This window comes from uncultured Desulfovibrio sp., from assembly GCF_944327235.1.
Lineage (GTDB): Bacteria > Desulfobacterota > Desulfovibrionia > Desulfovibrionales > Desulfovibrionaceae > Desulfovibrio.
In genome coordinates, this window is the sequence record NZ_CALVHE010000002.1 from 1 (window position 1) to 55,892 (window position 55,892).

55 protein-coding genes (1 of these 55 running past the window's edge) are annotated in these 55,892 nt (G+C 63.9%); 32 read left to right on the top strand and 23 right to left on the bottom strand.

Going from position 1 to position 55,892, the window contains the following annotated elements; all coding sequences use genetic code 11:
* Positions 1-71 precede the first annotated feature (71 nt).
* The 4 genes from proC to Q0K00_RS00525 form a co-directional block, all read right to left on the bottom strand.
* Positions 72-869, bottom strand: coding sequence for a pyrroline-5-carboxylate reductase (proC, locus tag Q0K00_RS00510; protein ID WP_297226607.1), 798 nt, complete (start codon positions 867-869; stop codon positions 72-74).
* A gap of 23 nt (positions 870-892) precedes the next feature.
* Positions 893-2,251 (bottom strand): sodium-dependent transporter, encoded by a 1,359-nt coding sequence (locus Q0K00_RS00515; protein WP_297226608.1) that lies wholly within the window; start codon positions 2,249-2,251, stop codon positions 893-895.
* A 70-nt stretch (positions 2,252-2,321) separates the two neighbouring features.
* The gene (nhaC, locus tag Q0K00_RS00520) at positions 2,322-3,806 is read right to left on the bottom strand and encodes a Na+/H+ antiporter NhaC (RefSeq protein WP_297226609.1); all 1,485 of its coding nucleotides are present in this window, start codon (positions 3,804-3,806) and stop codon (positions 2,322-2,324) included.
* Between the two features lie 82 nt (positions 3,807-3,888).
* A complete protein-coding gene (locus tag Q0K00_RS00525) occupies positions 3,889-5,109 on the bottom strand; it encodes a saccharopine dehydrogenase C-terminal domain-containing protein (RefSeq protein WP_297226610.1) in 1,221 nt (406 codons plus the stop codon).
* A 208-nt stretch (positions 5,110-5,317) separates the two neighbouring features.
* On the opposite strand from Q0K00_RS00525, the gene Q0K00_RS00530 reads away from it, so the two are divergent.
* From Q0K00_RS00530 to Q0K00_RS00550, 5 genes are all read left to right on the top strand, one after another.
* On the top strand, positions 5,318-5,980 hold the full coding sequence (locus Q0K00_RS00530; RefSeq protein ID WP_297226611.1) for a GntR family transcriptional regulator: 663 nt from the start codon (positions 5,318-5,320) through the stop codon (positions 5,978-5,980).
* Between the two features lie 347 nt (positions 5,981-6,327).
* Positions 6,328-6,885 (top strand): hypothetical protein, encoded by a 558-nt coding sequence (locus Q0K00_RS00535; protein WP_297226612.1) that lies wholly within the window; start codon positions 6,328-6,330, stop codon positions 6,883-6,885.
* A 40-nt stretch (positions 6,886-6,925) separates the two neighbouring features.
* Positions 6,926-7,657: a hypothetical protein gene (locus Q0K00_RS00540; RefSeq protein WP_297226613.1), complete on the top strand. Its 732-nt coding sequence runs from the start codon at positions 6,926-6,928 to the stop codon at positions 7,655-7,657.
* Between the two features lie 269 nt (positions 7,658-7,926).
* Complete coding sequence (locus Q0K00_RS00545) at positions 7,927-9,105, top strand: type VI immunity family protein (RefSeq protein WP_297226614.1); 1,179 nt, start codon at positions 7,927-7,929, stop codon at positions 9,103-9,105.
* 40 nt (positions 9,106-9,145) lie between these two features.
* On the top strand, positions 9,146-9,949 hold the full coding sequence (locus Q0K00_RS00550) for a hypothetical protein (protein ID WP_297226615.1): 804 nt from the start codon (positions 9,146-9,148) through the stop codon (positions 9,947-9,949).
* 640 nt (positions 9,950-10,589) lie between these two features.
* Here the strand turns inward: Q0K00_RS00550 and Q0K00_RS00555 are convergent.
* Together Q0K00_RS00555 and Q0K00_RS00560 are read right to left on the bottom strand one after the other, a co-directional pair.
* On the bottom strand, positions 10,590-11,630 hold the full coding sequence (locus Q0K00_RS00555) for a glycoside hydrolase family 99-like domain-containing protein (RefSeq protein ID WP_297226616.1): 1,041 nt from the start codon (positions 11,628-11,630) through the stop codon (positions 10,590-10,592).
* Between the two features lie 22 nt (positions 11,631-11,652).
* Positions 11,653-12,327 (bottom strand): DUF721 domain-containing protein, encoded by a 675-nt coding sequence (locus tag Q0K00_RS00560; RefSeq protein WP_297226617.1) that lies wholly within the window; start codon positions 12,325-12,327, stop codon positions 11,653-11,655.
* Positions 12,328-12,426: 99 nt separating this feature from the next.
* Here Q0K00_RS00560 and Q0K00_RS00565 point away from each other — a divergent pair, with 99 nt between their 5' ends.
* From Q0K00_RS00565 to Q0K00_RS00625, 13 genes are all read left to right on the top strand, one after another.
* Positions 12,427-13,365 (top strand): metalloregulator ArsR/SmtB family transcription factor, encoded by a 939-nt coding sequence (locus tag Q0K00_RS00565; RefSeq protein ID WP_297226618.1) that lies wholly within the window; start codon positions 12,427-12,429, stop codon positions 13,363-13,365.
* Between the two features lie 27 nt (positions 13,366-13,392).
* Entirely contained in the window at positions 13,393-14,814 is a 1,422-nt protein-coding gene (gene ahcY, locus Q0K00_RS00570) for an adenosylhomocysteinase (protein WP_297226619.1), read from the top strand.
* 180 nt (positions 14,815-14,994) lie between these two features.
* Positions 14,995-15,441, top strand: a complete 447-nt coding sequence (locus Q0K00_RS00575; protein WP_297226620.1) for a 6-carboxytetrahydropterin synthase — start codon at positions 14,995-14,997, stop codon at positions 15,439-15,441.
* Positions 15,438-16,169, top strand: a complete 732-nt coding sequence (locus tag Q0K00_RS00580; protein ID WP_297226621.1) for a 7-carboxy-7-deazaguanine synthase QueE — start codon at positions 15,438-15,440, stop codon at positions 16,167-16,169. The genes Q0K00_RS00575 and Q0K00_RS00580 overlap by 4 nt, the downstream gene beginning before the upstream one ends.
* Before the next feature lie 35 nt (positions 16,170-16,204).
* Positions 16,205-16,690 carry a ribonuclease HI gene (rnhA, locus tag Q0K00_RS00585; RefSeq protein ID WP_297226692.1) on the top strand — a complete coding sequence of 162 codons (486 nt, stop codon included), beginning with the start codon at positions 16,205-16,207 and terminating at the stop codon, positions 16,688-16,690.
* Between the two features lie 355 nt (positions 16,691-17,045).
* Entirely contained in the window at positions 17,046-18,008 is a 963-nt protein-coding gene (locus Q0K00_RS00590; RefSeq protein ID WP_297226622.1) for a hypothetical protein, read from the top strand.
* Positions 18,009-18,157: 149 nt separating this feature from the next.
* Positions 18,158-18,664 (top strand): C-GCAxxG-C-C family protein, encoded by a 507-nt coding sequence (locus Q0K00_RS00595; protein WP_297226623.1) that lies wholly within the window; start codon positions 18,158-18,160, stop codon positions 18,662-18,664.
* Positions 18,661-18,906 carry a hypothetical protein gene (locus Q0K00_RS00600; protein WP_297226624.1) on the top strand — a complete coding sequence of 82 codons (246 nt, stop codon included), beginning with the start codon at positions 18,661-18,663 and terminating at the stop codon, positions 18,904-18,906. Before Q0K00_RS00595 ends, Q0K00_RS00600 begins: the two co-directional genes overlap by 4 nt.
* A 250-nt stretch (positions 18,907-19,156) precedes the next feature.
* Positions 19,157-19,861, top strand: a complete 705-nt coding sequence (locus tag Q0K00_RS00605; RefSeq protein WP_297226625.1) for a site-2 protease family protein — start codon at positions 19,157-19,159, stop codon at positions 19,859-19,861.
* A 192-nt stretch (positions 19,862-20,053) separates the two neighbouring features.
* The gene (gene trpS / locus Q0K00_RS00610; protein WP_297226626.1) at positions 20,054-21,040 is read left to right on the top strand and encodes a tryptophan--tRNA ligase; all 987 of its coding nucleotides are present in this window, start codon (positions 20,054-20,056) and stop codon (positions 21,038-21,040) included.
* A 5-nt stretch (positions 21,041-21,045) separates the two neighbouring features.
* Entirely contained in the window at positions 21,046-21,516 is a 471-nt protein-coding gene (gene ruvX / locus Q0K00_RS00615) for a Holliday junction resolvase RuvX (protein ID WP_297226627.1), read from the top strand.
* A 124-nt stretch (positions 21,517-21,640) separates the two neighbouring features.
* Complete coding sequence (mltG, locus tag Q0K00_RS00620) at positions 21,641-22,690, top strand: endolytic transglycosylase MltG (RefSeq protein ID WP_297226628.1); 1,050 nt, start codon at positions 21,641-21,643, stop codon at positions 22,688-22,690.
* 8 nt (positions 22,691-22,698) lie between these two features.
* Positions 22,699-22,947 carry a hypothetical protein gene (locus Q0K00_RS00625; RefSeq protein ID WP_297226629.1) on the top strand — a complete coding sequence of 83 codons (249 nt, stop codon included), beginning with the start codon at positions 22,699-22,701 and terminating at the stop codon, positions 22,945-22,947.
* A gap of 450 nt (positions 22,948-23,397) precedes the next feature.
* Here the strand turns inward: Q0K00_RS00625 and Q0K00_RS00630 are convergent, their stop codons facing one another.
* From Q0K00_RS00630 to Q0K00_RS00640, 3 genes are all read right to left on the bottom strand, one after another.
* Complete coding sequence (locus Q0K00_RS00630) at positions 23,398-24,843, bottom strand: tetratricopeptide repeat protein (RefSeq protein ID WP_297226630.1); 1,446 nt, start codon at positions 24,841-24,843, stop codon at positions 23,398-23,400.
* A 63-nt stretch (positions 24,844-24,906) separates the two neighbouring features.
* Complete coding sequence (locus tag Q0K00_RS00635) at positions 24,907-26,334, bottom strand: tetratricopeptide repeat protein (protein ID WP_297226631.1); 1,428 nt, start codon at positions 26,332-26,334, stop codon at positions 24,907-24,909.
* Positions 26,335-26,350: 16 nt separating this feature from the next.
* Complete coding sequence (locus Q0K00_RS00640) at positions 26,351-26,638, bottom strand: integration host factor subunit alpha (RefSeq protein WP_297226632.1); 288 nt, start codon at positions 26,636-26,638, stop codon at positions 26,351-26,353.
* A gap of 212 nt (positions 26,639-26,850) precedes the next feature.
* Here Q0K00_RS00640 and Q0K00_RS00645 point away from each other — a divergent pair, with 212 nt between their 5' ends.
* A complete protein-coding gene (locus tag Q0K00_RS00645; protein WP_297226633.1) occupies positions 26,851-27,891 on the top strand; it encodes a radical SAM protein in 1,041 nt (346 codons plus the stop codon).
* 84 nt (positions 27,892-27,975) lie between these two features.
* Positions 27,976-29,385 carry an L-serine ammonia-lyase gene (locus tag Q0K00_RS00650; RefSeq protein ID WP_297226634.1) on the top strand — a complete coding sequence of 470 codons (1,410 nt, stop codon included), beginning with the start codon at positions 27,976-27,978 and terminating at the stop codon, positions 29,383-29,385.
* A gap of 134 nt (positions 29,386-29,519) precedes the next feature.
* On the opposite strand, the gene Q0K00_RS00655 is transcribed toward Q0K00_RS00650, so the two are convergent.
* From Q0K00_RS00655 to Q0K00_RS00680, 6 genes are all read right to left on the bottom strand, one after another.
* Positions 29,520-30,347, bottom strand: a complete 828-nt coding sequence (locus Q0K00_RS00655) for a glycosyltransferase (RefSeq protein WP_297226635.1) — start codon at positions 30,345-30,347, stop codon at positions 29,520-29,522.
* A 34-nt stretch (positions 30,348-30,381) separates the two neighbouring features.
* Positions 30,382-31,644 carry a glycosyltransferase gene (locus Q0K00_RS00660; RefSeq protein WP_297226636.1) on the bottom strand — a complete coding sequence of 421 codons (1,263 nt, stop codon included), beginning with the start codon at positions 31,642-31,644 and terminating at the stop codon, positions 30,382-30,384.
* Between the two features lie 74 nt (positions 31,645-31,718).
* Entirely contained in the window at positions 31,719-32,531 is an 813-nt protein-coding gene (locus Q0K00_RS00665; RefSeq protein WP_297226637.1) for a histidinol-phosphatase, read from the bottom strand.
* A complete protein-coding gene (locus Q0K00_RS00670; protein WP_297226638.1) occupies positions 32,528-33,538 on the bottom strand; it encodes a bifunctional riboflavin kinase/FAD synthetase in 1,011 nt (336 codons plus the stop codon). The genes Q0K00_RS00665 and Q0K00_RS00670 overlap by 4 nt, the downstream gene beginning before the upstream one ends.
* Positions 33,539-33,540: 2 nt before the next feature.
* The gene (locus Q0K00_RS00675; protein ID WP_297226639.1) at positions 33,541-34,017 is read right to left on the bottom strand and encodes a hypothetical protein; all 477 of its coding nucleotides are present in this window, start codon (positions 34,015-34,017) and stop codon (positions 33,541-33,543) included.
* A gap of 12 nt (positions 34,018-34,029) precedes the next feature.
* Complete coding sequence (locus tag Q0K00_RS00680) at positions 34,030-35,775, bottom strand: DEAD/DEAH box helicase (RefSeq protein ID WP_297226640.1); 1,746 nt, start codon at positions 35,773-35,775, stop codon at positions 34,030-34,032.
* A 453-nt stretch (positions 35,776-36,228) separates the two neighbouring features.
* Between Q0K00_RS00680 and thiS the strand changes: the two genes are divergently transcribed.
* The 4 genes from thiS to Q0K00_RS00700 all read left to right on the top strand — a co-directional run bounded on the left by thiS (position 36,229) and on the right by Q0K00_RS00700 (position 40,046).
* Complete coding sequence (gene thiS / locus Q0K00_RS00685) at positions 36,229-36,429, top strand: sulfur carrier protein ThiS (protein WP_297226641.1); 201 nt, start codon at positions 36,229-36,231, stop codon at positions 36,427-36,429.
* 136 nt (positions 36,430-36,565) lie between these two features.
* Entirely contained in the window at positions 36,566-37,336 is a 771-nt protein-coding gene (locus Q0K00_RS00690) for a thiazole synthase (RefSeq protein WP_297226642.1), read from the top strand.
* A 17-nt stretch (positions 37,337-37,353) separates the two neighbouring features.
* Positions 37,354-38,475, top strand: coding sequence for a 2-iminoacetate synthase ThiH (gene thiH / locus Q0K00_RS00695; RefSeq protein WP_297226643.1), 1,122 nt, complete (start codon positions 37,354-37,356; stop codon positions 38,473-38,475).
* Between the two features lie 593 nt (positions 38,476-39,068).
* Complete coding sequence (locus Q0K00_RS00700) at positions 39,069-40,046, top strand: AEC family transporter (RefSeq protein WP_297226644.1); 978 nt, start codon at positions 39,069-39,071, stop codon at positions 40,044-40,046.
* 176 nt (positions 40,047-40,222) lie between these two features.
* Here the strand turns inward: Q0K00_RS00700 and Q0K00_RS00705 are convergent, their stop codons facing one another.
* The 6 genes from Q0K00_RS00705 to hcp all read right to left on the bottom strand — a co-directional run bounded on the left by Q0K00_RS00705 (position 40,223) and on the right by hcp (position 45,705).
* Positions 40,223-41,350: a DUF362 domain-containing protein gene (locus tag Q0K00_RS00705; protein WP_297226645.1), complete on the bottom strand. Its 1,128-nt coding sequence runs from the start codon at positions 41,348-41,350 to the stop codon at positions 40,223-40,225.
* Positions 41,347-41,934, bottom strand: a complete 588-nt coding sequence (locus Q0K00_RS00710; RefSeq protein ID WP_297226646.1) for a flavin reductase family protein — start codon at positions 41,932-41,934, stop codon at positions 41,347-41,349. Before Q0K00_RS00710 ends, Q0K00_RS00705 begins: the two co-directional genes overlap by 4 nt.
* Before the next feature lie 290 nt (positions 41,935-42,224).
* On the bottom strand, positions 42,225-42,671 hold the full coding sequence (locus Q0K00_RS00715; RefSeq protein ID WP_297226647.1) for a pyridoxamine 5'-phosphate oxidase family protein: 447 nt from the start codon (positions 42,669-42,671) through the stop codon (positions 42,225-42,227).
* Positions 42,668-43,354: a flavodoxin family protein gene (locus tag Q0K00_RS00720; RefSeq protein WP_297226648.1), complete on the bottom strand. Its 687-nt coding sequence runs from the start codon at positions 43,352-43,354 to the stop codon at positions 42,668-42,670. The genes Q0K00_RS00715 and Q0K00_RS00720 overlap by 4 nt, the downstream gene beginning before the upstream one ends.
* Positions 43,347-44,045: a Crp/Fnr family transcriptional regulator gene (locus tag Q0K00_RS00725; RefSeq protein ID WP_297226649.1), complete on the bottom strand. Its 699-nt coding sequence runs from the start codon at positions 44,043-44,045 to the stop codon at positions 43,347-43,349. Before Q0K00_RS00725 ends, Q0K00_RS00720 begins: the two co-directional genes overlap by 8 nt.
* Positions 44,046-44,115: 70 nt before the next feature.
* Positions 44,116-45,705 (bottom strand): hydroxylamine reductase, encoded by a 1,590-nt coding sequence (gene hcp / locus Q0K00_RS00730; protein ID WP_297226650.1) that lies wholly within the window; start codon positions 45,703-45,705, stop codon positions 44,116-44,118.
* A gap of 186 nt (positions 45,706-45,891) precedes the next feature.
* Between hcp and Q0K00_RS00735 the strand changes: the two genes are divergently transcribed.
* The 7 genes from Q0K00_RS00735 to Q0K00_RS00765 all read left to right on the top strand — a co-directional run bounded on the left by Q0K00_RS00735 (position 45,892) and on the right by Q0K00_RS00765 (position 52,781).
* Positions 45,892-47,064, top strand: a complete 1,173-nt coding sequence (locus tag Q0K00_RS00735) for an MFS transporter (protein ID WP_297226651.1) — start codon at positions 45,892-45,894, stop codon at positions 47,062-47,064.
* 51 nt (positions 47,065-47,115) lie between these two features.
* Entirely contained in the window at positions 47,116-47,271 is a 156-nt protein-coding gene (locus Q0K00_RS00740; RefSeq protein ID WP_297226696.1) for a hypothetical protein, read from the top strand.
* 409 nt (positions 47,272-47,680) lie between these two features.
* Entirely contained in the window at positions 47,681-47,983 is a 303-nt protein-coding gene (locus Q0K00_RS00745; protein WP_297226652.1) for a zinc ribbon domain-containing protein, read from the top strand.
* A gap of 10 nt (positions 47,984-47,993) precedes the next feature.
* Complete coding sequence (gene purB, locus Q0K00_RS00750; protein WP_297226653.1) at positions 47,994-49,307, top strand: adenylosuccinate lyase; 1,314 nt, start codon at positions 47,994-47,996, stop codon at positions 49,305-49,307.
* A 15-nt stretch (positions 49,308-49,322) separates the two neighbouring features.
* Entirely contained in the window at positions 49,323-49,880 is a 558-nt protein-coding gene (gene pyrE / locus Q0K00_RS00755; protein WP_297226693.1) for an orotate phosphoribosyltransferase, read from the top strand.
* The gene (locus tag Q0K00_RS00760; protein WP_297226654.1) at positions 49,804-52,017 is read left to right on the top strand and encodes a L,D-transpeptidase family protein; all 2,214 of its coding nucleotides are present in this window, start codon (positions 49,804-49,806) and stop codon (positions 52,015-52,017) included. The genes pyrE and Q0K00_RS00760 overlap by 77 nt, the downstream gene beginning before the upstream one ends.
* A 2-nt stretch (positions 52,018-52,019) precedes the next feature.
* Entirely contained in the window at positions 52,020-52,781 is a 762-nt protein-coding gene (locus tag Q0K00_RS00765; protein WP_297226655.1) for a hypothetical protein, read from the top strand.
* A gap of 189 nt (positions 52,782-52,970) precedes the next feature.
* On the opposite strand, the gene Q0K00_RS00770 is transcribed toward Q0K00_RS00765, so the two are convergent.
* Together Q0K00_RS00770 and Q0K00_RS00775 are read right to left on the bottom strand one after the other, a co-directional pair.
* Positions 52,971-53,594 (bottom strand): class I SAM-dependent methyltransferase, encoded by a 624-nt coding sequence (locus tag Q0K00_RS00770; RefSeq protein WP_297226656.1) that lies wholly within the window; start codon positions 53,592-53,594, stop codon positions 52,971-52,973.
* A 347-nt stretch (positions 53,595-53,941) separates the two neighbouring features.
* Positions 53,942-54,565 carry a hypothetical protein gene (locus tag Q0K00_RS00775; protein ID WP_297226657.1) on the bottom strand — a complete coding sequence of 208 codons (624 nt, stop codon included), beginning with the start codon at positions 54,563-54,565 and terminating at the stop codon, positions 53,942-53,944.
* An 857-nt stretch (positions 54,566-55,422) separates the two neighbouring features.
* Here Q0K00_RS00775 and Q0K00_RS00780 point away from each other — a divergent pair.
* Positions 55,423-55,892, top strand: partial view of a sodium:alanine symporter family protein gene (locus Q0K00_RS00780; protein ID WP_297226694.1) — the start only. 883 nt of this gene lie beyond the right edge of the window; 470 of the gene's 1,353 nt are visible here — the first part of the coding sequence; it begins with the start codon at positions 55,423-55,425; its stop codon lies off the right edge, out of view.

The following is a 55,892-nucleotide window of genomic DNA, read 5'->3' on the forward strand; positions in this document are numbered from 1 at the left end:
TTGTTGGTTTGTCTGCTAACTTCCAACTTACCGAATGAGGAAAGGGTGAACAACCTATCGGAACACAACATCTAGGAGGACATCTCCAGCGCCCGGCGGTGTGTGGCCAGGACGGCGTCGATGATGGCCCCGCGTACGGCGCGCCTGTCCAGTTCGTTCACGCCGACGATGGACGAGCCGCCGGGGGAGCAGACGTTCATGCGCAGCTTGGCGTGGGGGATGTCGGGCGAGCCCTGCGCCAGCCGGACGCTGCCGAGGAACAGCTTTTCCACGAGCTGCTTGGCGTCCGCATAGGAAAATCCCAGACGCAGGCCGACTTCCACGAAAGATTCCAGCAGGTGGAAGACAAAGGCCGGGCCGCTGCCGATGAGCGCGGAGAATTCGGGGATCTGTTCCTCATGCAGCACGACCGTGGTGCTGATGGCGCTGAAAAGGGAGACGACGAGTTCCCTTTGCGCTTCGCTGAGGGCCGGATCGTCAAGGCAGAGCGCGCAGCAGCCTTCGCCCACCATGGCGGGCGTATTGGGCATGATGACCACGGCGGGGCAGGCGCCCGCGCTGTAGGTCTTGATGCGTTCCAGCGCCACCCCGGCCGCCAGGGAGACGAGCAGCTTGCCCTGCAGATGGGGCGCGATCTTCTCGATGACCCCCTGGACGTGCTGCGGCTTCACGGCGATGAGGATGATGTCCGCCTTGCGGGCCACGTCCACCTCGTCGGCGCAGGGTTCGAGACCGCAGCGTTGGTTCAGGGCCGTCAGGGCCTGCGGGCTGGGGTCGTAACCGATGATCTTCCAGTCCTTGAGCTGGGCCACGCCGCCAAGGATGGCTCCCCCCATGTTGCCGCAACCGATACTGCCAAATGTCGCCATGATCGTACTCCTTTTCCACAGAGCTAGAGGGATGCCCAGATCCCCAGCAGCAGGATGCCGCCTACCGCGCAGGGTACCGCGATCTGGACAGGGATTTGCCATTGCCGGGTAACACGCCAGCGTCCGGCGCCCTTGTTGGCCTCCCGACAAAAGGCGTCAAAGCCGAATCGCCAGGCCACAAAAACGCTCAGCAGCAAAGCGCCGGTGGGCATCATGAGTGATGTCACCAGATATTCCATGAAAACGAACAGGCTCTTGTCCCCTATGCGTATGCCCGCCAGCGGCGCATACCGGCCGTAGGAGAGCAGGGCGGGGAGGCAGAGCAGGGCCACGAGCAGAAGGACGCAGATCAGCGTGGTGGAGCGGCTCCCGCCCCAGGCTTCCTGTACGGTGCCCACCACGCCTTCCAGCAGGCCCAGACCGGAGGCGAAGCCCGAGATGATGAGCAGGAAGAAGAAGCAGATGCTGAAGAAGCGTCCACCTGTCACATTGGCAAAGATGGCGGGCATGGTCTCGAAGACGAGTCCGGTGCCTTCGGCCTGCGTCAGGCCGAAGGAATGCATGGCCGGGAAGATGACCAGTCCGGCCAGGAGGGCCACGGCCGTATTGATGGCGATGATGATCAGGGCATCGCCCACGATGTCGCTGCGTTCGTCCAGATAGCTGCCGAAGACGAAGGCCGTGGAGACGCCTATGCCGACCGCGAAGAAGGTATGTCCCAGCGCGTCGAGCGCCACCTGCACATCGATGCGTGAGAAATCGGGCCACAGCAGCCAGGCGACGCCCTGTGAAGCGCCGGGCAGACTGAGGGAACGCGCCGCCAGCACGAGCAGGAAGAGCAGCAGGAGCGGCATGAGGAAGGTGCAGCAGCGTTCAAGACCGCGCTTGAGCCCCAGACGGATGACCAGGCCCATGAGCAGGATGGCGGCGGCCGATGCGCAGAGCAGGGTGGGCATGTCGGAGGAGAGCTCCACGAACAGCGGCCCGAAGCGGGAGATGTCCGCCCCGTAGGCAAAGGCCCCGCCGAGGCTCTTGCAGAAATAGACGAGGATAAGGCCCAGGATGACCACATAATAGGACAGGATGCCGATACCTGAGGCCACGCCCAGATAGGACGCCAGCCGGAAGGGGCTGCGCTTCGGCGTCAGCGAGCGCAGGCCGAGCAGGATGCCGTGCCGCGTATGGCGGCCAAGCATGATCTCCGCGATGAACAACGGCACACCTATGCCGAGGGTCGTCAGCAGGTAGACCAGCAGGAAGGCCCCGCCCCCGTTCTTGCTCATCATATAGGGGAAACGCCAGATGGCTCCCAGCCCGACGGCAAAGCCCGCGGTTGTCATGATGAAGCCGATGCGGCTCCCCCATGCGGCACGTTCGTTCATGATGTCGCTCCTGCGGGGTGGGCGCGCCGCCGCAGAGGACGGCGCACCCTGTTGGAGGAGATTGCTATGATCAGGCCGCGACCCGCACACCGGCCGCCGCTTCACCGGGCAGGCTGGTGTCCAGCTTGGCTTCTTCGAGGCGGCGGCGGGCGTCCTCAGGCGTGATCTTGACGATGCCTATGCCCACGATGGCGCAGAAGAGGCCTATGAAGACGCTGGAAAGGTTGAACACCATCCACGGCACATAGTCGAAGGCGCTGACGCCGAGCACGCCGCTCATGTAGACGGCCCCGGACGCCCAGGGGATGGCGCCGTCAAGCATGGTGGCCGAGTCCTCGAGGGCGCGGGAGAGGTTCTTGGGATGCAGACAGCGCTTGAGGTAGGATTCCTTGAACAGCGCGCCGGGGATGAGGATGCCCATGTAAGCGGAGCCGGTCGAGAAGCAGAGCACCACACAGGAGAGGAGCGTCGTGACGATCAGGCCGCCGTCGGTGCGCACGCGCTTGAGCATCCGCTGCAGCACGACGGTGAGCATCCCGCTGCCGTGCATGATGCCGCCGAAGGCCATGGCCACGCAGAGCATACCCATGTTCTCGAGCACGCCCATCATGCCGCCGCGGTTGAGGAGGCCCTGTACCGCCGCGGAAGGCGTGGCAAGATAATCGGTCATGCTGATCTTGAAGCCCGTCGTGGTGGCAAGGATGCCCCAGCGCAGATCGAAGCCCTGGATGAAGCAGCCCAGCGCCAGCGAGAAAAAGGTGGTCAGGACGATGGTCGGCAGGATGGGCCAGCGCAGCACGGAACCGGCGATGAGCAGCAGCGGCGGGATGACGAGCAGGATGTTCAGGTCATAGATCTCGGTGAGCTGGTTCATGAAGTCCTGCACCTGCGCGGGGGTGTGCAGATCGCCCGTGACCGTGGAGGAGGCAAAGAAGAAGATGATGCAGCAGAGGATGGTGCCGGGGATGGTCGTATGGAGCATGTGCCCTATATGTTCGTAGGTGGTCGCTCCGGCCACCGCGGGGGCAAGGTTGGTCGTATCCGAAAGCGGCGAAAGCTTGTCGCCCACATAACAGCCGCTGAGGGCCGCCCCGGCCACGGGAGCCAGAGGGATGCCCAGCCCCTGGGCGATGCCGATCATGGCGACGCCGATGGTCGCGGCCGAGCCCCACGAGGTGCCGGTGCAGACGGAAACGAGGGTACAGATGAGGAAGGCGCTCAGCAGCATGTAATGGGGATCGACGAGCTGCATCCCCCAGTACACCATGAAGGGGACCGTGCCGCAGAACATCCATGCCCCCACCATGCAGCCCACGCTGAAGATGATGAGCATACCGCCCATGGCCACATCGATCTTGGCGAGTATGGCTTCTTCCAGCGGCTGCCACGGACAGCGCAGGTACCATGCCGCGAATCCGGCGATGACGGCGGAGCTCAGGATGAGCGGCTCGATGCGATAGTCGAGGTACAGTCGCCCGACCATGAGAATCACGAACATGGCGAGCAGGGGGACAAGGGAGAGCATCAACGAGGGTTCTCTGCCGGGAGTATTCATATCGACCTCTTGAGCGTTGAAGATTCGTTGGTGATTCGGCCGGGGAGGAGGTCCGTCCCGCTTCCCGCAGGGGGCGGACGCATCAATCCTCCAGACGTGTGGCAATATGGATGTTGCGGCGCGCGAGCTCCGGACGGATAAGCGCAAGGGGGATGCGCATGGGCAGGATCAGGCCGCGTTCGTTCAGTTCCTCTCTGGCGATGAGCCCGGCGGCGATGGCCACCGTGAAGCCGACGAGCCGCTGCATGGAGGTCAGCCCGGCCGCCGGGTCCGCATAATCAATGATGGTATGGGTGATGCTCACGGGGCGTCCGGCCTTGCGCCCGCGCGCTTCGACGCGGATGTAGCCGATGTCCCTCTCGTCCTTCCGGTAACAGAACTGCGGCTGCGAGGTGAGCAGGGCGGTGCAGAACTCCAGCGGAGAGACGGGCGTCCCCTTGACCATGACTTCCTTTTCCTCAAGGAAGCCGCAGCGCACCATGATGTCCCAGAAAGCGCAGTGGCCGGGCTTGCGCGCCGAAAAGCGATTCATGTTGCGTACCTTGCCGAATATGCCGAACATCTCCGCGAAATTCTGGGAATTTCCGGCGTTGTAGCATTCCAGGTCGCAATCCAGCGTCTCGTCGTGGAGGATGTGGACGTTTTCCGGGGAGAACAGCTTGTCCGCCGGTACGGTGACGACGCTGCCGTCGACGATCTTCCGCGTTTCCCGGTTGTAGGAGACCAGCGTGCTGTGCGGCGACCACGAGAACTTGTAGGAAATGGGGTTGTCGCAGGCCGATGCTTCGGGGAAGCCCGCACCATAGGAATAGAAATGGTCGATCTCGTCCAGATGGGCGAGGGCATCCGCGCCAAGCACGAGGTCCAGACCGGGGTCCATGCCGCAGGCGATGAGCAGGGTGGCCCCGTTGCGGCGCGCCAGCTGGTCGATGTCCTCCATCTCCCGCTTGAGCTGCGCGAAGATGGTCGGATCGGTCATGGACTGTCCGATGTAATACATGCTGCTCACCAGATGCGTACCGGCCGCGGCCGCCAGTCGGCCGACCTTCATGGCGAAATCCACGGGCAGCAGTTCGATGACGATATCGTGCGCGGCGATGAGGTCCCGCAGGCTGTCCGTATCATTGGCGTCGACGGCGGTGGTGCGTACCCCCTGCGCCTCGTAGGCGGCGCGATCCGCCTCGAAGCGCGGTCCGAAGTCCGCTACGGTTATCGTGGTGAATGTCTTGTGCTCCAGCACGTCATGGAGCGCCCCCTTGCCTTGCAGGCCCATGCCGAGGATGAGCAGTTTCTTGGCGGACATGTGTCGACCTCCCTGAGACGGTTTGGAAAACCCTGAATGAATTTCTTTATAAATTTATTGATGCATTCATTAATCCATAAAATGGGTCTATCCCACGGCGCAGGCCTTGTCAAGACGGAAACGATCTTTCCGCGTCAGAAGGGGGAACTTTACACGGTCCACGCGGGCAGGTAAGCTGCCGCAAAGTGAAAGGGAGGCGGCGCATACCATGACTTGCAGGGAAAATGCCGAGCAGAAAGCCTACCGGCTCATCATCCATGACATCAAGACGAAGTACCAGCCCGGCGATTTCCTGCTGGAGCGGGATTTGGCCGAGCGTTTCGGCGTCAGTCGGACGCCCATCACCATAGCGCTGAATCGTCTGGTGGCCGACGGCGTCTTGCAGAAGCTGCCCAAGAAAGGCTGCTTCATCCCCAATCTGAACAGCGAGGATGCCCGCGATGCGTTCAGCGTGCGTATCCTTCTGGAGAGCGACGCGGCACGTCGTGCCGCCAGCGAGGCGCTCCCCGCCGACTTTTCCCGGCTGGAAGAAGTCCTTGCGGCCACGGAACAGGCCATAGACAGCGATGATTTCATGGGATTCACCTTTTGCGATGAAAATTTCCATCATGCGCTGGTCATGGCGGCACACAACTCCTATCTTTATGACGCCTGGGCAAGGATATATCTGCGCTGCAACCTCTACACACGCTTTTTTGACCGCATGTATACGCGCAAGACGCCCCTCAAGTCCGGGACGCTGGCGGAACATGCGGCCATCTGTGAGGCGCTCAGGGCGCGTGACGCCGCCTTGGGGAGCGAGCGCGTGGCGGCGCACTGCAGGGATGCGCTGACCTATGTGACGGGGCTGCCGCAAGAGGCGTCGGCCTGATCCACGGGCAGGAAATGGGCCTGCTCCGTGTGTCGGCCATCCCGCTCGGCTTCCTCTTTGACGGATCTTGTGGGTGCGGGCCCCCCGCGTCTTTTGTCGGAGCATGTTTCGGGCAGCAAGATCCATTGCGGTCTTGCGGTAGGGCCGGGGCAGCTTTCGTTTGAAGCGCGTGGCGTCTCAAATCATGCGGACGGTTGGTTCTCGAAAAATGGAGTTTTTTCAGTTGGTTGAGCAGTGTGACGCTGTGCCGCCGCCTCGTGTCCTGTTTTTTCAGTGGCAAGACGCTCTGGTCCCGGCCTTGCGGGAGCGTTCCACGCGAAACACTCTGGGAGAAAGGAGAAACGTCTATGGGAGATTACGCGACCTATCTGGTGCCGGAGCGCTGCCGCATCGACGCGCCGGAGCGGGAAGAGCTGGCGCGGCGTATGGTCGGCTGGCTGCAGGACAAGGGCTGGATCGAGCGGGAAAAGAGCGAGTGCGTGCTGAGCGGGGACGGCAACGGTTGGCGATTCACGCCGGAAGGTGCGCGCCATATGGCCGATGCGGACCATGAGGATTTGGTAACGTACGGTTTCTGTGTGGAGACGCATGAGACAAAAGGCGTCTTCACCAACTACGAAGGCGGGCTGGAATCCGCGCGTTGTCCGGTTTGCGGAGCCGAGATCGTCGAGGACTTTTATGATCTGGTGGAAGCATGGTACATGGCTGAAGACTGGCCGCCGGTCACCTGTCCTGTCTGCGGCAAAGCGTCCGACATTCGGACATTCATGCTTGAGCCGACATGGGGATTCAGCCAGATCGGTTTTGGATTCTGGAATCTTCATGAGGATCTGACGGAGGATTTTGTGGCCGAGTTCTCCGCCGTGCTGGGCGAGCCGGTGCGTGTCGTCGAGGTCGCGCTCTAACGGCATTTGTGGCGATCAGCCGGAAGTGAGGGGGAGACGTATGGGAGATTACGCCAACTATCTGGTGCCGGAGCGTTACCGCATCGACGCGCCCGAGCGGGGGGACATGGAACGGCGCATGATCGGCTGGATGCAGAAAAACGGCTGGCTCAAGCTGGGGAAAGAAAGCGATCATCCCAAGATACTCAGTAAAGGAGGCGGCTGGAGCGTGACCGCCAGTGGCTCTCGCCATATGCATCCACCGGCATACCACAAAGAGAAAGTGGACGGGTACGCCCAATGGATGCGGGCGCAGGGCGAACTCACTGGGCCTGCGGACCGTCCTCAGTTGACGCCCAAAGGTATGGCCAAGGTGTACGGCACGGGCGGGCCGGATGCCGTATCCCGCCCGTTTTCCGTGGAAGCCTGGCTGGAAGAGCAGGGGGTTTTCGGGGGCGTTGCGGTCGAGGTGATCGTGGAAGGCAAGGGCCTCTTTCCCTGCGACGGCGGCGAACCAGGTGAAGTGATCTGTCCCAAATGCGGCGCCGACGTCGTCGAGCATTTTATGGAGATGGTGGAGACGTGGTACTCGGCGGAAGGCTATCCGCCCGTTCCCTGCCCCGAATGCGGGGCCGCTTCCGAGATCCGAGACTACAAAATGGACATGCCCTGGGGCTTCAGCCAGATTAGCTTTGCCTTCTGGAATACTGTCGGGGACCTGTCGGAAGACTTTGTGGCCGAGTTCGCCGCCGAACTGGGGGAGCCTGTCCGCCGCGTCTATATCAAGATATAGAGTTTTTTTGTTGTGAAAATGCGCTGCCCGGCGGGAGTGCAGGCGACCGCCGAAAAGCGGACGCGCAATGCCTTTGCGCCGTCATCTGCCGGAGCAGGTCTGCTTCCCCGTCTTGAAGGAGCAACCGTTATGAATAGGGAATATGACAAGGAACAGCTGCGCGAGGCGCTGGACAACTTCCTTCTGGCAGTTCCAGGCCATGAACTTGCTTCAGGGCGGGGCGCCCTGACCTGCACCCTCTATTTCAGGAACGCGCGCACCTGCCGGAAGTGCAGGAGGCCGTCTGCAAGTGCGCCAAGGAATACATTGCCCTCATCGGCCAGGAGGCAAAAAGTGCCATCAGCGGCTCGCTCGCCCGTTTTCATCTGGCAAAGAACGGTAAAGTCACGCCCCCGAGGGTTTCCACCTTCCGCAATGCGCAGGAAAAGGGGCGACCGACCGCCCTGTACCGCGTGTTTTCCCATGCCTCCGGCGCGGAGTTCGACAGCCTGCCGCCCACGTTCTCGCTGTATATCTATATGCAGCTCAATCAGAAATACGTCTTTAGTCTCCCTATGGAATGCATGACAAGCGTTTTCAGCGCGGTCTTTGCGCCTTCCTTTTTCCTGCTGGACAGGAGTTTTGAGGAGTTCTCGGCCCTGGTGCATAAGTGGTGCGATGCCCTCCGCCCCCACAGCGGCGTCGCCGGCTGGGGGATCAGTACACACTGCAATGAGATGAATTCTCTTACCATGCACGGATCGCCCGCACGGGAGCTGCTGCGCTATCCCGGACTGGATTATCCGGCCCTCCCTTTTTTCCCTGAGGATACGGATACATTTGAAGAAGCCATCGCCAGCACCAACTGGCAGACCATCCTCTGCGATGAACTGGCGGAGCGCATCGGCGGAGAGGCGAGCCTGCGAGCCCTGGGCGAGGGCTACCCCCTCAGCTGCTATGACGGCGGCTACATCATCCAGGCCGGCCCCGAACCGGAGCTGGGCGATCGCGAACAGGGCGACTTCCTCCCCCAGTACGGCAAGGTCCACGATCTGCTCCGTCCTCTCTATCCGCCGCTGGAGGAGTTGGAATATCTCACATCGGACGTTTCTGATTATGATCCGCATACCTTCAAAAGAAATGGTGATGTTGACGCAGATGAGATGCTGGAAAACTTTTTTGAAAGCTGGATGGACCGTTACGCTCCCGACAACGTGATCATCCCTCCGCTTTTCCGCGTTCCCGACCCCGAAGAGGACGATGACGAGGACGATGACGAGGACCTGGAAGGCTGCCGTCAGGAACTTGCTGCCGAAGCCGAGCCGCCCCAGCCCCCGCAGGGCGATGAAGAGGCCACGCGGCGGATCGAAGAGGAATGGCGACAAAAAGCCGCCGCCCAGTCTGAGACGTTCCGCGCCGCGCTTGCCGCCGCAAAACGATGCCGCGAAAGCGACGGCAGGCCGGACTAGCTTCTTGCCCACGGCAGAGCTGCGGAAAAGGGGGCAGGGCATGAGACGGCATCTGCTTTGCGTCGTACTGGCGTTGTGCTGCTGGTGCGGTCAGGTACAGGCGGCGGATGGAGCGGGACAGCCCCCTCCTGTGGCGCGGGAGGAGTTGCGTCTCCTCAAGAAGTGGGGGCTTGCCTACTGTCTTTCTTCCTATGCCCATGCGGGGCGGCTTTCCACGCTGGCCGCGGATGCTGCCGAAAGCCTGTACGGCAGGGATGCGGCCCTGTTTGACGCACAGGTGGCAAGCCTCCGGGCCTTTTTTGCGGAGCGGGTCCGTGACCACATGCCCTGCAAGAATGGCGAAAACTGTTCCATCATCGGCTGCCTTGACGCCGTCGAACATCTGGACATGGCGTCCTTGCTGGACGAACCGCAGACGCCCGCCGCTTCTCGGGAGGCCGTCCGTCCGGCGGAAAGCGCGGCCGGGGAGGGCGGCGTCTGTCCGCGAGACGCGAGCGTGCCCCCGGCCCGTCGTGCCGCGCGGACCCAGCTCAAAAATTTCGCTCTGGCTTCCTGCCTCAGGACACATGCGACGAGCGACAAGGCGGACGCGGCCCGTGGGGCGACCGAGCGGGCGCGGGCGGCCTTTCGGGGCGATCTGGGCCTCCATGTCGTGGACGGACCGTATACACTGATGGAAAAGACCGTGGGGGCGCTGCGCTGCGAGGGCGGTAACGCGGTGCTTTGTTGCCTTGATGCGTTGGAAACGGAGACGTTCGACGCCCTGATCAGGGCGCAAGACAGCTACGCGCCCGAACCTTCCGCCGATACGCTGGAGGAGTTGCGCCGTGGCGGGCACTTGTGAGTCGGCCTCCTCGCGTTTGCCGGCTACGCGCAGCGTCGTGCGACCTTATGTCACGGCAACCCCGTCCCGCAAGGCAAGCCTTACGGGCATCGACAGCAGAGCGCGCCCGAAAGGCGGCCGTAGGCCGTGCCCGTTAGGGTCAGGACTCATTACGCTTTTTTTTGAGGGGGAAGAAACCCCTTTGCTTTGCTGTCGATGCCTGTAGGCTCCTTTGTCGCCTAACAGGCACGGCCCTGCGGCCCCCCCCTTTGGGTCGTTGCTCGCGGCAAAAAGGGGGGCTTCCCCCTCAAACTCCCCCATCTTCCCCAAAAACCGCTATTCGGGTAAGAGTAATTGGAAACGAAACACCTTATGTTATAAAATAAGTATTTATTTTGCAGTAAGTTATAAAAACATCTCCATCAAGGTATATTGCCTGATGATGAGTCCTGACTCTAGGGCCTGCTAACACAAATTTTGCAAACAATTTCAATAAATAAGCAAAACAGGCTGTATGCACGCCGCTTGCTTTTGGGACGAGAGTACCTCGTGTCTCTGACTCTTCCCCGGTAAAAGCGCGCTGGGGAAGGGATGGGGGGCTTGGGGGGAAGGGAAACCCGCTCCCGCGCTGGCGGAGGGGTTTCCCTTCCCCCCAAACGCGCTATGCTTGCGCTGACGGGCTCTGGGCCATAACGGACATGACCGCCCGCAGATAGGCGAATCCGTGGCGGGCATCAGGCTCGATATGGCAGCCCTCGCCCCATTCGTTCCAGGCGTTGATGAAGAGATATTGCAGGGCGGGCGGCAGGATGCGCTGGGTATAGGCGGCAAGGAAGGCCAGCGAGTCCCGGAAGAGCTCCGGCGAGGCCCCCACGCAGGCCAGCCCGTTGCGGCCGCGGCGCGGCGTGTTGTCCCAGCCGGGGAAAGTGGAGCGCAGCCGCAGATAGGGCGGGACCGGCTTGCTCCGCATGAACTGCAAGGTTCGGGCATAGTCCATGCGGCGCGGCTGTTCGTCCGGGCCGGAGATCTGATTCTCGGGCCGCCAGTCCGGCGCGAATTCCAGCATCCCGTCCAGCCCCCACTGTTCGGGATGAGAGGCCGCGTAGGCTTCCACCCCCAGCAGGAACACACCGGGGAATCCCCGCTTGTGCGCGGCCTCGCGCAGGGCATCGGCATAGATGCGGATATGCGGCAGGCGCTCCGGGGCCCAGAAGAGGAAGAGCGGCTTGCCTTCCACCGTCAGATGACGGGGATGCTCGAAATAGGGCAGCAGATCCTCCGCCAGCAGGGCGGCGTGCGCGGCGTCGTAGACCTGCGGCAAAAAGACGGCCTGCCTGCCTTCACGATTGTTGTACCAGCTGACATGCGCCCAGCAGAGGCAGAACTCGTTGCGGATGTCCCCGTTGCGGAGGATGATCTCCAGCGGCTTTTCCAGCAGCCGCCTGCCCGCGATATTGTAATAGTAATAGCAGAAGCCGGTGACGCCGAACTGATAGGCCAGCGCATGTTGGCGCACCAGAAAGTCCTCATCCAGCAGATCGTAGAAGCCGACAGAAGGATGCGGGAGCTGCGGCTGCTCATGTCCGACAAAGAGCGGACGGGCCGCGCGCACGTTGTCCCATTCCGTGAAGCCTTTGCCGTAGATGGCTTCATTTTCGGGGATGACGTGGTACTGGGGCAGATAGAAGGCAATGGCTTTCATGCGGGCCTCGGAGGAGGGGGCTTCAGATCGCGGGACGCGAAGCGCGGGAAAGCGCCACAAAGCGGGCATAGCAGCGCGCCACGACCGAATCGGCCCGCATGGCTTCCAGTGCGCTGCCGGTGAGCTGCGGCCGCTCCACAGCGGGCGGGGGCGGCGGGGGCGGCGGAGCGATGTTGTCCAGCTCCGTGCGCTGGAAACAGAGGCTCACCTTCACGGCCGCGAAGAACGGGCCTTCCATGAAGGCATTGACGCGCTCCAGGATCTCACCGGACTGGAGGTGCAGCTCCTGCATGAGCATGGCGTCCTCCGCGCCGATGAGCAGCGTGTCCTTGTGATGTCCCAGCGGCCGGGCCAGCGGGGCCAGTTCGGGGCCGAGCACCATCTCCCAGTGCCGCCAGAGCTGCACCAGCCGCAGGCGCACGGGGTCGCCTCCCATCCCGGCCAGCACGTCGGGCAAGAGGTCGCCCACGCCGCGGGCCACGGGCGGCGGCCGGTCAAAGGGCGTTTCCGCAGTGCGGTCGCGCCAGCGGCGGGAAAACAGACGACCGGACTGGTCCGATCGCTCGCGTGGCGATGCGGGCGGGAGCGCGCCCTGTCGCGGAGCGGCGTCCGGGCGGGCAGTGGCGCTTGATCCGTCTTTTCGGCGGGGCGGTGCGGAGGGCGTGTCGTCGCGCCGTCGGCGCGGGCTGCTCTTCATGCTGAACTGCTTACTTGACTATATGCGGATAGATTGATATTTGCATCAGGCAATCCTGATACAGATAGGCCAAAGCACGTCAACCCCGGCAAAAAACACATGTCCCTTGCCTTTTTCAAAGCTCTTTCCGACGAAACGCGCCTGCGGCTGATCCATATCTTGCTGCATTACGAGCTCTCGGTCAACGAGCTTGTACGCATCCTGGATATGGGCCAGTCCCGTGTCTCGCGCCATCTCAAGATCCTGACCGAGGCGGGCCTGCTCAGTTCCCGCCGGGACGGGCTCTGGGTGTTCTATGCGGCCACGCCCGTAGGTCAGGCCCATGATTTCCTGCAGGCCATCACGCCCTTCATGCCGGCGGATGCCGCCATGCGGGCCGACATGGGCATGGCCGCCCATATCCTGGAAGAGCGGGCCCGCAAGACCCGGCAATTCTTCAATGCCATTGCGGAAGACTGGGACGAGCTCAACCACGAAGTGCTTGGGGATTTCGACCTTCCCGGCCGTGTGGCGGCCGCAGTGCCGCAACAATGCCGCACCGCCGTGGACCTTGGTTGCGGGACCGGGGCCGTGCTGGCCCGGCTGTTGCCGAGGGCGGGAAACGTCATCGGCGTGGATGGTTCGGCGCGTATGCTGGAGATATGCCGCCGCCGTCTGGAAGGGGAAGGCGTGCCGGAGTCGCGCTACTCCCTGCGCATAGGCGAACTGGATCATCTGCCGCTGCGCGATCATGAGGCGGACTTCGCCTGCATCAATCTCGTGCTGCACCATCTTTCCGAACCGGCGGGCGCGCTTGCCGAGGCCCACCGTATCCTTGCCCCCGGCGGACGGCTCCTTGTGGCGGACTTCCTGCGCCATAACGACGAGACCATGCGCAGCCGCTACGGCGACCGCTGGCTGGGTTTTGCGCTGGAGACCCTGACGGAGCATCTGCAGAGCGCGGGCTTTGTCCTGACCGGCAACGAACAGAGCACCGTGGGACGGCATCTGCAGCTCGTGCTGCTGACGGCCGAGGCCCGCGCCGCTCGACCGATATAACCACATCATCCTTTTCCTGGAGGAATCATGACCCAACCCCTCGATCTTTCCCTTGCCTACAAGGTGGCCGACATGAGCCTTGCCGACTTCGGCAAGAAGGAGATGCAGCTTTCCGAGCGCGAGACCCCCGGCCTCATGGAGTGCATCCGCAAGTACGGCGACAGCAAACCCCTCAAGGGCCTGCGCGTCACCGGCTCCCTGCACATGACCATCCAGACGGCCATGCTCATCAAGACCCTGCACGCTCTGGGCGCCGACATCCGCTGGGCTTCCTGCAACATCTTCTCCACGCAGGACCATGCCGCCGCCGCCATCGTGGAGCAGGGCATGGCCAAGGTCTTCGCCTGGAAGGGCGAGAGCCTCGAAGAATACTGGTGGTGCACCGAAATGGCGCTGACCTGGCCTGACGGCAGCGGTCCGGACCTCATCGTGGACGACGGCGGCGACGCCACCCTGCTCATCCACAAGGGCGTGGAAGCCGAAAACGATCCCTCCATCCTTGAGCAGAAGGCCGACAGCAAGGAATTCCAGTGCGTGCTGGATCGCCTTGCCCTGCGCCTCAAGGAAGACCCGCAGCACTGGCACAAGGTGGCCGCTCGCATCAAGGGCGTCTCCGAGGAGACCACCACCGGCGTGCACCGTCTCTATCAGCTGGAAGCCGAAGGCAAGCTGCTCTTCCCGGCCATCAACGTCAACGACTCCGTGACCAAGTCCAAGTTCGACAACCTCTACGGCTGCCGCGAATCGCTGGCTGACGGCATCAAGCGCGCCACCGACGTGATGGTGGCCGGCAAGGTGGTCGTGGTCTGCGGGTACGGCGACGTGGGCAAGGGCTGCGCCCAGTCCATGCGCGGCCTCGGCGCGCGCGTGCTGGTGACGGAGATCGACCCCATCTGCGCCCTGCAGGCCGCCATGGAAGGCTATGAAGTGACCACCGTGGAAGACGCTCTGCCCATCGGGGACATCTACATCACGTGCACCGGCAATTACCACGTCATCACCGGCAAGCACATGGAAGGCATGAAGGACGAGGCCATCGTCTGCAACATCGGTCACTTCGACAATGAGATCGAGATGACCTATCTGGAAGACACCCCCGGCATCAGCAAGCTGAACATCAAGCCGCAGGTGGACAAGTGGACGCTCAAGTCCGGCCGCAGCATCATCGTGCTGGCCGAAGGCCGTCTGGTGAACCTCGGCTGCGCCACGGGCCATGCCAGCTTCGTCATGTCCAACAGCTTCACCAACCAGACGCTGGCCCAGATCAAGCTGGCCACCGAGACGCTGGAAAAGAAGGTCTACACCCTGCCCAAGGAACTGGACGAAGAAGTGGCCCGCCTGCACCTCGGCCGCCTCGGCGTCAAGCTGACCCGCCTGACGCAGGAACAGGCCGACTACATCGGCGTGAAGGTGGAAGGCCCCTACAAGTCTGAAAACTACCGTTACTAAGCCACAGTCCGCCGCTGGCGGCGGGTAGGATATCCGGGAAAGGCGTCCCCGCGCGGGGACGCCTTTCCCTTTTCCCGCGGCTGCCGTCCCGCAGGCGGGACTTGACGGAAGCGCCCGATGCGGGCAGCTTTATCCGGCCGTCCGCTGACGGGGCGGCTTTTTTTTGCCGGGAGAGTTCTCATGCAGCACGACGGCATCCTGACCGTGACCAAGATATTTGAATTCGCCTACGCCCACCGCCTGCCGTCCTATGCGGGCAAGTGCGTGCATCCCCACGGGCATACCGGCAGACTGGAAGTGGAGGTGGCCGGACTTGCGGGCAGCAGTCCCTATCCGGGCATCGTGGTGGATTTCCATGATCTCAAGGCCCTGCTGGCCCCCATCCTGGACGAGGTGGATCACCGCTGCCTCGACGATGTGATCAACGCGCCCGCCTGCGCGGAATGGGCGGCGGCGCATCTGCCGCGCGTGCGCAGCGAGACCGGGGAAGAGGTCTTTGCGGCCACAGCCGAGAATATGGTGCTCTGGGTGCGCCACCGTCTGCTGACGCTCTATCCCGGTCTGGATGTGCGTCGTCTGCGCTGGTGGGAATCCGGCACGTCCTATGCCGAATGGAGGCTGGCATGAGCTGCCGGGAATTCCGGGCCGAGGACAGCCTGCGCCTGCGGGTCATCTCCCTGTTCCTGAGCATCGACGGCGAGGTCAACGGCTGCGGACAGGGGACGCCCGCCTTCTTCATCCGGCTCGCGGGCTGCAACCTGCGTTGCTGGCAGGCCGGGGGCGGCTGCGATACGACGTATTCCTTCGGCTCCGGCGAGGAGATGACGGTGGGCGAGCTGCTGCGGCGCGTGGCGGATTCCGGCTGCCCCAAGGTGACGCTGACCGGCGGCGAGCCTCTCTTGCAGCGGGGACCGGCGCTGGCCGCCCTGCTGGAAGGGCTGGCCGCCCGCAAGGTGGCCGTTTCCGTGGAGACCAACGGCACGCTGCCGCCGGACTTCGCCGGACGCGAGCATGTGGCGAGCCTCGTCTATGACTACAAATGCCCGTCCAGCGGCTGCGAGGCGGCCATGCTGCCCTTTGACGCGATGTACGCCTCCCTCGGCCCGCGCGACTACATCAAGTTCATCATTGTCGATGAGACGGACTATGTCTGCGCCCGCGACAAGGTGCTGCGGGCGCGCGCACTGGCGCATACCGGTCCCCGGCTGGCTTTTTCGTCCTTCCTGCCCACGCTGCCCGGCGGCCTGACGCCGCAGGCGCTGGTGGCCCGTCTGCTGGAGGACCGCCTCTACGAAGTGCAGTACAACCTGCAGATACACAAGTTCATCTGGCCGGATGCCGAGACGGACATCTGAGCGCCGGTCTTTTTCTCTCCTTGGATAGCCATAGTCTGCGCATGAAAAACGTCACCATCTATACGGACGGTTCCTGTCTGGGCAATCCCGGCCCCGGCGGCTGGGCCGCCATCCTGGAACTGGACGGTACCGAACACCGCCGGGAGATGTCCGGCGGCTATGCCCGCACCACCAATAACCGCATGGAATTGCGGGCCGTGCTCTTTGCCCTCGGAGCCTTGAAGGAACCCTGCGCCGTGGAGCTTTATACGGACTCCCAATATGTTTGCCACGCCGTGGAAAAGGGCTGGCTCTGGGGCTGGAAGAAGCGCGGCTGGGTCAAGTCCGACAAGAAGCCGGTGAAGAATGTGGACCTCTGGCAGCAGCTGCCGTCCCTGCTCCAGCGGCACGAAGTGCGTCTGCACTGGCTGCGCGGGCACGCGGGCCATCCCGAGAACGAACGCTGCGACGAGCTGGCCCGGCAATGCGCCGCCCGGCGGGACCTGCCGCCTGACGACGGCTTTCGCCCGGAGGACGTTTAGGGCATATCCCGTTTTTTTGAGGGAGAAGCCCCCTTTTTCTTTTGCCTTCAAGGGCGCTGTCGTCCCGTGCCCAGTCTCTTTCCCCGATAGAAGCGCGCTGGGGAAAGGGGGCCGCAAGTGTGCGGAGCATGAGAGAATAGGTTTATTTGTTTGAAATCCATAGTGAAATTCTTATTGCCTCCTTTAAGGAGTGCAAGCCTGTTGCGGTAGGCGCTGCGGTCTTGTCTGGTCTTTTCCGGCCCTTGTCCTCTGAAAGTTCCGTCCCTGGTCGTATCGTCGCCTGACGTGTCATACGCGGCCTGTTCGTGCCGTTCCATGAACCATCAAAGCGCCCTGAAACGGGCTGATGTACCCTATGTCGCTGGAATCCCTCCTGTCCGTCTGGAATGCCCTCGGACTGCCGCTGTGTCGCCTTCTGCTGGGGCTGGCGCTGGGGCTGCTGGTGGCCAATACGCTCGAGGCGTTGCGCTGGACCCGCCATCTGGCCCGACTGGCGCAGCCGCTGGCCCGGACGGCCCATCTGCGCCCTGTGGCGGGCGCGGCCTTCGCGCTGGCCTTTGTTTCCCCGGCGTCGGCCAACGGCCTCCTGTCCGACGCCCACGAGTCCGGACGCCTTTCCCGGCGTGAGCTCGTGCTGGCCAATATCTTCAACAGTCTGCCCGCCTTTCTGACGCATACGCCCACGATCTTTTTCCTCACCTGGCCGGTGCTGGGCAGTCCCGCCGTCATCTATGTGCTGTTGACGCTGGTGGCGGCCATCCTGCGCACGGGCGGCACCATCCTGGCCGGACGGCTGCTCCTGTCGCCGCAGACCGGGACCGCCGACGAGGCCGGGACGGAAAGTCCGACGCCCGGCTGGCGTGCGGCGCTGGACAAGGCCTGGAAACGTTTCCTGCGTCGTCTGCCCAAGCTGGTGTATTTCACCGTCCCCGTCTATCTGCTCATGTACTTCCTGCAGCGGTACGGCTACTTCACGCTGGCCGAGGAATGGCTTGCCCGCCATATGGACTGGTTGTCCTTCCTCAAGCCGCAGGCCGTGGGCGTCATCGTGCTGCATCTGGCGGCGGAACTGGGCGCGGCGCTGGGCGCGGCGGGCGGTCTGCTGCACACGGGCGGTCTGGCGGCAAAGGACGTGGTGCTGGCGCTCATGGTCGGCAATATCCTGTCCACGCCCATGCGGGCCATCCGGCATCAGCTCCCGTCCTATGCCGGTTTTTACCGGCCGTCGCTGGCGTTGCGGCTCATCCTCGCCAATCAGGGCCTGCGTGCCCTGAGCATGGCGCTGGTCACCTGGGTCTATTATCTGCTGGCATTCTGAGCGGCGTCCGGCGGCGGACGATTTTTTCCCCGTGGACGCACGGGGGGCTTCTCCCCTGCCGTTTTTTGAGGTATGCTGCCGGGCAGCATATGCCGCCGGACAGGCGGCAGTGTCGTAATCAAAAAATCCCCTTCCGTTCATGGAGGATCATGATGGAACCCGTTTTTACCCCTCTGCGCGGCGAGGACAGGCAAGCCAAGGCCAGAGCCAACAAGGCGGCCGGCTACCGGTGTTCGCAGCAGATCAGTTGTTCCTTTGCGGAGGACCTGGGCGAGGATATGGAGCGTCTCATCCGGCTGGGTATGCCTTTCGGCAGCGGCATGGGGCGCGGGCAGGTCTGCGGCTGCGTCGTGGGCGCCATGCTCGTGCTCGGGCTGCGCTTCGCGCCGTCGTCCGTGGCGGACAAGGCGGCCCGCAAGGTGCTGACCCGCAAGCAGAATGCGTTCCTGCAGGCGTTCGAGGCGCGGCATGGCTCTATCATCTGCCGCGAACTTACCGCCCATGCCCGGCAAAGCGCGCCTGCGGAAACAGGCGGCAGCTTTTTTGCCAACTCCTGTATCGACCTCATGGTCAGCGCCAGCCATCTGCTGGAGGACCTGCTGCTGGAGGAGACGGACGCCACGATCACGGAACAGCCTCAGGAGGTCGGCGCATGAGCCGCGAACATCCGACCATCATCCAGCCGCAGCACAGCGGGGCGCGCGTCCTCGTGCGCGTGCAGCCGGAAGAGGACTGGCTTTCCCTGCCCCGGCCCAAGCTGGCCCGGCAATTGCTGGAAGCTCTGGGCATCGGGGAAGAATGCGCGCTCGTCGCGCGCGGTGGAGAATTGTTGACGCCGGATCGGCATATCTGGCCCGATGACGAGTTGCTGGTCCGCAAGGTGGCTTCGTCGGGATAGGACAGTTTGCCATTGAAAAGAGCATGGCGCGCGGCGGCGGTAGAGCGCCGTCCGGTCAAACGTGAGCCGGGATACCGCGTTTTTCCGCGGGATGACAGGCCGTATGGTTTGACACACCAAGCGTTTCAAGCGGAAAATGTTTCAGAACGGGCAGGCGCGCGAGGGGCGGCGTTCCCGCTTCCGGCGGGAGCCGGAGCGTTGCGCGCCTCCTTCTATCGACATTCACCTTTGTCCGTGGTATTTTGCAAAGATGTTTTTTCCCGATATCGACTTCGCACAATCCGTGCGTCTCCTGACGGCCTCTCTGGTGCCCATGCTGCTGGGCATGATCGTGCATGAAGTGGCGCACGGGCTGGCCGCGCGCCGTCTGGGCGACCCCACGGCCTACATGATGGGACGGCTCACGCTCAATCCCGTGCCGCACATCGATCCGCTGGGTCTGGTCAGCTTTGTGATCACCAGTCTTGTGGGGGGCTTCATTTTCGGCTGGGCCAGGCCCGTGCCGGTCAATCCCCGCTATTTCCGCAAGCCCGCGCGCGACATGATGCTGGTGGGGCTGGCCGGGCCGGGCAGCAATTTCCTGCTGGCCCTGCTCTTCGGGCTGGGCCTGGCGGGGCTGGTCGCCGTCTGGCCGGAGGCCTTCGCCGGACGGATGGCCCTGACGCAGCCCACGGCAACGCAGCAATTCCTGGTGCTCATGTGTACGCAGGGCATCCTGGTCAATCTCTGTCTTGCCTGGTTCAACCTGCTGCCTCTGCCCCCGCTGGACGGCAGCCGCGTCGTGACCTATTTTCTGCCCATGCACCTGGCGATCTCCTATGGTCGGCTGGGGGACTACGGCTTCGTGGTGCTGCTTGTCCTGCTGTTCACCGGCGTGCTGGGCCGGGTGCTGGGACCGCTGGTAGACTTTTCCTTCAGCCTGATCCTGCGCCTGACGCTTTCGCTGGTGGCGTGAGCCGCTGCGTTCTTCCGGTCGTCAGGGACGGCATGGCGCTGGATGCGGGGGACGCCCCTCGTGTGCGGCGCGTCTCCGACCGGGAGCCGGGAAAGCTCTTCGCCGGGCGGTCTGTTCGTTTTTTTCGTTAACCGCGGTCGTTGGCCGCGCAAGCGTCGCTGCCTGTTCCGGGCAGCCATTCCAGAGGATATCATGAGCACGGAACGTCCCCGCACCGTATCGGGTATGCGTCCTACCGGCCCCCTGCATCTGGGGCACTATTTCGGCGTACTGAAAAATTATGTGGCCCTGCAGCACAGCGAGGAAGCCTACTTCTTCGTGGCGGACTGGCACGCTCTGACCAGTGATTACGCCGACCCGTCCAATATCCGGCAGAATATCGCGGAAATGGTCAAGGACTGGGTGGCTGCCGGTCTCGACCCCGCCCAGTGCGTCATTTTCCGTCAGTCCGCGGTCAAGGAACATGCGGAGCTGTCCCTGCTGCTGTCCATGATCACGCCGGTCTCGTGGCTGGAACGCAATCCCACCTATAAGGAACAACAGCAGCAGATCACCAATAAGGACCTGGGCAATGCGGGCTTCCTCTGCTATCCGGTGCTCATGGCGGCGGATATCCTCATGTACCGGCCGCACGGCGTGCCCGTGGGCGAGGACCAGCTGCCGCACATGGAGCTGACGCGCGAGATCGCCCGGCGCTTCAACTATCTTTACGGGGAGAGCACCTTCCCGGAACCGCAGGCCATGCTGACGCCCGCTGCCAAATGTCCGGGCCTCGACGGCCGCAAGATGTCCAAGAGCTACAATAACGGCATCTTCCTGCGGGATACGATGGCCGACATCGAGCCCAAGGTGAAGACCATGTTCACCGACAAGAACCGCCTGCGCAAGTCCGATCCCGGCAATCCCGACGTGTGCAATCTTTTCCCCTACCATGTGCTGCTGGCCAACCGTGAAGAGCAGGAAGAGATCCGGCAGGGCTGTACCGGCGCGAGCATGGGCTGTGTGGACTGCAAAAAGCGGTTCCTTGCGCATCTGGGGGCTTTTCTGGAGCCTTTGCAGGCCCGCCGGGCGGAACTGACGGGCAGCCGTGTGGCGGAGATCCTTGCCGACGGCAATGAGCGCGCCCGCGCCTTTGCCGCCCGCACGCTGGACATGGTGCGTGATCGCATGGGCTTGTGATCCCCGTGAAATGCGTCGGTATCGACTACGGTCTTGAGCGGACAGGGCTGGCCGCCTGCGATGACGCGGGCGTGCTGGCCTATCCGCTGACCACGTTGCGTCTTGCGGACTATCCCGACCGCAAGGCCTTCCTGGCGGCGCTGGCCGAGCGCGTGCTGGCCGAGGATCCCGCCGCCGTGGTGCTGGGCCTGCCGCTGCGCGAAGACGGGACGGAAAGCCTGACCACCCGGCAGGTGCGCAACGTGGCCGGACGGCTCATGCGACGTATCCAACGCCCCTTCTACTGGATGCCGGAACTGCTCAGTTCCGTGGAGGCGGAAATGGACCTGCGCGAGGCGGGTCTTGCCCGGGGGCGGCGCAAGGCCGTGCTGGACCAGCAGGCCGCCGTGCGCATCCTCTCCTCCTTCCTTGCTCTGCCGCCGGACAGGCGGCGACCCATCGCCGGGGAAACGCCACGATCCGACGGCTTCGCGTAACGGGCGGACCGCGTTCGTAGCTTACGACTCCTTGCTGGAGGTTGTCCCGGACAGGCGGCCTTGAGGCTGCGGCATTTTCTCGCTACAAGAGGACATCCCGACTGTCCCGCGACGAGGAGTCCGCATGAAGATCCTGCTCCGTCTCTTTGCCTTGCTGTGTCTCTGTATCCTGCTTGCCGGCGGCGGGCTGGGCTGGCTCGTTTACGATTTCCTGCACAGCGTGCCGGAGACCACAGGGCGGGAGGTCCAGATCGACGTCGTCCCCGGCGCGAGTTTCGGCAAGATCGCCAGAGAGCTGGAAGAAAAGGGGCTGGTGACGGATGCGAAAAAATTCGGCTGGCTGGCCCGTTACCGCAAGATGGACGACCGCCTGCAGGCCGGACGTTTTGCCCTGCGCACGGACTGGACGCCGGATCAGGTGCTGGACTGGCTGGTCAACGGGCAGCCGGTGCTTTTCCGGGTGACGGTCCCTGAGGGGCTGACCTGGTGGCAGACGGGCAAACTGCTGGAGGCGGCGGGTTTTGTCCGCTTTGAGGATTTTCGGGCCGTGGTGCTGGACAAGGATTTCCTGCGCAAGTACGGCATCCCCTTTGCCTCCGCCGAAGGCTTCCTCATGCCGGACACCTACCTGATCCGCAAGGATGATGCGCCGGACATGGATTCCGCGCGCAGCGTGGCCGGGCGTCTGGTGGACAATTTCTGGCGCAAGGCCGCAACGCGCTGGCCGGGCGGACAAAAGCCCGCGTCGGATGAACTGAAACGGCTGGTCATCCTTGCTTCGGTGGTGGAAAAGGAGACCGCCATCGACAGCGAACGGGCGCGCGTGGCGGGCGTCTATGCCAATCGTTTGAAGCGCAACATGCTGTTGCAGGCGGACCCCACGGTCATTTACGGGCTAGGCGCGGGCTTTGAGGGCAATCTGCGACGCAAGCATCTGGATGATGCCGCCAATCCCTACAATACCTATCAGCGGCCCGGCCTGCCGCCAGGCCCCATCTGTTCGTTCGGCATGACGGCCCTGTCCGCGGCCATCGCCCCGGAAGAGCACAATTTCCTGTACTTCGTGGCCCGTATCGACGGCGGCGAACACATCTTTTCCACCAATCTCAACGATCATAACCGCGCCGTGCGCCAGTATCTGCAAAACCGGCGCAAACAGCGTCAGGCAGAGTGAGGTCGTTCATGAAATACCTTATCATGCAGGATTTTTCCGGTCAGGCGGTCCCGTTCATCTTTCCCCGCCGCGTGGACCACGGCGACATGCGCGAGCAGCTCCCTTACGCGCAGGTGGTGTCCGCCGGTTTTGTGGAATACGAGGATGGGGGCTTTGTCTGTCATGGCGGTAATGCCGAGCTCCAGGTGCAGGCGCGCCCTCAGGAGGATGCCGCCATCATCGCGGAGGCTCTGCGGCCGGAGAGCTGCCGCAAGTAGCGTGGAACAGGTCTGTTGCGCATCCGCGGCGGAAGTCCGTACTCTTCGGCTGTCGCGGCTCGCGGGGATCGCGGATAGAGCATTTTGCCTTTGAAAAAGGCAAAATGCGAGGCGGCGGCACAGCGCCGCCCGGCCCAAAGTGAGCGGAATGACCGCGTTTTTCCCGCGAAACGCCAGGTCGTATGTTTGGAACGCGAAGCGTTTCAACGGAAAATACTCGAGGGCTGTTTATATGAAATTTCAACTAATTCAGCAAAATAAGAAAGAATGGGCGGAACTAGCTCCGCGTGCCTTTGCGGGAAGCTTCGCATCTCTGACTCTTACACCAACAGGCCGTGAATAGTGTTAACAGGCCCTAACAGACAAAAAACGGCGTCCCTTCCATGAGGGACGCCGTTTTCTTTCGGTCGCGGAGGCGGCAGCTTCATTCCCGATGCGGGAACATGCGGCTTATTCGCTGCTTTGGCTGCCGATCTTGGCGTTGATCTCCTGCAGCAGCTTCTGGGCCTGAGCATTGTCGGGCTCCATCTCCAGCGCCGTCCGTACCAGCGGCAGGGCGTGCATACTGTCGTTGACGGTAAAGAATACCTCAGCGATGTTGCAGGCGATGGTGGCCGACTTCTGCGGCAGATTGGGATTGAGGGCCATGGCCTTGAGCATGGACGCCCGGGCGGATTCGTAATCCTTGCCGTCGGCGTAGGCAAGGCCGAGGTTGTAGTGCAGGCCGTCGTTGTCGGGCACCACCTTGAGCGCCTTCTTGTATTCTTCCGTGGCTTCCTGCCAGCGTCCCGTCCGGCGCAGGAGCATCCCCACGCGGTTGAAGACCACGAGGTCGTCCTTGCTCCAGTAGTCGCGCTTGGCTTCCAGACCACGCTGCAGGAAGCTGATGGCCATGTCGGGATCGACCTCGGAATAGGCGTCCGCCACACGGAAGGCCACGCCGCCCACATGTTCCATGGCTTCGCGGCTGGCCAGCTCGACGCTCTGATTGAACATCTTGCGGGCGTCCTCGCGCCGGTTGAGCTTGAGGTACAGTTCACCGATGGCCAGCTTGCGCTCCACATTGAGCGGGGAGAGCTGATCAAGCCGTTCAAGGTACTCAAGCTGCTTGAGCGGCTTCTTCATCTCTTCGTAGAGATCGGCCAGCTTGCGCAGCGGCTCAAGGTACATGTCGGCGCTGCGGCTGGCGTTCTCATACGCTTCACAGGCCTTTTCCCGCTGGCCCATGGAGCGGAACACGTCACCGATGATCAGCAGGACGGCGGCGGAATTGGCCTTGAGTTCCAGCGCCTGACGGCAGACCTGCAGGGCGCGCAGGTTCTCGCCCTGCGAATGCAGGGTCCTGGCCCATTCCAGCATACGGCTCATCTTGCCGTGCGGACGCACGGTGGCCGCCAGCCGTTCCAGCAGCTGATCCTGATTGTCGGGCTTGGCGAAGAAAGCGTCCGCTCCGGCTTCATGCAGGAGCACATAGCGTTGTTGTTCCGTTTCGGCGGCGATGAAAACGATGCGCACTTCGGGGAAACCGTTCTTGACAAGGCGCACCATATAACTGAGGTCGCGTCCCTTGAGGCTCTGTTCGATGAGCAGCAGGGGCGTCGCGTTTTCGGAGCAGACATTGCGCAGTATCCGCAGCAGCATGTCGGCATCATGGGCGATGCTGATCTTGTCGGCCGGCAGCCCAAGATTCTCGTTCAGCACGTTCCGCAGCATATCCGTCAGCGCAACATCATCGGAAACGCAGATCAGATGGCCGCTATCCTTGAGGAATTCGCGGATGGCGTCTTCATACTGCTTGCTGTCCTGCGGCGCGGACTTTTCCTTGCTCATGCTCGCCTCGACCTGCCGCATCGCCATGCGTTGCGCGAGGCCCGACGTCGCGTTGGAATTTGCCATTGCTCCCTCCTGTGAGGCTTGCCGGACAACCCGTGTTGCCCGCCAATCCTTAGACTCTCAGATTCAGTGCCGTTGCGTCAAGTAGTATACGCGCGGAATCATATACATCAGGCTGGCTATTTTCTTTTCGGGCATGTACTGCACGGCGACGAGCACCTTGCCGAGGTTCCAGAGGCAGGACATCTCTCCCTCCACCGCATCCGGCTTGCCGAAACGCTGTTCCGCCATTTCCCTGACGCGCTTGCCGAAGGTGGCGTCGCGGGCGGGATAGTCGATGGAGACGAAGGCCAGCGGCTGCTGCTCGCCGGGGCCGTAGCACATGGCCATCTGATTCGCGCCGGGGATGAGCTTGCCCCCCTTGTAGACATCGCAGATGTAGCCGTCCTTCTCGCGTTCCGGCACGGCACCGGCCTGCTTGAGCGCGGCGCGCATGGCGGGCCGGTCGGCCCCGTCCAGACGCAGGCCGAAGAGCACGGCGTTCTTGGCGCGTTCGGCGCTGACGTCCGCCATGTCTTCCAGTTCCTTCATGGCGGCGGTATTGCCCTGCATGGCCGCGCCATAGAGCAGCAGCGTGGCGCTTTCGAGGTTTTTCTTCACCACGCGTCCTTCACGGTAGAAATGCCCCAGACGCGCCAGCGCATTGGGCTGATTGGCGGCGGCGGCCCGGCTGTACCAGGCGGCGGCCGCGGCGTCGTCTTTGCCCACGCCGTGGCCCTGCTCATACAACATGCCTAGGTTGTACTGCGCTTCCGGCTGGCCCTTGCGCGCGGCGAGATCGAACCAGCGCGCCGCTTCTTCGACATCCGGCGGGATGCCACGGCCCTGTTCCAGCATGCGGCCGAAATTGCACATGCCGGACGGGTGTCCCGCCTCGGCGGATTTGGCGTACCAGTGCAGGGCGCGGCCCACGTCGGGCTCCACGCCAAGGCCCTTGTCGTAGAGCACGCCCAGATTGTTCATGGCCTGCGGGTCGCCGGCATCGGCGGCGGGCTGCCAGAGGCGCAGCGCCTGATGGTATTCTCCGCGTGCATAGGCTTCCAGCGCCTTGCGGTTGCGCTCTTCCGCGCTTTCCATGGGGGCGACGGCCGAAGCAGCGGCCGCCGGCGCGGCGGCTGCGGGCGTGGCGGACGGGGCGGGACTGATGGGAGCGGCGGCTGTGCCCGTCGTGTTGTTGCCGCCCCCCAGCGTCGGCATGGGCTGCGCGGGAGCCGGGACGGAGTAGTCCGGGGGCTGAGGGCCGCGGGCTTGTCCGCCGGTCTGCTGCGGCGCGGCGGGAGCGGCAGGAGGCTGCACTTGCGGCGTCTGCACCTGCGGCGCCTGTACCTGTGGGCGGGAAATGGACTGTACGGCGGCCGAAGCGTCGATGCTGGCGACAAGTCCCGTCCCCAGCGCCGCCGTCAGGCACAGGCCGTAACCGCCGAGGCGCAAGGCCCGCTGACAACAAATAATGATGCGCGCCTTACGGCGCGCATACCTGAAAATGCCCGTCATGGGAATGCCCTGCCTGTCAGGAATTGATCTCTGCCCGGAACTTCCGGGAAAGCCGGAAGACCACGACACGTCTGGGCGGCAGGGTGATGGCCTCGTCCGTTTGCGGATTGCGCCCGCGGCGTGAAGCCTTGTCATAGGACTCGAATTTGCCGAAACCGCTGATGAGCAAGGCGCGATCCTTCTTGATGGCGTCTTTCATGATATGCAGCAGCTTCTCCACGACATTCTTCACATCGACACGGTTTTTGTCGGTCCCTTCGTAGATCCGTTCTATGATATCCGCTTTGGTCAATGTCTTCTTCATGAAAACCTCGAAAACAGGCAGCTTCACAAGGGAAATCTTTTTCGGTAGATTATGCCAAAAAGGCGCATGAGGCAAGGCTTTTCTCGCTTTGCGGCCCTTGCGGTCCCGGCGTGCGCCCCTTGCTGTGCCTTTCTCGTCCCGCTGTCATGAGATCTTCACCTGTCGCCCTCCTCCACTGGCCCGAACCTGCGGAGCATCCGCCTGTTTTTCCCGTGTTCCTGCCGTTTTCCGGCTGTCCCGTGCGTTGCGTCTTCTGTGCGCAGGACGTACAGACCGGCTGCGCCCCCCGGGGGGTGGACGACGCGCTTGCCGAGGCGGGGCGGCTGCTGCATGAGCGGGCCGGGCGTATGCGGCCCGCGCCGGAGCTGGCCTTTTACGGAGGGACCTTCACGGCGTTGCCGTCCGGGGCCTTTGCCGCGTGTCTGGGATTTGCCCGCACGGCCCGGCAAGAAGGGCGCATCAGCGGGCTGCGCTGTTCCACCCGACCTGACAGCCTGCCGCCGGACAGGCTGGAGGCGCTGCGGGAAGCGGGGTGCGGCTGCGTGGAGCTGGGTGTCCAGAGTTTTGCCGACAGCGCCCTGCGGGAGAGTCGTCGCGGCTATGACGGCAGGACGGCGCGCGAGGCCTGCGTCGTGCTGCGGGTGGCGGGCCTGCGGCCGGGAGTGCAGCTCATGCCGGGTATGCCGGGTTCCTCTCCGGAGCAGTTCCTGGAGGATGTGCGGCTGGCGCTGGAGCTGGGGGCGGTCTTCCTGCGCTTCTATCCCTGTCTGGTGCTGGAGGGGACGGAACTGGCGGCGCTCTGGCGTGCCGGACGTTATCAGCCGTGGACGCTGGAAGCGGTCCTTGACGCGCTGGCGGAGGGCTTTGGACTGGCGCAACGGGCCGGGGTGCCGGTGATCCGCATGGGACTTGCTCCGGAAGCGGGGCTGTCCGGCAGCGTGCTGTCCGGGCCGCATCATCCGGCGCTGGGGGCGCGGGTCCAGGCCCGTTGTCTCGTGCGTCAGGTGGCGAACGCTCTCGCGCAGGCCCGCGCCGAAGGGCGTCTGGGCGCGACCGAACCGGTGGGACTGGTGCTGCCTCGTCGTCTGCAGGGCATGTATCGGGGACATGCGGGCGAGCTCGTGCCGCACTGGGCTGGGCTGGGCATAACGAGAGAGCATGTCCGTTTCCATGACGAGCGCCGGGAGATCCGGCTCGTGCGTCTTGCCGGAGCGTCGCTTGACGGCGCTGCAACACCGCATGAGGGATTTTGATTTGACGTTGCGGCTTTTCCCCGGCTAGCGTGGCAATAGATAAGAATCCCTCTCGTTGCCGGCCTCGCGTCGGAGGAGATGCCCATGAGCCAGCCCCATCCCGCGGAACCGCTCGTCCCGCGCCGACCTCCCATCGAGACGACACTTTTCGACTTCTTCAAGGTCGGGCCGGGCCCGTCGAGTTCGCATACCATCGGCCCCATGAAGGCCGGGAACGATTTCGTGGAGTGTTGCGCCGCGCTGCCCGCGGACGAACTGGCCCGCGCCGCGGATCTGCAAGTCACCCTGCTGGGCTCGCTCAGCGCCACGGGCAAGGGGCACGGGACCGATACGGCGGTACTGGCCGGTCTGCTGGGCAGCAGGCCGGAAAGCTGTTCGCCGGAGGTGCTGCCCTCCCTGCGTGCCGGCGGCGCGCAGGCCCGGCATGTCCTGCGACTGGGCGGCAAGGAACTTTCCCTTGGGCTGGGCAATATCTGTTTCGGGCCTGTGCAGCACGATGCGCCGTTCAGTAATACGCTGCGCTGTTCGCTGCGGGATGCGGCGGGCAGGGAGATCTTCGGCAGGGAATATTATTCCGTGGGCGGCGGCTTCATCCAGTGGAGAGGCTGGACGCCGCCGGAACGCGGTCGCCCCGTGCATCCGTACGGTACCATGCGGGAGCTGCATCGCTGCCTCAACGAGACCGGCTTGACCCTGCATGAACTCATCCTGGAAAACGAGACCGCCATCACCGGCATGTCCCGTCCGGCCATCCTGGAGCGGTTGGACGACATGATGGACGCCATGTACGACAGCGTCCGGCGCGGCCTGCGGGGCAGCGGGCGGCTGCCGGGGACGCTGGGCGTCTGGCGCAAGGCCGGGGCACTGCTGGAGCGGGCCGCCGCCCTGCCGTACATGGTGGACCGCTTTCTGGGCAAGCTCAATGCCTATGCCTTTGCCGTGGCCGAGGAGAACGCCTCCGGCGGGGTCATCGTCACCGCGCCGACCTGCGGGGCCGCCGGGGTCATGCCGGCCTTGCTCTATGCCATGCGTCAGGATCTCAACATCGGTGAGCGGGCCTTGCGTGAAGGGCTGCTGGCGTCGGCGGCCGTGGGCTTTCTGGCCAAGCACAATGCGGGCATAGCCGGTGCGGAAGTGGGCTGCCAGGGCGAAGTTGGCGTGGCCTCGGCCATGGGCGCGGCCATGCTGACCCATGCGCGCGGCAATGCCGCCACCGTGGTGGAAAACGCGGCGGAAGTGGCCCTTGAGCATCATCTGGGGCTGACCTGCGACCCTGTGGGCGGGTATGTGCAGGTGCCCTGCATAGAACGCAACGCCGTGGGGGCCATCAAGGCCTATAACGCCTCCCTGCTGGCGACCTGTGAGGAGAGCGCGCATCACCTCGTTTCGCTGGACGCGGCCATCATGGCCATGGGCGAGACTGGGCGCGAGATGAGCGCGAAGTTCAAGGAGACCAGCGAGGGCGGTCTTGCCGTCAGCATCGTGGAATGTTGAACAGTCTTCCTTCCCCCCTCTCTCCCCCCCCGTGAGGCCGCTGTACCGCAGCGGCCTTTTCTTTCCGCGCAACCGGGTGGCGAGGAGGGCCGGGACAGCCCCCGCAGGCGTTTTTTTGCCGTGTCTGATGGGGGTCAGGCCTGATCGAGGCCCGCGCGTTCCTCCGGGCTCAGCCAGTCCATCCACTGGCGGCTCATCCGTTCAAAGTCGTTGATGGCCAGTTCCCGCGCCCATTTCTGGGTGCTGTTCCCTTCCCAGGGCTTGGGGCCGTGGAAATGGACGATATGGGCCGTGGCATGGCAGTCCGCATGATAGGGCGGACGGTTCCAGCGATCGTCCAGACGGGTGATGCGTTTACCGAAGTAGTAGTTGAGCAGGGACTGGTCGAGATTGCCGATGCGGTCGAGGTTCTGCTGGCTGAAGGCCAGGAAATGGTCGATGAGCCGCAGACGACGCAGGCGGGCCAGATTGAAGAGCGTGACCCCGCTGGAGAACGTCCAGATGGGGAAGGGCATGGGCACGGTATAGGTCCTGCCGTCCAGCTCGTAGGTCAGCTTGCTGTGCTCGTGGTAGAAGGGGGTGGTGTATTCCCGCGCCATGCCCATATAGGGCGGGCGCAGGGCAAAGAGTTCGTCCAGGGGCCGCAGGAACATGACGTCCGTATCGCAGTAGAGCACGAAGTCGTCCCCGGCGAGTTCCGGCAGCAGCGCCAGTTCCAGTTTGAGGAAGCATCCTCGCGAGGAACGGACGTGCTCGCCCGCTCCCTCGAAGGAGAGACGCGGCGTGTGGCGCGCCACAGTGATGTCCTCCCCGGCCAGCAGATCCAGCGTGGTCCGGCTGTCGCCCGCATAGACGCAGAGGCAGGGGGCGTCCCGCCCCATGACCTGCCGCAGGGAGCGTACGGCGACCTTGAGCAGGGTCAGGTAGCGTGGCTTGTCATCGGTGCAGAAGACTACTTTCATCCTGGCTGTCCTGTGGACGGCGGCGGCTCCGCCGTCAGATTTGCAATGCCTGCGCAAGGCGCTGATGCGGCCCGGCAAAAAAGGCGGCGGCATCCTGCCGGAGGGCTTCCGCCTGTGCGGCAAGCTCCGTCTCTCCGGCGGTCAAAAGTTCCGCCATCATGTCCTGAAGGCGTTTTTCCCGCACGTCGGGCGTGAGCAGATAGTCCATCAGCTCTTCCCGCAGCGGGGTGAGGGTCCGGGTATCCTCCGGAGCCACGCGGCTCGCAAAGGCCAGCAGGGGCAGGAGGGTCTCCGGCGAGGCGTGCAGGCGCGTGGCCAGCGTCAGGGTGTCCAGCGCGTCGCGGAACCGTCCCTGCGCCTCCTGCTGCCGGGCCAGCAGCAGCAAGCCCTCCTGCCAGAGCGGTTCTTGCTGTACGGCTTCGGCCAGCGCGGCCCCTGCCTGCCGCAACAGCCGCAGCCGGGCCGTCGGCGGCAGGCCGGGCGCGACGGTCAGCCACGGCGAGAGTTCCGGCTGATAGCCGTCGGCACGCCAGTGGGCCGGTTCGTCCATATGCAGCAGATGGCGGCACAACGCGAAGCAGCGGGCGCTGTTGGCTTCTTCCCAGTCCCGGCGGCCTTCGCTTTGTCCGGCCAGATGGATGATGCGCGCTTCGGGGATGACGCGCTGATGCAGGCCCTCGCGGCAGAGGCGCGCGCAGAATTCCACATCCTCGAAACCGTTGATGAAGCCCTCATCCAGCCCGCCCAGCGCCAGATAGCGCTGCCGGGGGATGAGCAGGGCGGCGGCGGTGATAATCTGCAGGCGGCGGGGCCGCGTGACGACGGGATGGTGCGCGGGCAGGTATTCGTAGAGGTGGCTGACCCGGCTGCCGGGCGAGAGGACGACCCCGAGGTGCTGCACCCTGTGCAGACCGTCCCTGTCCGGGAGATAGAGCAACAGAGGCCCGGCAGCGCCGAGTCTCGGGTCCTCGTCGAAGGCGCGCAGCAGCGGCGACGCCCAGCCCGGCTGGGGAAGGGTGTCATTGTTGAGCAGGAAGAGCCAGTCGCCTCGAGCGGCCGCCGCGGCGATATTGCAGGCCCCGGCGAAGTTCTTGTTCTCCGTTTGCGGCAGAAGGCGGAAGCGCTCTCCGAACAGGCTGCGGCCCAGCGTCGGACAGGCCCGCGGCGTGGCGTCCGAGGAGGCGTTGTCCACGACGATGACTTCCAGATCCTGTCCTTCGCGGCTTGCCGCGAGCGCTTCCAGACAGGCGCGGGTCAGTTCCCAGTTGTTGTAGACGGGGATGAGGACGGAGATCATGGTTCAGCTCGCGATGTCGCCACGGGCGGCGTCCCGGAGGAACATGCCGGGAACGGCCGTGGCCATGCCTCGGATCAGAAGGGCAGGAAACGGCGTTCGCCGCCCACCACGATGCCGCTTTCCCGATAGCCGTAGCTGCGGGCATAGCGGACCAGTTCGTCGAACTGTCCGGCCAGGTCTTCCGGCCTGTGGGCATCCGAGGCCAGCATGATGCGGACATCCTCGCGGGCGGCGATGTCCATGATCATGGGACCGGGATAGGGCTCGCAGAAGGGTTGCCGCAGACCGGCGGAAGAGACTTCCAGCAGGACGTCGTTCTGGCGCAGGGCCTGCATGGCCTCCATGATGGGCAGGCGGCTCATGGGCTGATAAAGCCATTCCTGGAAGAGGTCGAAGCAGTGCAGCTTGATGAAGTCGGGATGGGAGGCCACATGGACGAGGCCGCTGCGGGCCATTTCCGCCATGGCCTTGTAATAGTCCTCGAAGCGGCGGAAGGCCTCTTCCACGGGGCAGTCCCAGTTGGCGTTGAAGCCGATGGACATGTCCCCCAGGAAATGCAGCGAGCCGATGACGTAGTCAAAGGGCTTGCCGGCCAGCAGGTCGCGCATGTACGGCATGTTGGACGGGATCCAGTCCAGTTCGATGCCCAGCAGCACCTGCGGGGCGCCGCCCCGTTGCTTGAGGGCCAGCACCTCGTCGCAGAGGGCGGGGAAGTCCCGTTCGAAATGCTCCTGATAGAGGCGGCAGGAAAAACCGGGCGGGAGCGGGCTGTGCTCGGAGATGCCCAGATATTCCAGACCGGCCTCACGGGCGGCGGCGTACATCTCCTCCACACTGGCTATGCCGTGGGATACCTTGGTATGGGTATGCAAATCCGCAAGAATCATGCTTCCTCCGCAGGGGCGCCGCAGGACGCCGGGCAGGGTTGAAGGGACATATCGTCTGTTGCCGTCAGGGCGGCGGCCAGCAGGCTGCGCGCGCAGGCCACATCCCGCGTTATCTGCCGCATGAGCGCCTCGGGGCCGTCAAAGCGGCGTTCCTCGCGCAGACGCGCCACGAAATCCAGGCGCAGCATCCGTCCATAAAGATCGCCGTGCGCATCGAGCAGGAAGCTTTCCACGCTGAGCGCCGCACCGCCGAACGTGGGATTGTGCCCGATGTTGGTCACTGCCTGCTGCACGCCGGGCAGCCCGTCCACTCGGGCCAGCGTGGCGTAGACGCCGGGCGGCGGCAGCAGGGTCTCCGGCAGGGCCATATTGGCCGTGGGGAAGCCCAGCCCTGTGCCGCGTCCCATGCCGTGGGCGATGGGGCCTTCGCAGCTGTGGCAGGTCCCCAGCAGGGCCGCGGCCGTCTCGACGTCCCCTTCGGCCACGCAGCGGCGGATGCGCGAGGAGCTGACGACGCTGCCCAGATGGAGCACTGGCTCCAGTTGCTCCACGCTGAAACTGTATTTTTCGCCCAGGCTGCGCAGGACATCAGGGCCGCCGCTGCGGCCCCTGCCCAGCGAGAAATCATGACCGATGAGCAGATGCCGCACATTGAGCGGCATGAGCTGCTGACGGACGAATTCCTCAGGCGCGGTGATGGCCAGCGCGGGGGTGAAGGGGAGTTCCAGCAGCTCATCCACGCCCAGAGCAAGGATGCGGCGGCGGCGTTCCGCGCGGCTGGTCAGGGGCGGCGGGGCTTGTCCGCTGCCCAGTACGGCACGCGGATGCGGCCAGAAGGTCAGCACGAGACAGCGCTCTCCCCGGGCGCGGGCCACGGCGCAGGTGCGCCGGATCAGGGCCTGATGGCCCAGATGCACGCCGTCGAAATTGCCGATGGTCAGGGCGGCGGGCGGACGCCTTCCGGCGATGCCGGAAACGGACGCGGATGGGGGGACTGCTGTGCACATGGTCAGATGAGACGCCGGAAAATGTCGGTGTAGGCCTTGCGGATGATCAGCACCAGCTTGAGCTGCAGGGAGCGGGTATCCTTTTCGTTCAACTGGCAGAAGGAACAGAAGTGGCGTGCCACTTCCGTGAAGTCGCTCTCCTTCGTGACGCGCATCATGTCCCAGTATTGTTCCGCGCGTTCCAGCATCTGCGGCGTCATCTTGTTGTCCTTGTGCCGCTGCCGGTAGGAACGGCAGAAGGCTTCCAGCATGGCGTCGGCGTCCTGCGGGAAGGAACGTCCCAGCGCCAGCCGCCAGAGCGCCACATAGAGCCCGCGCCATTCCTGCAGGAGCTGCCTGCGGCGGGTGAAATGCAGTCGTCCCACGCCCATGAGGTGCAGATGTGCCGCAAAGTCGGTATCGTCCAGCAGGACGGCGAAATTATCCAGCGCCTCCTGTACGAAATCCTGCTGGGTCGTTGCGTCAGCCGCTTGTGCCATCGCCTGTCCGCCTTATTCCGCCTGTGCGCTGGGAGCGGGATCCGAAGAGGCTGCTTCCGCCTGAGCCTTGCCGCCACGTCCGCGACGCCTGCGCCCGGAACGGCTGCGCGACTTGCGCGCCCCTTCGGCGGCGGGAGCGTCGGAAGGCGTGTCTCCGCCCTCCGTCCGGGAGGCGGAGTCCTCCCCGTCGGCGTTCCGGCGTTCCGCGGCTTCGCTGTCCCGCTCTTCCCTTTCCCGGCGGGAGGAGCGCTTGCGCCGCGAACGGCCGGACTTGCCCTCGCCGGCGGAGCGCTGTTCCGGCAGCCCTTCGGGGAAACGGCTCTCCAGCAGGCTCTGCTGATGGCAGGCGTCGAGCAGCATGGCGAGCATGAGCTCGCCGTCGCCGCCGTCGTCCTGAGCGGCCAGACTGCGCACCAGCGGCGCATAGCGGGCGACGCGCAGGCGTTCCAGACCATTGAGCTTGCGGAAGCGGGCTTCCAGGACGGTCAGCAGGCGTGCCCCGGCCACGGCCGCCACGTCCTCGTCCGTGGGGGCGGGCAGCTCGGTGAGGCTGATCTTGAAATGTCGGGCGATGCGTTCCAGCTCCATGCGCTGCATGACATCCACCAGAGAGATGACGGTCCCGGCCGCTCCGGCGCGTCCCGTGCGTCCGGCGCGATGGATATAGCTCTCGTGATCTTCCGGCGGTTCATACAGGAAGACGTGGGACAGCGCGGGGATGTCGATGCCGCGGGCCGCCACGTCCGTGGCCACGAGGTATTGCAGCGCGCCGCGCCGGATCTTGTCCAGCACGGCCTCGCGGCGGCTCTGGGAAAGATCGGCGGAGAGCTCGTCCGCGCAGTAGCCGAAGCCCTGCAGGACGCTGGTCACATAGTGCACATTGGCCTTGGTGTTGCAAAAAATGATGGCGGACGCGGGATTTTCCGTTTCCAGCAGGCGTACGAGCACTCTGTCCTTTTCCATGGGACGGCAGGCGCAGAACTGATGCTGCACCTCGGCCACATGCACCTCCTTGCGCGAAAGGGAAAGCATGGCCGGGGCGTCCATGAATTCACCGGCCAGACGCAGCACATGCGGCGGATAGGTGGCCGAGAACATGCAGGTATGCACGCGGCGGCGCGGCAGGTGGCGCTGCACTTCCTTCATGTCGGGGTAAAAGCCGATGGAGAGCATCCTGTCCGCTTCGTCAAAGACCAGCAGGCGCAGGTCGTCCAGCGAGAGGGTGCGCCGGAGCAGGTGGTCCAGCACGCGGCCGGGCGTGCCCACGATGAGCTGCGCGCCGTCGCGCAGGGCGTCCATCTGCTTCTTGTAGCCTACGCCGCCGTAGACGGCCGCCGGGCGGATGCCGGTCTCGGCAAAGAGCGTGCGGGCCTCATGTTCCACCTGTACGGCCAGTTCGCGCGTGGGCACGAGCACAAGGGCCTGCGCGGCCTTCTTTTCCGCGTCGAGACGCGGCAGGAGGGGCAGCAGGTATGCGCCCGTCTTGCCGCTTCCGGTGCGGGACTGCACCATGATGTCCCGCCCTTCCATGAGGTAGGGCAGGGCGAGGGACTGCACGGGCATGAGGCTCGTCCAGCCTGCCCGGCCGCAGGCGGCGCGCATGGGCTCCGGCAGCTCGTCCAGACTGACGCGGGGCAGGGCGTCCTCCGGTTCGATGACGGAGATGTGTTCCTCGATCAGGGCGGCGGCGTCCCCGGCAGGCGCGGCGGGGGTATCGGCAGGCGTGTCGTGAGCGGCTTCGTGTGGCAGTTCGGACATGGATTTCTCGGCGCAAGGCGCAGTTATGGTAAGAAGTGTACCGCTCTATATGGCACAGAAGGCCCGGCTTCGCAAGCCGCCGCCGGGACCGGCCTGTGAAAAAAAACTTGCAATTGCCGCAGGCCGGGCCTATCGTACCTCCATTCCGGCTGGGGGAGCCTACTTGACGGCTGAGAAAGGGTGTGAGCGCCCTGACCCCTAGGACATGCGGATGCATGTTCCTGTACCTGAAGCAGATAGTGCTGACGAAGGGAAGCTGGCGACCCGTTTGCCGGGTCTGCGTGTCGCCCGCTTCCAGTGATTGGATGCGGGTATTTTTTTTGCTGTCGCGGCGCCCCTGCGGACGGCAGGCTGCCGCGACGGCGAGGTCCCTGATAACGTCAACGAGCGTTTTTCGGCAAGGTCTGTCCCGCATGTCCGTTCGGACGGGGCCGCCGGCCGGGAGGAGGCGTCATGCAGCTTACGGTCAATGGAGAAAAAGGCGATTATGCCGACGAGCTCACTGTGGCGGACCTGCTGCGCCAGCGCGGACATGATCCGGCGGTGGTCGTGGTGGAGCGCAACGGCGAGATCGTTCCGGCCGCCGCCTTTGCCGCAACGCGGCTTGAGGCGGGGGACGTGCTGGAGCTGGTGCAGTTCGTGGGAGGCGGTTAGCCTCCGGTCGGCAGACCAGATGGACGATGAGGCCGCCGTGAGGCGGCGGGGCCGCCATGTCCTCCCGCACGGGATGACGGCCGGCTGATGTGCCCGCAGGGGCGCAGGATTGCTGCGGGGCAACGGAGTAGAGACAGTGGAAGACAAATTCATCCTTGGCGGCGTGGAACTGAAGAGCCGCCTCTTCATCGGAACGGGCAAATACAGCGCGGACAACCTCATCCCCGCCGTGTGCGAAGCCAGCGGTGCGGAAGTGATCACCGTGGCCATGCGCCGCGTGGAAAAGGGACAGCAGGGCATCGTGGCCCATATCCCCAAGACCATGCGTCTCCTGCCCAATACCTCCGGCGCCCGTACCGCCGAAGAGGCCGTGCGTCTGGCCCGTCTGGCCCGTGCCGCCGGTTGCGGCGACTGGATCAAGATCGAGGTCATCTCCGATGTGCGCCATCTCCTGCCCGACGGCTACGAGACGGCCAAGGCCACCGAAGCGCTGGTCAAGGAAGGCTTCACCGTCCTGCCCTACATCAATCCCGATCTTTATGTGGCCCGCGCCTGCGTGGATGCCGGCGCCGCCGCCGTCATGCCCCTTGGAGCGCCCATCGGCACCAACCGCGGCCTGCGTACCAAGGAAATGATCGGCATCCTCATCGACGAGCTGGATGTGCCGATCGTGGTGGATGCGGGCATCGGGCGTCCCTCGCAGGCCTGTGAAGCCATGGAGATGGGCGCCGCGGCCTGTCTGGTCAATACGGCCATCGCCTCTTCCGCCGACCCGGTGCGCATGGCGTCCGCCTTCCGCGCCGCCGTGGAAGCGGGACGCAATGCCTGGCTGGCCGGGGCCGGAGCCGTCAAGGCCCCTGGCGAAGCCGCCGAAGCCTCTTCGCCGCTCACCGGTTTCCTGCGCTAGACCGGGGGAGGTCCGTCATGGAAAATTTCGAGCAATTTCTGGCAAAATGGCCGCGCGAACGGCGCGCCCGCATCGCTGAAAGCGCCACGGAAGAGCAGGTGCTTGCCGCCCTGTGCAAGGATACCCTCCAGCCCGAGGACTTCCTCGTGCTGCTCTCACCGGCCGCCGCGCCGCATCTGGAAGATCTGGCCCAGCGCGCCCATGAGCTGACCCTGCGCTATTTCGGCCGGGCCGTGAACCTCTTCACGCCGCTGTACATCTCGGATGTCTGCACCAACCAGTGCCGCTACTGCGGTTTCAACGCCAAGAACACCCAGCCCCGGCGTCATCTGAACATGGACGAGATCGAAGCCGAGGCCCGCGTCATCGCGGATATGGGATTGCAGCACATCCTGCTGCTGACCGGCGACGCGCGCAAGCTGTCCTCCCCCGAGTACATTGCCGATGCCGCCCGCCGCATCAAGCCCATGTTCGCTTCCGTCGGGGTGGAAGTCTACTCCCTGACCGAGGACGAATACCGCCTGCTCATCGACGCCGGTGTGGACAGCATGACCATGTTCCAGGAGACCTACAATCCTGAACTCTACGACTGGCTGCATCCGGCCGGGCCCAAGAAGGACTATTCCTTCCGGCTCAATGCGCCGGAACGGGCCGCCCGTGCGGGGATGCGTTCCCTTGGCGTGGGCGCGCTGCTCGGTCTGGACGAATTCATCCAGGACGCCTTCTGCACCGGGCTCCATGCCTGGTGGCTCATGCGGCATTATCCGGGCGTGGACGTGGGCGTCTCCATCCCGCGCATCTGCTCGCATGAGGGGAGCTTCGACATCCCCCATGCCGTGGGCGACCGGCAGTTCGTGCAGTACATCACGGCCATGCGCTGCTTCCTGCCGCGCTCCGGCATCACCTGCTCCAGCCGGGAAAGCGCCTTCATGCGCGATCACCTCATCCCGCTGGGCGTGACCCGCGTTTCCGCGGGCGTGTCCACCGCCGTGGGCGGCCGGGCCACCGAGGCCGACAATTCCGGTCAGTTCGACATCACCGACCACCGCAGCGTGGAAGAGATGACCGCCGCACTGGCCGGCATCGGCTATCAGGCCGTCATCAAGGACTGGGAAGATCCCACCTCCACCCACGCCTGATCCCGCTCCTTTCGTCGTTCCTTATGCACCGGTCCCTGTGCCGCTCCGGCGGCGCGGGGACCATTTTTTGTTTTTTGCGGGGGGAAGGAAGGGGGCTTTTTTGCAAAAAAGCCCCCTTCCTTCCCCCCGCGCCCCCCATCCATCCCGCAAAAAAATTTGCCGGGGAGGATGGCGGGGAAGCTTGCCCGCGCAGGTCGGTCCCTGCCTGATGGTCCCCCGGAAGCATGATGCGGAAAAAGCGGGATGGGGTATCCCACTCCGACGCTCTTCCTGGGCATTTTTTAGAGCATGTTGCCTTTGAAAAAGGCAAAACGCGAGACGGAGGCGCAGCGTAGCCCAGCCCATACCAAGCGGGAAAAACCACGTTTTTTCCGTGAAACGACAGTCCGTACGGTGTGGAACGTGAAGCGTTTCAAACTGAAAATGTTCTATGATGCTGAGGGTATCGCTGGCTGGACGGCGGGAGGCGAAACGTGGAAACGGCCTTGAGCAAACAGTCCTTCCTTAAAAACTGTTTGAGTGACCAAACTATTTCTGGACAATGGGGGCGCAAAGGCGCACAGTAGGGCATCCATTTTTCGGGGAGGCATGTCATGCTGGTTGCGTTTTGGGCCGTGTTGCCGGTGTTCCTGATCATCGGGATGGGGGTATTCCTGCGGGCAAGGGATCTGTTGCCGGACAGCACGGGCAAGGTCATGGGGCTTTATGTGCTCAAGCTGGCGCTGCCTCTGCTGTTGCTGCACGTCATGGCCCAGGCGGACAGGGACACGCTGGCGCATGGCGGTTTCTGGCTGGGGGCGCTGGGTGCGCCGCTGGGGTGTTTCGTGTTGGGCTATCTGGCCGACAGGCTGTTCTGCCGCCGTGGAGCCGGGGCGGCGGTCATCTCCGGTCTGGGGTGCAGCGCCTGCAACACGGCCTTTGTGGGCCTGCCCATCGTGGAAAGTCTTTTCCCCGGCAACACCGAGGCGCTGGTGGTGGCGGGCCTCATGACGCTGACGCCCAACGTGGTGGTCATCCTGGGGCAGGTGCGGCTGGACCTGCTCAATGGCGTCACCGCTTGGGAAGAGGGACAGAGCCGGGCCTGGATACTCTTTCGCGCGCTGGTGTTGGGCAATCCCATCCTGCTTTCGACGGTGGCGGGGCTGACGTTGGCCTTGGCCGGAACTGGGCTTTGGGCGCCGCTCGACAGGGCTTGCGCACTGGTGGGGTTCACGGCCGCGCCCTGCATGTTGGTCGCTCTGGGCTTCGATCTGGGGCAAAAGCTGCGGCTGGCGCTCACGCGCAGCGCGGGCCATGCCTTCTGGCGGCAGGCCTGGTTGGTGGGCTGCAAGCTGGTGCTCTGTCCGCTGCTCTGCTGGCTGATCATGGCTCCGCTGGACGTGGAGCCGCTCTGGCTGGGCGTGGGCGTGCTCATGAGCGCCACAGGCACGGCGCTGGTGGCCTCGGTGCTGGCGCAGGTCTACAATGCCCTGCCGGAGGAAGCCGCCTTTACGGCTGTCCTGAGCAACGGGGCCAGCCTCGTCACGCTGACCGCCTGCATCCTGCTGTTGCAATGGGGCGGATATTTTTAGGCGCATTCCCACGGCAGTCTGAGGACTGACGCGGAAAGTGGCCTGGTCCGATCTGTTTCTCGTGGCGTTACGCTTTCAATGTCATATATTGCGGTTTTGCGGAAGTACCGCAAAAAAACCGCCGGGGCCGCGCTGGGCGCGGCCCCGGCGGTTCGTGCATTCGAGAGGGCAGTCTCTCAGGCCTCGATGGTGTGCAGCCGATACTGACGTGTCCCCAGGCCGATACGTTCGGCGTGCTCCACCTGACTGGAGCCGTGGGTGTCGGGATGGATGTCGGTAAAGCAGTCGCCGTGGCTGCGCTCGCACTGGCCGAGGAGGCTGGAGGCGATGACCGGCGCGGCATTGACCGCGTCGATGCAGGCCTGATCCAGCGCCACGGGGTCGGCGGAGGCGAAGATGCCGATATCCGGCACGATGGCCGTATCGTTGCCGCCGTGACAGTCGCAGCAGGGCGAGATGTTGTTGGCTATGCTGATATGGAAGTGCGGGCGATCGTGCAGCACCGCGGCGGCGTATTCGGCCATGCGGGCATTGAGGATGTCGCTGGCGGCGTCGATGGGGCTGAAGATGGCGTCATGGTTGCAGATGCCGATGCAGCGGCCGCAGCCCACGCAGGCCTCCTGATCGATGCTGGCCTTGTGCTGGGCGTCCCAGCCGATGGCCCGCTGTGCGCAGAAGCGCATACAGGCCCCGCAGCTCCGGCATTTTTCGGCCGTGACCACGGGCTTGCTGCAACTGTGCATGGCCATCTTGCCCGCGCGGCTGCCGCAGCCCATGCCCACGTTCTTGATGGCCCCGCCGAAGCCCGTGCGCTTGTGTCCCTTGAAGTGGTTGAGGGAAATGAAGACATCGGCATCCATGATGGTGCGTCCGATGCGGGCCGTCTTGAAGATCTCCCCGTTGGGCACGGGGACTTCCACGTCATCCGTGCCCTTGAGGCCATCCCCGATGAGGAGCTGACAGCCGACGGAAAGCGGGCTGAAGCCGTTTTCCTGCGCGGCGGCAAGGTGTTCGAGGGCATGTTTGCGCCGTCCCACATAGAGCGTGCTGCAGTCCGTGAGGAAGGGCAGACCGCCCCGTTCACGGATCATGTCCGCCACGCAGCGGGCGAAGTTGGGTCGCAAAAAGGCCAGATTGCCCGGTTCACCGAAATGCATCTTGATGGCCACGAACTTGCCGTCCACGTCCAGCGCGTCCAGCCCTGCCGCGCGCAGGAGTTTCTTCATCTTGGTCAGCAGGCTGTAATCCATGGGGCAGCGCATGTCCGTAAAATAGACATCCGCCACGGACTGGGGGGTGCTCATCCCTTTTGCTCCTGATTCTTGTAGATCATGCCCGCCGTGTAGGCCGGGGCCACCTCGCTGCCCAGACGGTAATAATGACGGCTCGCCGCGTCGTATACCAGCGGGTCCACCTTGAAGATGTCGGGCTGTTCGCCGTCCATGCAGCTTTCCAGAGCGCTGACGTTGCATATTTCGCCGATCATGAGCGAGTGGCTGGGCAGCTCCACATGCTGCAGCAGACGGCATTCCAGCACGATGGGACATTCTCCGGCATAGGGAGCATCCACGTGTTCGCTGCGGCAGGGGGTCAGCCCCGTAGCGGTGAACTTGTCCACCGTACGGCCGCACGTGATGCCGGCAAAGTCCGCCTGCGCCGCCATGGCGGCGGAAGGGATGCCCAGCGTGAAGGCCTTGCGCTGCAAAAGGGGATCGTGCGTCCAGCGTGACGGGCGAATGGAGACGGTGACGCAGGGCGGCGTGGAATTGCAGATGCCGCCCCATGCGGCGGCCATGAGGTTGGGGCGGCCTTCGGCATCGTAGACGCCCACAAGCAGGACCGGCATGGGATAGGTCAGGGGACGCGGGCCAAGATCGCGGCGTGTCATGGCAGGACTCCTTGAAAGGGTTGGCCGCAAGGACGGCGTTCCGTCCCCGGGCGATAACAGGCATATCCCTTTTTGCTATCCCGGAGCCCGGCAAGTGTCCAGTCCTGTGCGTGCGTCTCCGTCTGCCCGGTCCGGTGGGACAGACCAAGGTTAGTTGATGCAAATTTACAAATAATTTCGATAAATAAGGGGGGATAGTCCGCACGCGCGCCGCTTGCCTTCGCGGGCGGGGTCCCCTTTCCCTCCCAAACAGGCAGCGAATAGTGTCAACAGGCCCTGGCGGGATGTTTTCAGCGTGGCCCGCGTTCCTTGCCGCAGATATCTTCCACGTCGATGCGCAGCAGATTGACCCGTCGCAGCATGGCATCCGGGGCGGGACGCGGGCAACGCGAGGCATAGCGCAGGCTCAGGGCATCCAGCGCCCGGCGCTTTTCTTCCGGCTCCTCGACGATGCGGATACGTCCGCAGCCGCTGACGCTCTTGTACCAGGTGGTGCTCCGTTCGCGGACGATGGTCACGTCCAGCGCGGCCGCAAAGCCCACGCGGTCATCCTGTCGGAGCAGATCGATCTTGCGGCCCGTGAACGCGCAGTGCAGATAGAGACATCCGTCCAGCCAGACGAAGTTGAGGGGCAGCACATAGGGGAATCCCCCGCCGGAAAAGCTGACGAAAAGTTCATCGGCCCGCTGGAAGAAGGCGTCCAGCCAGGCGGGATCGTGGCGAAATCGTCCTTTCATGAGGCGATGCTCCGAGGGGATAGGGCGGCGGCATCCGGGGCGGCGAGCGGCGGCTCCTGCGGGGCCAGGACCGCCAGAACGGACTGCCAGCAGGCGCGGGCGGCGGCAAGATCGGCGGCATCCGGGTGGCGGGCGGCCTCGGCCAGCCGGGCGGCGCGACCTTCGGTCATGGGATGGGTCCCCTTGCGGGCGGAGGCGGCCAGCACGCGCGGGTCGACGCGCCCCTGACAAAGGAATTCGCCCACGATCCGGTTGCCGTTGGCCGTCAGCAGGGTACGAGCGCCTTCCAGACAGCGGCAGGCATGAGCGGAGTGGGGCCAGGCCCCCAGCGTGCCGAAAAGGAAGACATGCTTGTCGCGGATGCCGGACCAGAAGCGTTGCGAGCGGGCGTCCGGCAGTCCCTTGCGGACCCAGAAGCCCAGAGCAAGCAGGTCATAGGCGGCGACATCTGGTTTCTGCGTCAGGCTGTGGAGCGGGAGCCGCCCCAGGGCCAGCGCTTCAGCCACCCGTCGTGTGTTGCCCGTGATGGAGGAATAGAGGACAGCCGCGCGCAGGCCGGGCGCGGAGGCGACAGGGGGAAGCCCCTCGGTGCCGCTTTCCGGCAGGAGACAGCGGACATGGGGCCGGGCGGCTTCCGCCGTATCCGGCAGGCGGGGCGCGTCGGGGGCGGGAAGCTCAGTCATGGGCGCTGCGCTCCAGGATATCGCGTTGGAGGATCTCCACCCGGCGGCGTTCCAGCCGGATGACGCCCGCCCGGGCCAGACCGTTGAGTTCCCGGCTGAGGCTTTCCCGACTGACGCCCAGCAGGCGCGCCAGCAGTTCCCGCGTGCCGGAAAGATGGAGCGTGCCGCTTTTTTCCATCTTGCTGCGGTGCAGCAGCCACGCGGCGACCCGGCGCGAAACGGAAATGACGCCCTGCGAGTTGACGATCTTGTTGATGAACAGCCGCTGACGATGGGACAGGACGGCCAGCAGGTAGGCCGCCAGTGCCGGGTTACGGGACAGACAGCGCAGCAGGGCGCTTTTGTCCAGCCAGAGCACGCGCCCGCTCGTGACCATGACGGCCGAGGTCGGCACGCCCCCCGTATAGTAGAGGGCCGCCACATCGCAGAATGCGCCGGGCCGCAGCAGATGCAGCACATATTCTCTGGCCTGCGGACCGGCCTTGATCAGCTTGACCTCGCCGGACAGCAGGAAGGGCAGGGCGCTGAGTTCCTCGCCTTCCCGGTACAGGGTCTCCGCGGCGGCGACGTCCTGCAGTCGGGCGCGGGCCGCCAGTTCCGGCCAGTCGGCCGCTTCCAGCACATCGGCAAGGTCTCGCTGATGCAGGGCGGCGCGCAGGCGGCTTTCAGGGGTGGTGGCGGTATGCGGCATGGCGTCCTCGTGGAGAAAGCGGGACAGGTGCGGCGACCTGCGGGAAGGGTCGCCGCACCTTGGGGGGAAATCAGCCCAGGATGGCCTTGAGGTCTTCTTCCGGGCTGCTGATGGGAGCGATGCCCCATTTTTCGACCAGCAGGTTGAGGATGTTGGGCGACATGAAAGCCGGCAGGCTCGGTCCGAGCCGCATGTTCCTGACGCCGAGGGCCAGCAGGGTCAGCAGGATGCTGACGGCCTTCTGCTCGTACCACGACAGGATGAGGGACAGCGGCAGATCGTTGACGCCGCGATCCAGGGCCTCGGCCAGCGCAAGGGCCGTGCGTACGGCCGCGTAGGCATCATTGCACTGACCCACGTCGAGCAGGCGGGGCAGGTCCCCGATGCTGCCGAGGTCCTTGTCGAAGAAGCGGAACTTGCCGCAGGCCAGCGTCAGGACAAGGCAGTCGGCGGGGATCTTCTCCACCAGTTCCGTGTAATAGTTGCGACCGGCACGCGCGCCGTCGCAACCGCCCACTAGGAAGATGTGGCGCAGCTTGCCCGCCTTGACGGCGTCCAGCACGGCGGGAGCCGCGCCGAGCAGGGTCTGTCGGCCAAAACCGGTCAGCACGCTCTTGCCCGGCACGTCTTCGGCAAAACCGGGCAGCGCCTGCGCCTTGCGGATGACGGCGGAAAAGTCGCGGTCCGTACAGTGCGTCAGGCTCGGCCAGCCCACATTGCCGGAGGTGAATACCTTGTCCGCGTAGCCGCGCGGGTCCTGGATGCAGTTGGTGGTGAAGAGCACCGCGCCGGGGAAGGCGGGGAGTTCCTTCTGCTGGTTCTGCCAGGCCGTGCCGTAGTGTCCGGCCAGATGGGGATGGGCCCTGAGGGCGGGGTAGCCGTGGGCGGGCAGCATCTCGCCATGCGTATAGATGTTGATGCCGGTACCGGCCGTCTGTTCGAGCAGGGCGGCCAGGTCGGCCAGGTCGTGCCCGGAGACGAGGATGGCCTTGCCCTTGCGCTGTCCCAGCGAGACCGGCGTGGGCGAGGGGTGGCCGAAGGTCCCTGTATTGCCGTCTTCCAGCAGCTCCATGGCGCGCAGGTTGGTCTTGCCGCATTCCATGAGCAGCTCCAGCCAGCCGTTGAGATCGGGACTGTCGTCAGCCAGCGGCGTACCGGCCACGAGGCCCTGATAGAGGAAGGTCGCCACAGCGGGGTCCCGGCGGCCGAGCACGGCCGCATGATCGGCATAGGCGGCCACGCCCTTGAGACCGTAGAGCAGCAGCTGCATGGCCGAACGCACATCCTCGTTATCGGCAAAGGCATCCGTGCCCGTGGGCAGACCGGCTATGAAGGTCTTCCAGTCCGACGGCGGCTCGGGGAGACCTGCCGCGCGCGCCAGACCGCGCGTCCGCGTCATGCAGGCTTCCTGTAGGGCGGTCAGGGCGTCGGGGTCGAAATTGACGTTGGTCAGGGTGGAGAACAGCGCCTTGAAGGCAAAGTCGTCCACGGCGACATCCGTCACCCCGGCGGCGCGGGCGGCCAGGGCCACATCGGCCAGGCGGCGCAGACCGGCCACGAGTTCGTCCTGTTGCGCCGCCACCGCGGCGGTCTTTCCACACACGCCGAGGACCGTGCAGCCCTTGCCCTTGGCGGTCTGTTCACATTGATTGCAAAACATGGCTCTTCTCCTTGAGGGAAGTGATGTCCCACTTGACCACAGGACGGCATCCCGCTCTGTGATGGTGGTCACAAAAGCGTGGATACGTGCGTCATTTTGTGACGCTCGTCACACTTTTGTCAAATACCGCAAGCAATCCCGAAGCATTGCCGTATAGTGGGCGAAACGTGCCGGTGAGGAGGCAATATGAGCGCCGATACCCGTCTCTGGACCAAGGACTTTGTGGCGATCACCCTGGCCAATTTCTTCCTGATGATAAATTATTTCATGCTGATAGTGGTCATGGCCGATTACGCCATGACCACGTTCGGCGCGGCCCCGGCACTGGCCGGCGCGGCCAGCGGCATGTTCATCGTGGGGGCGCTGGTGGCGCGCCTGTTCGCCGGGGCCTTCATGCAGACCTGGGGGCATCGGGCCATTGCGCTGGTGGGTATCGGCAGCGATCTCCTGTTCTCGGTGACGTATTTCGTGACCGGAGCGCTCCTGCCGCTGCTGGTCGTCCGCTTCCTGCACGGCTGTGCGTACGGCGCGGCGTCCACGGCGCTGGGGACCATCGTTTCCCGCATGGTGCCGGAAGCTCGGCGCGGCGAAGGGCTCGGCTACTACATGCTGAGCAATGCCCTTTCCGCGGCGGTAGGCCCGTTCATCGGCGTCTCCCTGCTGCGCAGCGGCTCCTTCGATCTGCATTTTTCGCTCTGCATCTTCTTCGCCTGCCTGAGCCTCGTCTCGGCCATGTGTTCCCGTTCCCTCTGGCAGGGCGGGCCAAGCCATGCCGGGGTCATCTTCATCCGTCCCTTGTGGCGCAATTTCCTGGAGCCCCGCGCCCTGCCCGTGAGCTGGCTGGCCTTCCTCATCTACGTGGCGTATTCCAGCATCCTGACCTTCCTCACCCCGTATGCCAAGGAGCTTTCCCTTGCCGCGACGGCCAGCGTTTTCTTCATCGTCTATTCGGCGGCCATGCTGGTGACGCGCCCCGTCGCGGGGAGGATCTTTGACCGGCACGGACCGGACCATGTCATGTATCCGGCCATAGTCGTGCTCGCCGTGGGCATCCTGCTGCTGGCCGGCTGCAACGGCAGTCTGCTCATGCTGCTTTCCGGGGCGTGCATCGGGGCGGGCATCGGCGTGCTGCAGTCCTGCGGCCTGACCATCGCCGTGCAGGCCTCTCCGGCCGAGCATGTGGGGCTGGCCAACTCCACATACTATATCTTCATGGACATCGCCGTGGGCTTCGGTCCGGCGGCGCTGGGCCTGCTCCAGCCGCTCACCGGCTACCGGGGCATGTATGTGGGCATGGCCCTGCTCTGCGCCTTCTGCCTGCTGGTCTACGCCCGCATCCGGCCGCGCGCCGGACGCTGAGTCCCGTCCCGGCGGCGGAGGCTGGACTTTGCGCGAAAAACAGGCTATGGGATGCCGATACATCAAACTGGGGAATACCCCATGCTGGAGGAACTCATGGCTCACAAGAAGATCGAGCGCAAGAAAGAACTGGATCGCCGCCGTCATCGCCGCGCCCAGCGTCTCAAGCAGCGCGTGCGCGAAGCCAAGGCTGCCGCCAAGAATTAAAGCGTTTTGCCTTTGAGAAAAGGCGGAACGCAAGGCGACGGCACAGCGCCGCCCGGCCAGGACCAAGCGGGAAAAAGGCGTTTTTCCCGCGGAACGACAGGCCGTATGGTTTGGAGCGCAAAGCGTTCCAAACTGAAAATGCTTTAGAGCGGCCGCACTCGTGAAGCGTGGCCGCTCCGGCGGACGCGGGAGCGGACGCCCGCACCCGGGCAGGCGGAAAGCATGAGCATTTCCGCCGCGCGGGCAGCGCAGTCGTTGCAAAGGCCGCATGTCGAAGCGTTTTGGCGGGGGCTGCGGGCACGGCCCGGACCCTCGCGGGGCGCAGAGGCGGTCTGCCGCATCCCGGAGACAACTTTTTTCTACGGCCGACAGCCCTTGCGGGCTGTTCTGGCCGCTATTGGCGTCTGTTATGCCCATTTACGAATATCAGTGCCCCAAGTGTCAGCATGTGTTTGAAGAGATGGTCTCCCTCTCGCAGGCGCATGGCGAGGAACCCTGTCCCCGCTGCGGCGCGCTGTCGCCGCGCATGATCTCTCATACGTCCTTCGTCCTCAAGGGCGGCGGCTGGTACGTCAGCGACTACGGCTACCGCAAGGGCATCAAGGAGGAGGGCGGCAGCTCCGCCACGGACACGAAGTCGTCCTCCGGCGGAGATTCCGCCGCCCCCGCCGCCTCGCCCGCATCAGGCACGCAAACCTCGCCGTCCGCATAGGTATTGTTCCATGATCGATCGCTACACCCGCCCGGAGATGGGCCAAATCTGGACACTGGAGAATCGCTACCGCGCCTGGCTGGAAGTGGAGCTTGCGGTATGTGAAGGCTGGGCCGAACTGGGCCGCATCCCCGCCGAGGCGGTGGAGGTCATCCGCCGCAAGGCCGTCATCGACGTGGACCGCATCCAGGAGATCGAACAGACGACCCGCCACGACGTCATCGCCTTCCTGACCTCGCTGGAAGAGAAGATCGGGCCGGAAGCCCGTTACATCCATCTGGGCTGCACGTCGTCCGACATCGTGGATACGGCCAACGGCTATCTCTTCCTTCAGGCGGGCAAGCTCATCCTGGCGGACATGGACATGCTGCTGGCCTCGCTGCGGCGTCTGGCCGAAAAGTACAAGGGCGTCCTCTGCATGGGCCGTACCCACGGCATCCACGCCGAGCCCACGAGCTTCGGGCTCAAGATGGTGGGCTTTTACGCCGAGTTCGCCCGGCATCTGGAGCGGGTGAAGGCCGGACTGGAAAGCGTGCGTGTGGGCAAGCTCTCCGGCGCGGTGGGCACCTACGCCTTCCTTTCGCCGGAGCTGGAAGCCGGGGCGCTCAAGCGCCTCGGGCTGGAAGTGGACCCGCATTCCACCCAGATCGTGCAGCGCGACCGCTACGCCCACTTCTTCACCTCGCTGGCCATCCTGGCGGGCGGCGTGGAACGCCTCTGCGTGGAGCTGCGCCATCTCCAGCGTACCGAAGTGCTGGAAGTGGAAGAAGGCTTCGGCAAGGGCCAGAAAGGTTCCTCGGCCATGCCCCACAAGAAGAACCCCATCTCCGCCGAGAACATGTGCGGTCTGGCCCGTCTGCTGCGCGGCAACGCGCTGGCCTCGCTGGAGAACCAGGCCCTCTGGCACGAGCGGGACATCAGCCACTCCTCGGTGGAGCGCGTCATCATGCCCGACTCCACCATCCTTGCGGACTACATCCTCAACCGGCTGGCCCGTCTGCTGGACGGTCTGGTGGTGAAGCCCGACCGTATGCAGGAAAATATGGACCGCTCCTTCGGTCTCTACTTCTCGCAGCGCGTGCTGACGGCGCTCATCGCCACCGGTATGCCGCGCCAGCAGGCATACGAGGCCGTGCAGCGTCTGGCCATGCAGAGCTGGGAAAGCCGCCGTCCCTTCCCCGAACTGGTGCGCGCGGATGCCGCCATGCGGGAACGGCTGGGCGCGCAGCTTGACGAAAAAGCGGCGGACGGACTGTTCGATCCCGCATTCTATCTGCGGCATGAGGACGACATCTATGCTCGCGTCCTTGGCCGTCAGGAGTAAGCCATGACGGATGACATGATGCAGCTCAAGCGGCGTCTGGCGCGCCTGCTGGTGGAAAAGTCCTACCGTGAGGGAGACTTCGTCCTCGCTTCCGGCCGTCGCAGCGATTATTATTTCGACTGTCGCGTCACGGCCCTCCATGCCGAAGGTTCGTGGCTCATCGGCTCCCTCTTCAATCATCTGCTTGCCGACCTGCCCATCGTCGGGGTGGGCGGCATGACCATGGGCGCGGATCCGCTGGTCTCCGCCACCACGGTCATTTCGCATACGCTGGGCCGTCCCCTGCACGGTATGCTCGTGCGCAAGGAAGCCAAGGGGCACGGTACCGGACAATATGTGGAGGGGCTCGGCAACTTCGCTCCCGGCGACCGGGTCGCCATGCTGGAGGATGTCGTGACCACGGGCGGGTCTCTGCTCAAGGCCTGCGACCGGGTGCGTGATGCGGGTATGGAGATCGTGGCCGTGTGCGCCATTCTGGATCGTGAGGAGGGGGGTCGTGAAAAACTCCGTGACGCGGGCTATGACCTGCGGGCGCTGTTCACACGCAAGGAACTCGTGGAACTGGCCCGCTAGGAAGGACGCCGGCCCCTCTCCCCGTTGCCTTACGGCCGCAAAAGGGCTTTGTCGCCTGCTGGCCGCCGGGTGTCTGGGGCTGAGTCTGGCGTTCCCTGCCTACGCCGACAACTGGCAGGCCCCTCTGGTCGACGAGGGCCTGCCTTCGCATCTTGTGGCGGTGGACAAGCACCGTCAGTCCTTTCTGTTTTTCGAGCGCAAGAGCCCGCTGCGTCTCAAGTACACCTTCCCCTGCACCACCGGGCAGGTCCCCGGCGACAAACAGGTCATCAACGACAAGCGCACGCCCGAGGGCATCTATTTCGTCGAGTACAAGATCGCCAGCGGACTGGATTTCGCGGAGTACGGCGGCGTCGCCTATACCCTGAACTATCCCAATCCCGTGGACAGGCTGCGGGGCAAGACCGGTCACGGCATCTGGATCCACAGCAAGGGATTCGGCATCTTCCCGCGCGATACGCGCGGCTGTGTGGCCATCGGGCTGCAGGACATCGACACGGTGGGGCCGAGCCTCGTGCCCGGCACCGCGGTGGTGCTGGCGCACGCGGTGGATGAAAACAACGTGCCGCAGCGGGATGACGGCACGGCCCGTTATCTGCGTCACCGTATGCAGCAGTGGAGCGACGCCTGGGCCGCCCGTTCGGAAAAGATGTTCGATTTTTATGACGGCGCGGCCTACAGCAAGGCGACCGAGGATTTCGGCAGGTTCCGTCAGAACAAGCAGCGTCTGTTCAAGATGCTCTCGTTCATCAAGATCATCAACCGGGATATCCATGTATTGCAGGGGCCCGGCTACTGGGTCACCTGGTCGGAACAGTTCTATACGGCCTCCAACCTCTCGACCGAGGGGGTACGGCGGCTGTACTGGCAGAAGGACGACAAGGGCGAATTCCGCATCGTCGGCATGGAGTGGACGCCGCGGGATATGGGTATGCTGGCCGAATTCAAGCAGGGCAAGCTCATCGCGCAGGCCTTGCCGGTCATGAGCGACGGCAGCGAAGGTCCTTCCCGGCCCGCGCTGGACATGCCGGAAAGCGCCGCGGACGAGAAAGCCGCCGCGACGGCGGCGGGCGGCGAACAGGAACGCCTGTTGGCGGCGGATGCGCTCGTGCCGCGCAACCAGCCGACGCAGATCACCGGAGAGATCAACTGGGGCGGCGGGAGCGCGCTCGATACGCTGCGCCCGGATGAGCGGGAGCTTTCCCTGACGGGGAGCGACGAGGCCCCTGCCGTGGAGACGCCGCAGCAAGCGGCGGCCCCCGCCGAGACGACGCCGGAGACCCTCGCGGCCGATGAGGCGCGGGGACCTGAGGTCGCGCCCACGCCCGCCGCGCCGGAAGCGGCCACCCCTCCGCCGCCCCCGGCACTGGAGCTGACGCCGTCCCTGCGTGAGGAACTTGCGGCGCGGGCTTCCGCCTGGCTCTCGGCCTTTGCCGAGCGGGATACGCGGGCCGAGGCGCTGGAAAGCGGCTATTACGACGCCAAGCGTTTCAACAAGACGGCGGGCCTGCCGCGCGGTCTGAGCCTCGGTCAGGAGCGCCGCGAACGGCAGCGCCTGCTGCGCTCGCCCTGGCTGCGCGTGTACCCCGGCGCGCAGGAGTGGTCTGTGGACGGACAGACCGCTCTTTGCCGTTTGCCGGTGCTTTTCGTCGGTCAGCGCGGCATCGAGGAGGGCCTGCGGGAACTCTGGTGGCAGCGCGGCGAGGATGGCGTCTTTCGTCTGGTCGCCAGCCGCTGGACGCCCGGCGAACACGGATTGTCCATGGTCTATCTGGAAACCGCCAGCGGCGAGGCCAGCGCCATGCTGGAACGCTGGCGCGCAGCCTGGGAAAAGGCCGATCTGGACGCCTACATGGAATGTTATACCCCCGACGCCCTGCAACAGGGACGGCGCGGAGCGCGCTTCCTGCGGCAGCAGAAGCAGAACCTCTGGCAGCGCGTCACCCCCACGCTGGTGCAGCTCAGCGGTATGCGCTTCTCATTGGACAAGAAGGGCCTGCGGGCCGACATGATGCAGAACTATGCCGACAGCAAGGGCATGAGCGACCGGGGGACCAAGACCCTGCTGCTGGAATACGACGGGACGAGCTGGCGCATCGCCCGTGAGGATTGGGCGGCCGAACCGCCCGCACGCTAGGCATGAGCAACGATACGCGACTGAGCCTCATACTGATGAGTGACGATGGCGCCCGGCGTACTCTGCGGGTGCGCCGGGGGCGGTTCTATGTCTTCATGATCTGTCTGTTCTGCTTCCCGCTGCTCGCCGGTGGCCTGGGGTGGTGGTCCTTCCAGCTCTGGCGGAGCAATATCGCGCTCGAAGCGGAGCAGGTCCGGCTCGAACGGGCGCTGCTTGAGGCCGAGGCCACCGCCGAACGGCTGGAAAATCTCGAGATCCTGCTCAAGGAACAGAATGTCGACGGGCGGCGTCTGCTGGCCCATCGACTGGTCGGTCATTCCGAAGCCACGGCGTCCGTCGAACCGGAGGAGAGCGCCGAGGTGCAGAAGGAGATGGAGCAGGCCCTGAAGCAGCCGAGCGAAGGGCCGGGCCATGCGGAGTTCCCCGCCGTATCCTCAGATCTGGTCAAGGTGCTCAATGTCCGGGCCCGCTCTCTGGGCAACGGGCGCCTGCGCGTCTCGCTCGACCTGCGTAATACCGAGCGGCAGAAGGTGGTCTCCGGCGTGGTGGAGGTAACGCTGCTGACGGCCGACGGGCAGCAGCACGCCGTGAGTTTTGAGCCGGATGATGTGGGGGATTTCCGCATCAGCCGTTTCAAGCGCGCGGTCATGGTGTCCCGTCTTCCCCGTTCCGTGGGCAAGCTGGAAAACAGTCAGGTCATCATAGAGGTGAAGAAGGCCGACGGCGAGCTTTTGTTCCGCAATATCTTTGCCGTGGAAAGATAGTGTTCCGGCGCTCCCCTGCGGGAGCGCTTTTTGTTTGGAAAGGTTGTTCTCGCGTATCGCGACAGCCAAAACAAAACGCCCGCTTTGCGGGCGTTTTTTTGTGCGCATGTATTCGGAGGTCTCATCCCGGATCGTGGATGGATGCCCGGCCCGGCAGGCGGCGCGATCCACCGCCTGCGCTGTCTTGCATCACGCGTTCCGCGCCGGAAGAGGTTCATTGGCAAATTCGTAGAGCAGGGCGCCGTTGCTCCCGAGACAGCGCGCATGAGGGAACACCCGCTGACATATCTCCAGCCAGGAGAGCGGCCACAGAGCCTTGTCGGCATAGCGGCGCTCGTAAAAACCGGGCGATGCCATATAGATGTAGCGGCCTCCGGGGGCCAGGCAGTACGAGAGTTTTTTCAGCAAGGCAAAGGCGGTGGGGAAGTCCGGGATGGCCGTCATGCCTGTCTTGTCGAGGATGAGATCGAAGCGGGGCGGGATAGCGCTGACCTCCTCCGCCCGCGCGAGCAGTTTGTCGATGAAATCTTCGCAAGGGCTATGCGCCCAGCGCAGATGGGGATAGCGAACGGCGCAGTCCGCAATGGCGGCATAGGAGGCGTCCACGCCGACGCCGAGGCGTGGCCCGCCACCTGTCGCGCCCAGCGAGCGCATGACAAGCGCCAGCAGTTCGCCCTGTCCGCAGCCCAGTTCAAGCACCGTGTGGATGGTGGGGCGCAGATGCGGCGTAAGCATGTCCAGCCATGCGCGTTGTCCCGAGAAGTGGAAGGCTTCTGTACTGTAGAATACTTCATAGGACGAGACGGCATCCATAGCGCAATGGTAGAGGATATTTTTTCTGCTGCGTATCAGGAATCTTCTTTCTTGAAGTCTTCTATTGAGAAATATGGCCTGCATGTTGTCGAGACAATCTTTGACATGTGTAACATTGGCCGTACAGATAGGACACCAATGGTCGGGATGGATGAGGACCTGTATGGTGATAGGCATTTCTTTGCCAGGCAGGTCTCGGGAAAGGATATGGTGTTTGAGATTGGTGGATGTGAGTTTTTGCGGTTCTTTACCGGGAATGAAAACTTGCAGATTATTGCCGGAATCGGAGATGGTGAGATCACGAGGCCTGAAGTATGCCTCATAGTCGAGGCCAAAATCCCGCATGTTCAGGCTGGGGATGGACACCGTTTTTCCATCAATTTGAACGACCCGTCTCTCTCTCTCTCTCTCTCTCTCTCTCTCTCTCTCTCGAAGATTTCATAATTGATGAAACCGTATCGTCTGCACAGGGGAGAGCCGTGTGAGGCAGTACCGGTGACGTGAAGTCCGTGTGTACGCAGTTCGTCCAGCAGGCCGGCCAGCAGTTCGGCAATGGGGACTCCGGTGGCTGCGGCCAAAGGGATAAGATCGTTATGCAGGCCCACTTCATGCCCCATTTCCTGGATGGCCAGCGCCTTTTCGATGAAGCGCCGGGAGACTCGGATGCGGTCCTTCTCGACCGAACCAAAGTAATTGCGTTTTTGAGTGATGCCGTCAGGCGGGAGGAAATAATAACTTGAAGCGAACCCGTGACGTTGTTCGACAACGGCCATGGCCAGCGCCGACTGCAGGCAGAGGTCCACGTCATGGCGCAACTCGATGTGGCTCAGCCTCCGCCAGGCTTTTCCTACCCGCAGTGGGCATACCGGCAGGGGAAGCGCTGCGAGGAAGTCGCACAGATAATTGATGTCATAGTGGAACGCTCTGCGAAGATCCAGAGGGGTGCCCAAAAACAGGGGATTAGTTTGCACGTATGAGCTCCTTTCTACCTAGGAAGTGATGCCGCCTCTCGACGTTTCAGCAGAGTCGCATCAGGGTGTTGTCTGAGGTCTGCATGGGGATGCCGTACTTTACGACTATGACATATAGCGGAAGCAACGCGGCATGTCCAGTTTGCTTTGCCATCTCCAGCACCGCTAATGTTCGGACGTGACGCGGAGAGACCCTCTGTCGGCAGATCGCGGTGAGATTCCTTGCCTGGGAAGATGGCCGGCGGACTTGCGGGATGGTTTGCTGAGGAGGAGGCGGAGACGGAGGGTCGTTCCCGCCGTAGTGGGGCCTTAAAAAAATTCAACTGAGGGTGAAGCCTCTGCATGTATGCCTGAAAGGAGGGCCGCGCGGAAAGCTCGTCTGCGGTAGTCTTCTGCTTCCGTAAAGTGGATACTGTTGTATTACTGCAATAGACGAAAATATGGCTAAAATTTTTCTTGAATAATAATATTATAATATGATTTTGTTATTTTGTTCTCTAATAATCGTCTTGAATAAAATGATTTGTTCAAAATTTCTTTTTTAATAAAGTTTGAATCATGCACTGGTTGAACGACCAATCATTTCATATCCCTGAAAAATGCGACGCAAATTTGTGATTTGGCAGAAAAAAAATATGCATGAGAGATATTTTCTTTGCCTCCTGCACGAAAATTTGCTACCCCGAAAGAGCGGACTGCCGTTTCGGCTGGGAACGGCGTTCGTCTGGTCCGCGGCTGGGCGGCAACGCCCCCCGAAACCACGACCGCAAGGTCGGAAACGCTGCTATGAGGAGGCGGCTGTGGAATTTTTGGTTGATCTTTTGAAATCATTGCAAAGTATCGTCTGGGGTCCCATCATGCTCGTACTGCTGGTCGGTACGGGCCTGTATCTCAATTTCGGCCTCAAGTTTTACTCGTTCCGCAACTGGATCCGCGCGTATAAATGTCTGTGGGACGGTCGGGATCACAAGTCCGAACACGGGGAGATATCGCCCTGGAACGCGCTTATGACCGCCATCGCCGCCGACATCGGCACCGGCAACATCGTGGGCGTGGCCACGGCCATCGCCATCGGGGGGCCCGGCGCCCTGTTCTGGATGTGGATCACGGCCCTCGTGGGCATGATGACCAAATTTTCCGAAGTGCTGCTTTCCGTGCACTTTCGCGAAAAGACTCCCGCCGGCAACTGGGTGGGCGGCGCCATGTACTTCATCAAGAACGGTCTGGGCAAAAACTGGACCTGGCTCGCCATCTGCTTCGCCGTGTTCGGGGCCTGCGCCTGTATCGGCACCGGCGCCATGGTGCAGGCCAATGCCGTATGCGGCAA

Excerpts from the sequence above, each read along its gene's own strand:
- proC (WP_297226607.1), bottom strand. The coding sequence starts at position 869 with ATGGCGACATTTGGCAGTATCGGTTGCGGCAACATGGGGGGAGCCATC.
- Q0K00_RS00515 (WP_297226608.1), bottom strand. The coding sequence starts at position 2,251 with ATGAACGAACGTGCCGCATGGGGGAGCCGCATCGGCTTCATCATGACA.
- nhaC (WP_297226609.1), bottom strand. The coding sequence starts at position 3,806 with ATGAATACTCCCGGCAGAGAACCCTCGTTGATGCTCTCCCTTGTCCCC.
- Q0K00_RS00525 (WP_297226610.1), bottom strand. The coding sequence starts at position 5,109 with ATGTCCGCCAAGAAACTGCTCATCCTCGGCATGGGCCTGCAAGGCAAG.
- Q0K00_RS00530 (WP_297226611.1), top strand. The coding sequence starts at position 5,318 with ATGACTTGCAGGGAAAATGCCGAGCAGAAAGCCTACCGGCTCATCATC.
- Q0K00_RS00535 (WP_297226612.1), top strand. The coding sequence starts at position 6,328 with ATGGGAGATTACGCGACCTATCTGGTGCCGGAGCGCTGCCGCATCGAC.
- Q0K00_RS00540 (WP_297226613.1), top strand. The coding sequence starts at position 6,926 with ATGGGAGATTACGCCAACTATCTGGTGCCGGAGCGTTACCGCATCGAC.
- Q0K00_RS00550 (WP_297226615.1), top strand. The coding sequence starts at position 9,146 with ATGAGACGGCATCTGCTTTGCGTCGTACTGGCGTTGTGCTGCTGGTGC.
- Q0K00_RS00555 (WP_297226616.1), bottom strand. The coding sequence starts at position 11,630 with ATGAAAGCCATTGCCTTCTATCTGCCCCAGTACCACGTCATCCCCGAA.
- Q0K00_RS00560 (WP_297226617.1), bottom strand. The coding sequence starts at position 12,327 with ATGAAGAGCAGCCCGCGCCGACGGCGCGACGACACGCCCTCCGCACCG.
- Q0K00_RS00565 (WP_297226618.1), top strand. The coding sequence starts at position 12,427 with ATGTCCCTTGCCTTTTTCAAAGCTCTTTCCGACGAAACGCGCCTGCGG.
- ahcY (WP_297226619.1), top strand. The coding sequence starts at position 13,393 with ATGACCCAACCCCTCGATCTTTCCCTTGCCTACAAGGTGGCCGACATG.
- Q0K00_RS00575 (WP_297226620.1), top strand. The coding sequence starts at position 14,995 with ATGCAGCACGACGGCATCCTGACCGTGACCAAGATATTTGAATTCGCC.
- Q0K00_RS00580 (WP_297226621.1), top strand. The coding sequence starts at position 15,438 with ATGAGCTGCCGGGAATTCCGGGCCGAGGACAGCCTGCGCCTGCGGGTC.
- Q0K00_RS00590 (WP_297226622.1), top strand. The coding sequence starts at position 17,046 with ATGTCGCTGGAATCCCTCCTGTCCGTCTGGAATGCCCTCGGACTGCCG.
- Q0K00_RS00595 (WP_297226623.1), top strand. The coding sequence starts at position 18,158 with ATGATGGAACCCGTTTTTACCCCTCTGCGCGGCGAGGACAGGCAAGCC.
- Q0K00_RS00600 (WP_297226624.1), top strand. The coding sequence starts at position 18,661 with ATGAGCCGCGAACATCCGACCATCATCCAGCCGCAGCACAGCGGGGCG.
- Q0K00_RS00605 (WP_297226625.1), top strand. The coding sequence starts at position 19,157 with ATGTTTTTTCCCGATATCGACTTCGCACAATCCGTGCGTCTCCTGACG.
- trpS (WP_297226626.1), top strand. The coding sequence starts at position 20,054 with ATGAGCACGGAACGTCCCCGCACCGTATCGGGTATGCGTCCTACCGGC.
- mltG (WP_297226628.1), top strand. The coding sequence starts at position 21,641 with ATGAAGATCCTGCTCCGTCTCTTTGCCTTGCTGTGTCTCTGTATCCTG.
- Q0K00_RS00625 (WP_297226629.1), top strand. The coding sequence starts at position 22,699 with ATGAAATACCTTATCATGCAGGATTTTTCCGGTCAGGCGGTCCCGTTC.
- Q0K00_RS00630 (WP_297226630.1), bottom strand. The coding sequence starts at position 24,843 with ATGGCAAATTCCAACGCGACGTCGGGCCTCGCGCAACGCATGGCGATG.
- Q0K00_RS00635 (WP_297226631.1), bottom strand. The coding sequence starts at position 26,334 with ATGACGGGCATTTTCAGGTATGCGCGCCGTAAGGCGCGCATCATTATT.
- Q0K00_RS00640 (WP_297226632.1), bottom strand. The coding sequence starts at position 26,638 with ATGAAGAAGACATTGACCAAAGCGGATATCATAGAACGGATCTACGAA.
- Q0K00_RS00650 (WP_297226634.1), top strand. The coding sequence starts at position 27,976 with ATGAGCCAGCCCCATCCCGCGGAACCGCTCGTCCCGCGCCGACCTCCC.
- Q0K00_RS00655 (WP_297226635.1), bottom strand. The coding sequence starts at position 30,347 with ATGAAAGTAGTCTTCTGCACCGATGACAAGCCACGCTACCTGACCCTG.
- Q0K00_RS00660 (WP_297226636.1), bottom strand. The coding sequence starts at position 31,644 with ATGATCTCCGTCCTCATCCCCGTCTACAACAACTGGGAACTGACCCGC.
- Q0K00_RS00665 (WP_297226637.1), bottom strand. The coding sequence starts at position 32,531 with ATGATTCTTGCGGATTTGCATACCCATACCAAGGTATCCCACGGCATA.
- Q0K00_RS00670 (WP_297226638.1), bottom strand. The coding sequence starts at position 33,538 with ATGTGCACAGCAGTCCCCCCATCCGCGTCCGTTTCCGGCATCGCCGGA.
- Q0K00_RS00675 (WP_297226639.1), bottom strand. The coding sequence starts at position 34,017 with ATGGCACAAGCGGCTGACGCAACGACCCAGCAGGATTTCGTACAGGAG.
- Q0K00_RS00680 (WP_297226640.1), bottom strand. The coding sequence starts at position 35,775 with ATGTCCGAACTGCCACACGAAGCCGCTCACGACACGCCTGCCGATACC.
- thiS (WP_297226641.1), top strand. The coding sequence starts at position 36,229 with ATGCAGCTTACGGTCAATGGAGAAAAAGGCGATTATGCCGACGAGCTC.
- thiH (WP_297226643.1), top strand. The coding sequence starts at position 37,354 with ATGGAAAATTTCGAGCAATTTCTGGCAAAATGGCCGCGCGAACGGCGC.
- Q0K00_RS00700 (WP_297226644.1), top strand. The coding sequence starts at position 39,069 with ATGCTGGTTGCGTTTTGGGCCGTGTTGCCGGTGTTCCTGATCATCGGG.
- Q0K00_RS00705 (WP_297226645.1), bottom strand. The coding sequence starts at position 41,350 with ATGAGCACCCCCCAGTCCGTGGCGGATGTCTATTTTACGGACATGCGC.
- Q0K00_RS00710 (WP_297226646.1), bottom strand. The coding sequence starts at position 41,934 with ATGACACGCCGCGATCTTGGCCCGCGTCCCCTGACCTATCCCATGCCG.
- Q0K00_RS00715 (WP_297226647.1), bottom strand. The coding sequence starts at position 42,671 with ATGAAAGGACGATTTCGCCACGATCCCGCCTGGCTGGACGCCTTCTTC.
- Q0K00_RS00720 (WP_297226648.1), bottom strand. The coding sequence starts at position 43,354 with ATGACTGAGCTTCCCGCCCCCGACGCGCCCCGCCTGCCGGATACGGCG.
- Q0K00_RS00725 (WP_297226649.1), bottom strand. The coding sequence starts at position 44,045 with ATGCCGCATACCGCCACCACCCCTGAAAGCCGCCTGCGCGCCGCCCTG.
- hcp (WP_297226650.1), bottom strand. The coding sequence starts at position 45,705 with ATGTTTTGCAATCAATGTGAACAGACCGCCAAGGGCAAGGGCTGCACG.
- Q0K00_RS00735 (WP_297226651.1), top strand. The coding sequence starts at position 45,892 with ATGAGCGCCGATACCCGTCTCTGGACCAAGGACTTTGTGGCGATCACC.
- Q0K00_RS00740 (WP_297226696.1), top strand. The coding sequence starts at position 47,116 with ATGCCGATACATCAAACTGGGGAATACCCCATGCTGGAGGAACTCATG.
- Q0K00_RS00745 (WP_297226652.1), top strand. The coding sequence starts at position 47,681 with ATGCCCATTTACGAATATCAGTGCCCCAAGTGTCAGCATGTGTTTGAA.
- purB (WP_297226653.1), top strand. The coding sequence starts at position 47,994 with ATGATCGATCGCTACACCCGCCCGGAGATGGGCCAAATCTGGACACTG.
- pyrE (WP_297226693.1), top strand. The coding sequence starts at position 49,323 with ATGATGCAGCTCAAGCGGCGTCTGGCGCGCCTGCTGGTGGAAAAGTCC.
- Q0K00_RS00765 (WP_297226655.1), top strand. The coding sequence starts at position 52,020 with ATGAGCAACGATACGCGACTGAGCCTCATACTGATGAGTGACGATGGC.
- Q0K00_RS00770 (WP_297226656.1), bottom strand. The coding sequence starts at position 53,594 with ATGGATGCCGTCTCGTCCTATGAAGTATTCTACAGTACAGAAGCCTTC.